Raw genomic sequence first — 57,671 nt, 5'->3', positions numbered from 1 at the left:
CCTAATTCCAGCGCCCATTTTTCCCATTCCCGATTTAAATTGACGTAGCCCGCCCAAATAGTTTCATCATAATCAAAATCGTCATTATTGGCTTGTTCGGGCATGTAATCTCCAAAGAAGATCATCTCGCTGTTTCCCTTTATCCCGGAATATTTAGTCCCAAAATCAATATTGTTTTCGTTCCATATAGCAGAAATATCTACTTGGCCTGTAAAAATATTGTTCTGCTGTGTCCAATGCGTGCCAAAAATATTGCTATATTCATACGCATTGTTTTCATTGTAATAATCAGTTAAAATGTCCTGAAATTGTTCGTCGTTATAGTATACATAATTTGCCTGTGCGCTTAACGTCGTGCCATTTCCCATTTCCCTGTTATAGGTAGCATTAAAGCTTAAATTTACATTATCGTTTTCAATATCGCTGGTAGAAATAAATGCTCCGTTTGGATTTTCATCGGCATCAAAAATGTGGGTGTCTACAAGATTATCTATTGTTTTTTCGGGACTAAAATTAAAATTGGAAGTTATGCTTAATGTATTTTTAGTATCCAGATCAAAATTTACAATGGTATTTAAGTTGTGTGCCTTGGACCGTGTGGTTTTATACAAGGACGTTTTCCATTGATTCCCGGGCAAATTGCCGTTAAAAAAGTTGGTATAACTATCGCTTCTTTTATAGTCCTTTCTGGGGTTAAAAGTATATCCTGCATATAAGTTAACAAAACTGCTTTTGTAATAATGGTCGGTACCAAACCTATATTTAGGGAAAATCCCCTGTTCATAATTGCCGTTTATGCTTCCTTTATAGCCAATAGATATGTTTTTGGACGTAACAATATTTAAAACGGCGCCCCCTTCTGCATCATATTTAGAAGATGGATTGGTAATTACTTCAACAGAAGCAATATTTGTTCCCGAAAAATTTTCCAGAAGGTTTTTTAGTTCCATATCATTTAAATAAACTCTTTTATTGTTGATATAAACGGTTGTTTTGGAGTTTTTTATTGAAATATTATCGTTTACAATAATCACTGTAGGGGTTCTTTTTAATATTTCATATCCGGACATTGATGACAAGGTGGAATTTTCTACCTGAAAAATAAGTTTACCTCCTTTTTTTTCTATTCGGGGCCTTTGATGAATTACGGTTACCCCGTCCAGATTTTCAACATTTTCAAGCATGACCAGATTCCCAATCTGTACATTGGCATTCACTTCAACGGGGCTGTATGTGTTTTTATATCCTACATAGGACGTTTGCAGAATATAACTCCCTTTGGAAATTTGGCTCATGATAAAAGTTCCGTTTTCTTCTGTGGAAGTTCCGGAAATGGCCGTTGAATCCTTGGCCAAAAGAATAAGGTTTACATAGGGCAGGGGCTGGTTATTTTTATTGCTTACATGGCCCTCTATTTTATAATGCTGGGCATAGATAAAATGGACGGCAAAAAAGGATATACAGAAGAAAACAACCTTTTGGTCAAGCATGTTCAGAGCAATTTGGTTTCTAAATATAGAATTTTTTATCAATTAATCATATTTTTTAAAACATTTTTTTTATATCCTCCTTAATTATGAACAATATCTTATTCAAGCGTGTTAAAATAACTTATATTTGCGAATTGAAAAAACGCATTGATATACGGCTATGAAGCACATTAGGAACTTTTGTATTATTGCTCATATTGACCACGGTAAAAGCACGTTGGCAGACAGATTGCTGGATTTTACCGGCTCTGTAACAGAACGTGAAAAAAAAGAGCAGCTCCTTGACAATATGGACTTAGAGCGCGAACGGGGCATTACCATTAAGAGCCATGCCATCCAAATGGAATATATATACAAGGGCGAAACATATATTTTAAATTTAATTGATACCCCCGGCCACGTAGACTTCTCTTATGAAGTCTCCAGGTCCATTGCCGCTTGCGAAGGTGCATTATTGGTCGTGGATGCCGCACAAAGTATACAGGCACAGACCATTTCTAATCTTTATCTTGCTTTAGAAAACGATTTGGAAATTATACCAGTACTGAACAAAGTTGACCTTCCCAGTGCAAATCCAGAAGAAGTAACAGACGATATTGTAGATTTATTGGGCTGTGATGCAGAAGATGTTATTCCGGCAAGTGCCAAAACCGGTATTGGAATAGAAGAAATACTGAGTGCCATAATAGAAAAAATTCCCGCTCCAAAAGGCGTAGAAGACGAACCGTTGCAAGCGCTTATATTTGATTCTGTTTACAACCCCTTTCGCGGTGTTGAAACGTATTTTAGGGTAATAAACGGTGAGATCCATAAAGGACAAAAAATAAAGTTCCTGGCTACCGGAAAAACATACTTTGCCGATGAAGTTGGAACACTAAAATTAATACAGCACCCTAAAAAGGTCATTAAAACCGGGGACGTTGGGTATTTAATTACGGGGATAAAAGATGCCCGCGAGGTTAAAGTGGGCGATACAATTACAGATGCCGCCAATCCAACCAAAAACATGATTGAAGGTTTTGAAAACGTAAAACCAATGGTATTTGCCGGGATTTACCCCGTAGATACCGAAGATTATGAAGAGCTTCGCGGTGCCATGGAGAAGCTTCAGTTAAACGATGCTTCCTTGGTATTTGCACCCGAAAGTTCTGCGGCCCTTGGTTTTGGTTTCCGTTGTGGTTTCTTGGGGATGCTTCACCTGGAAATTATTCAAGAACGTTTGGAGCGCGAGTTTGACATGACCGTAATTACAACGGTTCCAAACGTAAGTTATCATGCATATACTAAAAAAGACCCCGACGAGCAGATTATTGTAAACAACCCATCGGACCTGCCCGATCCTTCTAGTTTGGACCGTGTTGAAGAGCCGTTTATAAAAGCTTCTATTATTACCAAATCCGACTTTGTTGGACCTGTTATGTCGCTTTGTATTGAAAAACGCGGTATTATTACCAATCAAACGTATTTAACGCCCGAACGTGTCGAACTGTCTTTTGATATGCCCTTGGCCGAAATTGTGTTCGATTTTTACGACCGCCTTAAAACCGTTTCCAAAGGATATGCTTCTTTTGACTATTCACCAATAGGAATGCGGGCTTCTAAATTGGTAAAAGTGGATGTGTTGATCAATGGAAATTCGGTAGATGCGCTTTCTGCTTTAATTCATTCGGACAATGCATATGATATTGGGAAGAAAATGTGCGAAAAGTTAAAAGAATTAATTCCGAGGCAACAGTTTGATATTCCTATCCAGGCAGCCATTGGTGCCAAAATTATCTCCAGAGAAACCGTAAAAGCGCTCCGTAAAGATGTTACCGCCAAATGTTACGGCGGGGATATTTCCCGTAAACGGAAATTATTGGAAAAACAGAAAAAAGGTAAAAAACGTATGCGCCAAGTAGGGAACGTAGAAATTCCCCAACAAGCATTTATGGCGGTATTGAAACTAAACGATTAAACGGTTGTGAAAGTATAGAATTATGTTGGTATGTTCTGAATATAATAACTCCCAGAACGGTTAACCACCAGTTTATAATCAAGGTAGGCCTCTTGTGAAGGATTGAAGAAACTTATATTAAAAACAACATCGTTCGTTAAAGAAGCGGTCTCGTCTATGCTAATGGACTGCATGATACACTTGTCCCAAAAGTTATTTTCAGGCTGTACAAAAAGTGTTTTTTCTATTCTTTTATTAAGTACCAATCTATCCTTAAAGTATACAGACACATCCGAATGAAACTCTTTATAAGCCGTGCTTTCAATACGGTTCGGGTTGTTTTCAATTTTATAAACTTTATCGTCTGTTGAATGATATTTTACCTTCACCACAAAGTTGTTTGATAAAATAGTATCTGTAACTACTTCTGCATAGCCCTCCGGTATTTCCTTTAAATTGAGTTTGGTTACGGATGTATATGGGTTTTTGCCAAAAAGTTGGTTGCCTTTGTTTTTCAGTCGTGTTTGGTCGCAACCGGTCAACAACAAGACCAAGGATAAAAGGACCCCCAATTGTAAAAAGGTGTTTGCTGTTATTTTATTGATTTTCATTTTCGGTAACTTTATCTTCTTCCTTTTCGTTTTTATTGTTCTTTACATCCATTACGTCCATGGGTTTTCCCAGATATACCAATTGATTGCCTTCTTCGATCTCCATTTCTTTTACATACGAAGCGATAATGTGCAATTCCTCCTCATTGTCTTTTATAAAAATAGGAATGGCATCTTTTTCATTATTGAGCTTTTCTATTTCTTTAATGAACTGCTCTTTTGAAGCTATTGGTATTTCGTTTATTTTAGGGTAATCGCGTGCCACTTCACTTAAGTTGATATAATCGTCTTTTTTAGAGAACAACAATTCACTGTCAATGGTATCCGATTTCATTTCCTCAGGGGTAATCAACCTAAAGGCACCATTTTCCCCCAATTGATTTTTAAACCGCTCTATGGCGTGTTTGTTTACTTCTTCACTGGCCGTAAGCGCCATTAAATACCCAATGTCGTTTAGTTCGATGTTATTGGCAAGGTCATCAGAAAAAATATTGGCTTCCTCGGCATCCAGGTCCATTGCCTTTGCCCTTTCAATATTCTCTTTATTACTATCGATAAGTACCACGTGCCGTTCGCTTTTTTGTAAATATTTCGCAATAATTCTCGAAACGTTTGAAGCCCCTACAATTAATATTCCGCTCGACTCTTTCAAGAATACGCCCGATATTTTAGCAAATAACCGTGCGGTGGTTGCATTTAAAAGTACGGTTCCCAGCACGATCATAAATACCAACGGTGTTATGTATTCTGCTCCTGGCTCGCCTTCCAAAGCCAAACGTGTTCCAAAAAGCGACGCAATACCTGCTGCCACAATACCGCGGGGCCCTACCCAGCTAATAAATATTTTTTCGTTTAGTTTTAGTCCTGATTTTATGGTGCTGAGAAAAACACAAAGCGGCCGTATTAAAAATACCACACAAGCAAACAAAATAACTGTGTTCCAATTGTAAATTAAATACAAGTCCTGCATGTCGATATTGGCTGCCAACAAAATAAAAAGGATGGATACCAATAGGACGCTTAACGATTCTTTAAAATACAGTAATTCTTTAAGGTTTGGCAAGTCTATGTTCCCTAAAACCATCCCCATTACCACAACTGACAATAGCCCGGATTCGTGAGCAAACTGCTCGGATAGGGCATAAACGCCTATTACAAAAGATAATGAAACCACGTTCATTAAAAAATGCGGAATAGCGTTCTTTTTTATGGCAAAATACAGTGCATAGGCAAAAGAAAAGCCAATGGAAAAACCAACAACCACTGTTTTTCCAAACTCTATTAAAGCCTGTTGCGTATACTCAGAGCCTTTTCCAATCGATATAAATTCAAATACCAATACGGCGGCCACGGCACCAATAGGATCGATCAATATCCCTTCCCACCTCAATACTGCCGAAATATCCTTTTTTAAAGGTATATTTCTTAAAATAGGCGTAATCACCGTAGGCCCGGTAACAATAATTAAAGCAGCAAACAAAAAAGAAACCGACCAACTTAAATCAAATATAAAATGAGCCACAAAACCCGAACATAAAAAAGTTACGACACTACCAATAGTAATGAGTTTTATAATTACAGGCCCTACATTTAAAACTTCGTTTCTTTTGAGTGTTAACCCCCCTTCAAAAAGGATGACGCTAATGGCTAAAGAAACAAAATGAAACAAGCCCTCTCCCGGAAACAGTCCTTTATCTAACTGCGGATTCCATATCGGTTCAATTAATTTGGTTCCATCGTCTGTATAGAGGGTTGAAATAGGTCCTACAAAAATACCTATTAAAATAAGTGGTAGAATAGCAGGTATTTTTAATCTCCATGCTACCCATTGAGCCAAGATGCCCAAAATTACAATTCCAGCTAGTTCTAACATATTTTTTTGATTGAATAACGAATATAAGGTCAATATACTATAAAAATGTTAAAAAACATTTAATAATGCAAGCCTTTATTATTGAATGTTATTCCCTTTTCTTAATTTGCGATGCGTTGTAATCTTAACAAATTTCATGAAGTTATACACAATTGAAACAGGAAACTTCAAATTAGATGGCGGTGCCATGTTTGGTGTTGTTCCCAAATCTATTTGGAACAGGACCAATCCTGCCGACCCCAATAATATGATTGATATAGCCGCCAGGTCTTTGTTAATAGAAGATGGCAATCGGTTAATACTTATCGATACCGGTCTTGGCAACAAACAGTCTGATAAATTTTTTGGGTATTACTATTTATGGGGAGACGACAACCTAGATAAATCTTTACGAAACCACGGTTTCCATAGGGACGACATTACCGATGTTTTTTTAACCCACTTGCATTTCGACCATTGTGGCGGTAGCATTCTGTTAAACAAAGAAAAGGGAATTTACGAACCCGCGTTTAAAAATGCACGCTTTTGGAGCAATAAAGACCACTGGGAATGGGCAACCAAACCCAACGACCGTGAAAAAGCCTCTTTTTTAAAAGAAAATATTTTCCCAATTCAAGAAAGCGGACAATTAAGTTTCTTGCCCGTTCCAGATAATGGTTTTTTAAAAAACGCTGAACTCGGCTTTGATGTGCTGTATGTAAATGGCCATACAGACAAACAAATGATCCCCCACATACAATACAAAGGGAAAACACTGGTTTTCATGGCCGATCTGCTACCAACCGTAGGCCATATACCGCTTCCTTTCGTAATGGGGTACGACACGCGGCCCCTCCTTACGCTGGAAGAAAAGAAAACCTTTTTAGACCATGCCGTAACCAATAATTTTTACTTATTGCTGGAACACGATGCACATAACGAAGTATGTACACTTCAACAAACAGGGAAAGGCGTTCGGCTTAAAGACACTTTCTCATTTAAAGAATTATTTAATTAAAACGAAAACAATGACTATTAAAAAATCTATGGTTGCTGGTGCTATTGCAACTACTTTATTGGCAGGGTGTGGATCTACCAACATCTTGTTAACCCCGGAAGAAAATATAGATAGTGTTGCATTAAAGGTAAGCCCCTTGACCGATACACAGCTTAAACACTGGAGCCACGACGACCTCCCTGCCGATACCATTCCGGGCATGAGTGTTGACAAAGCCTATACAGATATTTTTAATGCCATAAAAGAACTACGGCCAACCACTGTAATTGTTGGGGTTTTGGACTCTGGGATCGATATTGAACATGAAGACCTGAAAAATGTTATCTGGACCAATGAAGATGAAATTGCCGGAAATGGCATTGACGACGATAAAAACGGTTTTGTAGACGACGTTCATGGATGGAACTTTTTGGGAAAAGCAAATAATGAACAACTGGAACTGGTTAGGATTATAAACAAAGGCGATGATGGCTCTGACGATTACCAACGGGCCAAAGCCGAATATGACGAAAAATACAACGAGGCTCTTCAAAATAAAACAAGGTACGAGCAAATTCTTCAATCGGTAACACAAGCCGACGAATTACTGCAAAAAGAATTGGGCAAGGAAGATTATACACTTGAAGACTTAAAAGCATACAAGCCCTCTACTCCCGAGGCTCAAGCTGCTACAGGGGCCATGACACAAATGTTTGCCTATGAAGATTCTGTAGCAGATCTTAAAAAAGAACTGAAAGAAGGAATTGAATATTTTACAGACCAGTTAAACTACAATCTAAACAAAGATTTCGACGGAAGGTCCATTGTAGGCGACGATCCAGATGATATTACCGATACCGATTATGGAGATAACAATGTAATTGGGGATAGAGAGCATGCAAAACACGGTACACACGTAGCTGGTATAATTGCCGCTCAGCGCAATAACGGAATTGGCATGGACGGGGTAGCAGACCATGTAAAAATTATGCCTGTAAGAACCGTTCCCAATGGAGACGAGTACGATAAAGACGTGGCCCTGGCCATTCGCTATGCTGTAGATAACGGTGCAAAAGTAATAAACGGAAGCTTTGGAAAATACTATTCGCCACACAAACAATGGGTTTGGGACGCCATAAAGTATGCCGCATCAAAAGACGTGTTAATTGTTAAGGCCGCCGGAAACGAATCGTTGGATTTAGATGAAAACAATGTCTATCCAAACGATAATGAAAACAACACCGCAGAAATTGCCGATAATTTCCTGACCGTTGGTGCACTAAACTACGAATATGGCCCCGAAATGGTAGCTACGTTCTCAAATTACGGCAAAGACAATGTCGATGTTTTTGCACCCGGAACCAAAATATGGTCTACCACGCCCAATAACGGATATGAATTTTTACAGGGAACCTCCATGGCCGCTCCAGCGGTTGCTGGGGTTGCCGCATTAATTAGGGCATATTTCCCCAAACTAAAAGCCGGGGAGGTGAAAAAAATAATTATGCAATCGGGATTGACATCCACGGCAAACGTAATTCTTGGAGGAAACCCCAATTACAAAAAACCGTTTGCCGAGGCTTCAAAATCGGGCAAAATGGTTAACCTGTACAATGCCATGATTTTAGCCGATAAGGTAAATGCCGGGAAAGTAAAATTATAATCCAATATGTCAGTCTGAGCCCTGCTCGAAAGAATCCGTTCAGGGCTCCTTGGCATCTTTTATAAAAAATAAACTAAACTCAAACAAATGAAGCGAACACTATTTACCGTATTAGGATTTAGCATAGCGCTGTGCACACAGGCATGGGCCATGACAAATTCTGATCCTCGAACCGTACCAACCACAGAACAACCAAATAACCCCGCTTATTGGCAACAGCACGTTGACTATAAAATGGACGTGAACATGGATGTAAAAACGTTTCAATATACCGGAACGCAAAAATTAAAGTATACCAATAACTCCCCGGAATCGCTAACCAAAGTATTTTATCATTTGTTTTTCAATGCTTTTCAGCCCGGGAGCGAAATGGACATCCGCCTGCAAAATATTCAAGATCCGGACAGACGTATGGTCAACAACCTCGGAACCAAGGAAAATCCGGAATATGAAAGCCGTATTGCCAAATTGGCTCCGGATGAAATTGGGTATTTGCATGCAACTTCATTAAAACAAGATGGCAGCGAAGTAGATTTTAATGAAGAAGGCACTATTTTGGTAGTCAATCTAAATAATCCCATTGCCCCCGGGGAAACTGTTACTTTTGATATGGAATTTAAGGGGCAGGTGCCTGTACAGATAAGGCGTTCGGGAAGGAACAATAAAGACGGGGTAGCACTTTCCATGACCCAATGGTACCCAAAAATGGCCGAATACGATTTTGAGGGCTGGCATGCCGATCCGTACATCGCCAGGGAGTTTCACGGTGTTTGGGGTGATTTTGATGTGAACATTACCATTGACAAATCGTACCTACTAGGCGGAACTGGCGTGCTTCAAAATGCAAACGAAATAGGGTATGGGTACGAAGATGAAGGAACTAAAGTAAAAAAGCATAAAGGCAAGACCATTACATGGAACTTCAAAGCACACGATGTGCACGATTTTGCTTGGGCTGCCGATCCTGAATACATTCACGACAAGTTGGAAACACCGAGCGGGGTCACGCTTCACTTTTTATTTAAAAACGACCCGGAAGTGGTTGATAACTGGAAAAAAATTCAACCAAAAACAGCCGAACTCCTTGAATTTTACAACAAAAACATCGGTCCGTACCCATGGGAACAATATTCTGTGATCCAAGGCGGGGACGGTGGAATGGAATATGCCATGTGTACCCTTATTACCGGAGGAAAAAAATACGGGAGCCTTTTAGGGACTACAGCACATGAGTTTGCCCATTCTTGGTTCCAACAATTATTGGGCACCAACGAATCTGAACATCCCTGGATGGACGAAGGTTTTACCACCTTTATTTCAACCTTGGCAGAAAATAAAATATCGGGCGACAACAAGGCCAACCCTTTTGAAAATGCATACAAAGGCTATCAATATATAGTCAATTCGGGAAAGGAACAGCCGCTTACCACACATGGCGACCGTTACGACATCAATGCAGCTTATTCCATTGCCGCATACAGTAAAGGCTGTATATTTCTTTCGCAACTCGGTTACGTTATCGGGCAAGATAAATTAATGGAAACGCTTCATAAATATTATGAAGACTTTAAGTTTAAGCATCCAACGCCAAACGATATAAAAAGAACCGCAGAAAAAGTTTCGGGAATGGAGCTTCAATGGTATCTAACCGACTGGACAGAAACTACCAATACCATTGATTATGGTATTAAAAACGTTTCTGAAGAAAACGGTAAGACCACGGTTGAAATGGAACGCATCGGGTTAATGCCCATGCCGGTGGACGTAATGGTGTTTTATAACGATGGGACCATGGAATATTTCTATGCGCCTTTACGGATGATGTATGGTGAAAAAAGCAACCCATTTGAAGTAAAAAGAACTGTGTTACCCGACTGGCCGTGGGCTTTCCCAACCCATAATTTTACAATTGATGCCGCTACAAGCGATATTAAAGCTATTGTAATAGACCCTTCGGGATTAATGGCCGATATTGATAGAAGCAACAATACCTATCAACCGGAATAGTATATAAATAACTGTCAGTCTGGGCCCTGTCCAAAAGTTCAGGCGGGCTGTCGGGGTTCATTGACCTGAAGAGAAAAGCCTCCGACAAGCTCAGACTGACATAATTTTGCAGTTTTTAACTGCAAAAGCCTACTTAAGGTTTCCAAAAATTGGTACACTCAATTTCATCATTAAAAATGGACCGATCTTTTTCAAAAGAAGAAAGACTAAAAAATAAAATCCTCATCGGAACATTGTTTTCAGAAGGAAGTTCTGTGTCAAAATACCCGCTTAGGCTCATTTATATGAGAGCTCAAGAGACAGAAGGCGCTAAACTTAAAGCCGCCGTTTCCGTATCCAAACGTTCCTTTAAAAAAGCAGTCGACAGAAACCGGATAAAAAGGCTCGTCCGTGAAGCATACCGGTTAAACAAACATTTATTCATACAAAGCACAGGCGAAAACCCATACCTTTTCATGCTTTTGTATACCGGAAAAGAAATTCCCTCCTTTAAAAAATTAAACAGTATCCTGCAAAAACTCCATGAAAAGTTTGACGCGCATATTAAGGAATAAGTCTCTTTATTCTTTCAATTTCATTATTTTTACAGAAGAACTCATTTAAACTTTTTTGGTTTAAACGGATGAATCACTATTATTATATTCGTTAAAGAAAGAATTTTCAGGAAATCATGAAGAAGAAAATCATTATCCCCGCACTGGCCATTGTTGTACTGTTGATTGGAACAGGTTTTAAAAACGATTTTTTTGAAATCGCCAAGCAGGTAGAGATATTCACCACCATGTTTAAAGAATTAAACATGAATTATGTGGACGAAACCAATCCTGCAGAACTGATGGACACGGCCATTAAAAGCATGCTGGAAGATTTGGACCCCTACACCCGGTTTATGAACGAACAGGACGTAGAAGGCTTTAAAATAAGCAATGCAGGCGAATACTCCGGTATTGGCGCCGTGGTGAAAAGCTATCACGACAAGTTGCTCATTATAGAACCCTATAAAGGTTATCCGGCAGATAAAGCGGGCTTAAAGGCAGGCGATGAAATCATTAAAATTGGAGATATCAACGTGTCCGATTTTAAGGACGATGCCACCGAACTGTTAAAAGGCGCTACCAAAAGCAATGTGGAAATTACCTATTTACGGCAGGGAAAAACCATGACCACATCGGTTTCAAGGGAAGAAATTGAAATTGATGCCGTTCCGTATTATAAAATGATAAATCCCGAGACCGGATATATCGTGCTTTCTAAATTCAACAGCAAAGCTTCCAAACAAACCGAAAATGCCCTGGAGGACCTAAAAGGGCAGGGGGCCAAAAAAATTGTTTTGGACCTCCGTGGAAATCCCGGCGGACTCCTAACAGAGGCTATTAATGTTTGCAATTTGTTCGTTCCCAAAAAAGAGCTCATTGTAAGCACAAAATCAAAAGTAAAAAAATTCAACCAACAATATTTCACCCGAAAAAACCCGGTAGATACCGAAATTCCATTGGTAATCCTCATCAACGGAAGGAGTGCTTCTGCCAGTGAAATTGTAAGCGGTGCTTTACAGGACCTAGACCGTGCCGTGGTGGTTGGTGCACGAAGCTTTGGTAAAGGACTTGTACAACGGCCTATCCGCCTTAATTACGGAACGCAGCTTAAAGTAACCATTTCCAGATATTACACCCCGAGCGGTCGTTGTATCCAGTCCATGGATTATTGGAACCGCGACGAAAACGGTCAAGCCATTGTAAAAAAGAATTTTAACGAGTTTAAAACCAGAAACGGCAGAAAAGTATACGACAGCGGCGGGGTAATGCCCGATATTGAAATACCGCACTTAAAAAATAACAGCATTACCAATGCGCTTCTGGAAAACAATGTGGTTTTTGATTATGCCACCAAGTATTACTACGGCCACGATATTAAAAACCTGACCGATTTTAATTTTTCTGAAAGCGATTATCAGAATTTTAAAAATTATGTGACCCAAAGTGGCTTTAACTATGAAACCAAAACCGAAAAAGCACTAAAAAAAGTAATAGAAAGCGACGAAATAGAAGAATTTGGGGCTTCTGTAAAAGACGATTACCAGAAATTAATGAGCGATATCGAGAAAAGTAAATTGGCTTCATTGGACGAATATCGGCAAAGCATAAGCAAAAATATTGAAGATGAATTGATTGTACGCTACTTTTACCGGGATGGCCTATACGATTATTATTTACAAAACGACGAAGCCATAAAGGCAGCAAAAGATGTACTTAAAGACAATAATAAATATAAAAGCATTTTAAAATAACATCCTAAACTAAAATATCATAACAACCCTAACCAATAACCAAAACTACCGCCCAAGTGTATAAAAATTTTGTGTTTTTTTAATTCTTGCGGGTGTACATATTATATCATCTCAAGAAAAAAGTTTCCCATAACTATCAGAAATATATAGCTCCAGAATTTATGTACGGCGTTATGGGCGAGCCCAACGAAGGTTTTCCCGAAACAAGGCCCGAAAAGGCCTTTTTATAAGCCTGGGAAACCATCAGTAACAAAACCAGCATGAATGGGGTTTTTAATAGACAGTTCTATTTTGCCCTTTTCAATATCTTCCATAAAAATACGCCTACGAAAGCATTTTCAAGCAAAAAAAAGCTGGTCGCCAACAAAAGCATTTATTACGTAATAACCGCCTATATGTTTTCCTTCTTCCTTGGTGGCAATATTGGCAACTCCAAAGGTTTGAATAGCCCTGTCGTTTTCGTAGATAAATATTTTTAATTCTTTGTTTTTTTGTGAAAACAAGGGAAAAATACCTAAAAATAAAAAGGCAAAGAGTGGTGTTTTGTAATTTGTTTTGGTGCTGGCCATAAAAATTATCGGTTAGTCATCTGCGGGGTCTTTTACAAATTCCAAGTACAATCTTTTTAATAAAAACTCCACCCGTTTACGTTCGGATATTTTATGTATTCCTTTGTTTTTATCTGAAACAAAATAGCAAAAAAGGCCTAATTGTTCCCTGGGGAGCTCCAAGTCGTTTAAAATATAGTCTTTGTAGTTGTCTTCCAGAAATTCTACAATATTGTTTTTGGTTTCGGCTTTGAGACGCTTTTTAAGTTTTTTGGTTCTTCCGCTTATTAAGTTTATAACCGGGTCGAAACCTATCCCACCACCGCCAAAAACTTTTGATGCCGTTCGCAATTGCCTTTCCGCAGGAGTATAAATTTTTGGGGCATATTCCGTAAAGGTTCCATAAGACAACTTTTTTTCGGTAAGTACCACTTCCTCTAGTTGAATAATTCCGTCTTTGGTATAAATTTCTATTTTCCCCTCAACGGTATCTTCCGTGGTCACCAGTTTGTAAAAATTTTTAAAATCATCCGAAGCTATAAACAATTCATCCCCAACAGAAGCATTAATTACATGGTAACCATCTATATATTTTCCTTCTTCCTTGGTAGTAATATTGGCAACGCCAAATTTTTCAATAGCCTTATTGTCTTTATAAACAAAGAGTTTAATTGTTTTTGCTTCCTGAGAAAAAAGTGGCGCATGACCTATAAAAAATAGAAGGAAAAAAAGGAGTCTGTTGGGTAAATTTATCACATGTAAAAGTGTATTAGCAAGGCGAAATGTACTTCTTTTCTATACTTGTATAATGTGCTTTAACAGAAGTTTCACTGCAAATTGTGATATTTTTTAGAGTTTTTGCTCCGCCTTAAGAGATTTTTAATAATTCCCCTTAATTTTATGGGAAGAAAAACCAACGAGATTATGCCCAAATCATTTAAACTTTGTCTAACAATGGCAGGAGCGGTTTCTGCCGGATCCTATACCGCAGGGGTACTGGATTATTTAATTGAAACTTTGCAGCTTTGGCAACAAGCAAAAGATAAAAATAAGGCCCTTGGCAGCGATCATCCCGAATACGACCAGAGCATCCCGATGCACGATGTTATTATAGATGTTGTTAGCGGTGCTTCGGCAGGGGGCATAACAGGCACGCTGTCCCTTATGAGCTTATTGTCTAAAAAACACAGGGCCGTAAACAGATTTAACCCTAAAGGAGAAAACAACCTTTTTTATAAATGTTGGGTAAAAATGGCCGATGACGATACGGGAAAAACTTTAGAAAAGCTTTTGGATACCCAAGACCTTGATAAAAACAAATTACCGCAATCGCTATTGAACAGCATTGCAATAGAAAAAATTGCCGACAATGCCTTGCATATTAACGAAACGGTACATTATCCGCCGTTTGTTTCTAAAGATATCGACCTTATCCTGACAACTACCAATTTGCGCGGACTCAATTTTAAGGTCGATTTTAGCGGGAACAGTCAAACCAATGCTGCCAATATTATTACCAACCACGGAGGCTTTTTTAGGTATAAGGTTAAAAACGAATTGTTTTCGCGGGGAGTTCCTGCCGATGAAAATTCGTTGTATTATGTGTTGGATTTAAAAGAGACTCAGGATATTCATTATTTAAGAGATGCCACGTTAAGTACCGCTGCATTCCCCATTGGGCTAAAGTCCAGGGAAATAGAAATATCCAAAAAATATATTGAACGTTACCCAAAATACCTCTTTGGAAGAAGAAAAGGAATAACCCCGTTAATTTTAGACAACGAAGAAAGTTATAAATTCAATTCCATTGATGGCGGACTTATAAATAACGAACCTTATGGTATTGGGATAAAAGTTTTGAACGAAAAGAACAAAAACCTACAGAAAAACGATAATTATGCCATTGTAATGATAGATCCCTTTCCCAATCAAGACAATAGTCCTTCGTTGTTTAATCCCGACCGCGATATTTTAAATGTTGCCAAGGGCATGTTCAAGGCATTGAGAAACCAGGTAATGTTTAACCAGGATGGTATTTTAGATGCATTGTCTTTAAGCGACCGGACCAAATTTTTAGTGGCCCCGAGCAGAAAGACCATTATTAACGGAGCAGCAGTTAGGGAACAACACCATTTGGCATCTTCGCCCATAAGTGGTTTTGCTGGTTTTATGGACGATTCCCTTCGGAAGCACGATTTTGAACTCGGAAGAAAAAATTGCCAAGATTTTTTACGGTATCATTTTTCGGTAAAAGAAGAAAACATAGAGAAGCGCCTGGGCGTCACTATGAGTCCGGAAAGCATGGATAGGTTTTTGTATACTATCCCGGCTCAGGGCAACTCCGGAAAAAAGTTTTTCCCCATTATCCCGGACATGAAAGTTACAAAGGCCTTTAATACCCAATTCGATTTTGAAACCTATGGTACCGATGCCGTAATTGAATATCCGCAATACCCAAAAATAGATTTGCATACATTTGAGCATCTTTATAGAAAACCCATTAAAAAGCGCCTAAAAATGTTGGTAAGGAGCATTTCGGGAAATTGGTTTTTAACTTTTGGCTACCTGCTTTTTTACCGGCGGAAAACATATAAAATGGTGTTGGAAACCATAAAAGATAGTTTAAAAGAAGCCGGGTTGCTACAAAAATACTAAACCGACCGCCACACCTATTTAAACGGAGGAATTTACAAACATAAAAGCTTCTTCTAGTTGCGATACGTCAAAATAGCGTTCGTAGCTTCCTTCGCCAGCACGCTTAAAAAACAGGTTGTCTATGGGCACCAATGCTTTTATTACATTAGAATGGGCAACAATGGCGATATGTCCCATTTTTTTATAGTTTCTTAGCGCCCATACCATATCTTCAAAAAAAGCTTTGGTGCTACTTTGAGACATTTTTGCTTCATCCAGTTTAATGAGCACGTTTACTTTTTTAAATCCTTCATCTATCTTTTCATTAAACAATTTCTGACATATTTTTTCGTCTTCTTCGGTAAAGCCATCAAAAACTTCAATGGCAAGTACATTCGTATCGAATGTTTTTATTTGTGCAATCATAATTTTTAAAATTTACACCTAAAGTTAGGTATTTCTAAAACTAGATAAATATGCGTTAACAATATTTAACTACTTGATTATTTGATATTTATATTAATTTTAGTATATTAACCTTATGATAAGTACGGACAAAGCAAATTATACAGAGTTTTTAAGCAGATCGGTTAATTATTTAGAGAACAGGGGTTTTAACAATATTAAAGCGGATCTTGAAGGATACGATACACCAAAATCATTTATTAAAAAGGGGAGTGAGGTAACCATTACCCCGGATATCGTGGCTGATAAAAAAGGCATTAAACATTTTTTTGAAATCAGTGTAAAATCAGAAAAACCACACTTATTAAAATCGAAATGGATGTTTTTGGATGTATTGAGTAAGATGAAATCTTATAGATTTAAAATTATAACGACCAAAGGGCATTATAAGTTTACCAATTCCATGCTTGACGATTTAAATATGGATAAAAAAATGATCAAGATTAATTCCTGATCATTTTTACATGCGGAATGCCATCTTCTAAATATTCTTCCCCCAGCTGCTCGAATCCATGTGTTTTATAGAACTTGATTAAGTAACACTGAGCAGATATTTCTATTGGAAGGTGATTGAATTTAGTTGTAATTGCTTCTATTGAAGCTTGAACTATGTTGTGACCATAACCGAATTTTCGTTCCTCTTTTTTTACAACGACCCTACCAATGCTGGGGTTTTTAAAATATTCGCCGGCATTAAAAATTCGGGTATACGCAACTAGTTTATTTCCTTTTTTGCCCAATACATGCAATGCTTTTTGGTCTTTATAATCTACATCTTGGTACACACAGTTTTGTTCTACAACAAAAACTTCGCTTCTAAGTTGTAGCAGTTCATAAAGTTCTTCTTTGGTCAATACATTGTACGGTTTTACTTCTATTTCCAGCATTTTATATACTTTTTAGTCTTGTACAATGAAGTCTTTTGGATCTTCCTTGTTGTATTCCGGTTGGATATTTACATGGTTTATACCAAATTTAGCTTTTAAAATAGTTTCTATTTCCTCTAAAATTTCATTAAACCGGGTAAGTGTAACATCTTCTTTAAAGTCTAAATGTGCTTCTAAGTGCAGTTCGTCGTCGTTTAACCACCATACGTGTATATGGTGCAATTTATTAACATTTGGTACTTTATGTACTTCCCGTATCAAATCTTTTATATCTATATGATCTGGGGTAAAAAGCATGAGCATTTTGGTGGAAGTTAGTAGCAAATCAAATCCAACAAAAATTAAATAAACGGCAATGGAGAATGTTAAAACGCTATCTATCCAGTATATTTTATAAAACTTCATCAATAATCCGCCTATCAATACGGCTATGCTTGCCAACATATCCGTAAGCAAGTGCAAATAAGCCGATTTCATGTTAATGTTCCGTTTAGCGTCTTTTTTTAATAACAAAACACTAAAACCATTGGCGACAATCCCTAAAATAGACAACCAAATAACAAGATCCGATTGAATGGTCTGTGGATGAAAAAACCGTTTTACAGCTTCAATTATCAATAAAATAGCAATAACAATAAGCGTGACCGAATTTACAAAAGCTGCAATAATCTCTGCGCGCTTATAACCAAAAGTCCTGTTTGTAGATGCTTTTTTACCCGTAAGCCTATTTGCCACATAACTTATTACCAAAGAAACCACATCGGTAAAATTGTGCAGGGCATCGGACAGTAAAGCCAAACTTCCCGAAATTATACCACCAACAACCTGAGAAACGGTTATAATAATGTTTAATACTATAGAAATAAATAGATTTCTCCCCTTTAACGGTGTGTGGGAATGTGTATGCGGGTGCATATGGCCCATAATGCTAGCAGTGTAAGGATATTTTATTTATTCTATTTTGGTGCCTGCCACCTTCGAAAGCCGTGTCTAAAAAAGTTTCTACCATTTCCAGCACTTGAGGAATTGCAGTAAAGCGGGCCGGAATGCATAAAATATTAGCATTGTTATGTGCTTTTATCAAACTAACTATTTCTTTGGTCCAACATAATCCTGCACGAACATTTTTATATTTGTTGGCGGTCATGGCTACGCCGTTTCCGCTACCGCATATCAAAATTCCAAAATCTACTTTTTCTTCGTTTACATCTTTTGCCACCGGATGCACAAAATCCGGGTAATCCACACTGCTGTTTTCATCAGTCCCGTAGTTTACGGTTTCAATCCCTTTTTTTTGAAGCAATTCAACAACAGCAAACTTATATTCGGTTCCGGCGTGATCGTTTCCTATGGCTATTTTCATCCTTTTGTATATTAGTGAACAACAAAGGTAGTAATTCGTATTTTTTTAGTTTATAAACAGCAATGTTAATTTAATTTTACAAATACTTAATTATCAATTAATTATAATATAATATGTTTTGTTGATATTTATTTATTTAATTCTATTAAATTTATTTGCTTTTCTAATAAACACTTTCAATTTGTAAAAAAATCTTAATTATACAAATGGAAACTTTTCTTTTTAATCTACATTTTATCAACTGTTTTTCAACACTTATTAACATCAATTTATATAATTAATTATTAAAAAATTATGTTAGTTGGGTTGTTGACAATTGTTGAGAAAAAACAAAAAATTATTCTTTTTCAGTGCTTTAAAATTAGAACCCTTGTTAATATCTATGTATAAGTTAAGATAACTATTACTCGCAAACGTTTGCCAAAAAAGTTTTTGTACAAATAAACACCCTATAATAACCACCATTTTTATTTAAATTTTAAAAAAGGAAAAAGATATATATGTTTATAAAGTTAATAACTCTTAAGATTTTTAAAATTTTTGTCTTAGCTATTATTTGGTTGATTAACTTTGTACCGATAAAAACAGCTTAAACTATTTTTAAGTCGTTGTTTGGAGTATCAAGTTTCTGAATCAGTTCTTTTACGTAAGTAACATAATCTTTGTGCACATATAGCTTTATTCCCCCCAAAGCATTAGAATAGAACGGCGAAATAGCAATCATGGTTTCGTTTTCCAGGAAAAAAGGGATTTCTTCTTCGTTCAGCAAAAATTTTAAAACGAGATATTCATGTGGATACGTATATGTTGCTACTAAGATAAAATTCTTCATACAAATGCAATTGGTAATACTTTTTCCTTTTAAAATAAAGCAATTTTTATGCCTTTAATTTACAAACGGAGCGTATACTAAAATAGGGATAATTTTCTTTTAAAAGAAGATTAATGTCTTGAGAGAATGATATTTCTTGCTGTTTTTTTCTATGCAGTTTACGGTTTTTTGGTGTTCTTTCCTTTCTAAAGAATAATCTATATAACCAGCAAAAGAAATTACGCCTGCCAAAAAAACAAGAATAAAGAAGATTAATATTTTATAAAACTTTTTCAATGCAATTTAGATAAGTGTCTAATATAAGAGACGCTGCAAAAATAAAATTGTTACATCAATTTTAATAAAATTTTAACTTTTAAAAATAATTAGAGTACTAGTATAATAATTCGTACTTTACTTGAAGAATTAAATTATATGACGAAAAGAAAAAAAAGAGCTCAAAAACAAAAGAAAAATGAAATTACAAAAGGGATCTTTACTGTACTTGAAAGTAATAGGGACCAGAGTTTTAACTATAAACAAATAGCTGCAAAAATTGATATTAATGATACCAGTGCTAGAAATTTATTGATAAAAAGGTTGGGCCAGCTCAAACAAAAAGGAAGAATAGAAGAAGTAGAACGCGGTAAATACAAGGCAATACCATCACAAAATTATTACGAAGGTGTTGTAGACATGACTGGAAGAAACAACGCCTATGTTGTTTGTGATGATTTGGATACCGATGTTTTTGTACCTTATAATTTGCTTAACAAAGCCCTTCACGGCGATATTGTAGAGGTGTATGTTTTTCCAAGGAGAAAGAAAGGAAAAAAACTGGAAGGGGAGATTACCAAAATACTGGAAAGGAAACGGACCTCTTTTGTGGGAATTGTACAGATGCAGAAAAATTTTGCCTTTGTTAACCCAACCGATTTTAAAATGTATACCGATATTTTTGTTCCTAAAAACAAGACCGGTGATGCAGAAGATGGTGATAAAGTAATTGTTGAAATTCAGGATTGGCCTACAAATGCAGATTCTCCTTACGGAAAAATTATTGAGGTACTTGGTAAACCGGGCGAGCACGATACGGAAATACATGCTATCCTGGCCGAGTATGGTCTGCCTTATAGTTTTCCCGATGAAGTAGAATTTTACGCCAATAAACTGGATACTTCCATTACAGAAGATGAAATTTCCAAACGAAGGGATATGAGGGAAGTACCAACATTTACCATCGATCCAAAAGATGCAAAAGATTTTGACGATGCATTGTCGTTTAGAATCTTAGAAGATGGAAATTTCGAGGTAGGTATCCATATTGCCGACGTATCTCATTACGTAACACCCGATTCCATCCTGGAAGAAGAAGCATACAATAGGGCAACTTCTGTTTATTTAGTAGACAGGGTGGTACCAATGTTGCCGGAAATCCTATCCAATAATGCATGTTCGCTGAGGCCGAACGAAGAAAAATATACATTCTCCGCAGTTTTTAAAATGAACAAAAGTGCACAGGTACTCGACCAATGGTTTGGCAGGACAGTTACCTATTCCGACAGGCGTTTTGCTTATGAAGAAGCGCAGTCTATTATTGAGACCAACAGCAATAGGGTTCCTGCGGATATTTCTTTAACCGGAGAAGCCTATGAAGTAGAACAGCACATTGCAGATGCAATTCTTACGCTGGACACCATGGCCAAAACCATGCGTTCCAGACGCTTGGCTTCCGGTGCTATTTCTTTTGACAAGGTGGAAGTAAAATTTCAATTAAATGAAAAAAGCGAACCTATTGGTGTATATTTTAAAACCGCCAAAGATGCCAATAAGCTTATTGAAGAATTCATGTTGCTTGCCAATAAAAAGGTAGCAGAATTTATTGGTAAGCAAAAGAAAACATTTGTTTACAGGGTCCATGATGAGCCCGACAACGAAAAATTAATGCAGTTACAGGGCATTATATCAAGATTTGGGTATAGGATAAACATGAAGAGCAAAAAAACCATTACAAGCTCTTTAAATAATTTATTGGAAGAAGTGCAGGGGACCAAAGAGCAAAACATGGTAGATACCTTAACCATACGCACCATGAGCAAGGCCGTTTATACTACAGATAATATTGGCCATTATGGGCTCGCTTTTGATTATTACACACATTTTACGTCGCCAATTAGAAGATATCCAGATGTAATGGTACATAGGTTGTTGCAACATTATCTAGACGGTGGAGCTTCCGTAAACGATGAAAAGTATGAACAAAAATGTAAGCATTCTTCAAATATGGAGTATCTGGCAACCAGTGCAGAACGGGATTCCATAAAATACATGCAGATAAAATTTATGGAAGATCGTTACGATGAAGAGTTTTTAGGAGTCATTTCCGGGGTTACCGAATGGGGGATTTATGTTGAAATTATCGACAATAAATGTGAAGGCATGGTGAGGATACGCGATATCAAAGACGATTATTATGTTTTTGATGAATCGCAATATGCTTTGGTTGGCGAGGTTACCAAGAACATGTACCAGTTGGGAGACGAAGTTTTTGTTAAGCTTAAAAGTACAGATTTGGTCAAAAGGCATTTGGACTTTGTGCTTACGGGAAAGAAAATTGAAAGTTAGTTTTTGAATATTCATAATCAAATCAATATTAACAATTTTTATCATTTCCATTTCTTATTAATGAAATATCTCATTTACCTTTATAAAAAATTAAAATAAAAAGAGCAATGAAACATATAGTAATTTTAATGATGCTTTTTGCATCCTGTTTTGCATCGGCACAAGACAACATAACACAGGAACTGGGCGATTTTCATGAAGTCAAGGTTTTTGATGGGGTTTCTGTTACCATTATTAATGCCGATAAAAACAGAGCTGTTATTTCCGGCAAGGATTCCGATCAGGTTGTAATTGTCAATAAAAATGGCAAACTAAAGATACGGATGAAAATAAGCCAGGTTTTTGATGGTTACAAAACCTTTGTTGCCTTGTATTCTAAAGATATTCTGGATGTACTGGATGTAAATGAAAATGCCTCCATTTCATCAAAAGAAACAATTGCTCAGGTAGATATCGAAGTAAATTCCCAAGAAGGGGGCGAAATCAATATAGATTTGGACGTAGAGCGCTTAGAGGCCAACGCTACCACGGGAGGAAACATTAAGTTAAATGGGACTGCCAAAAACCAAGAAGTAGCTGTAAACACCGGTGGAAAGTTTAAAGGAGAAGGTTTGGTTACAGAACAAACCAATGTAGTTGTAAAGGCCGGTGGGACAGCCAATGTAAATGCAACAGAATATATGAACGCCAAAGTTAAAGTAGGGGGGACTATTAATGTTTATGGAAACCCTAAGGTACTTGAAAAACAGACTTTTGTTGGTGGAACTATTAACGAACATTAAAATTTAATTTTGAAAAATTATTTAAAAATCATCATAACATATCATCTATTATGATGATTTTTTATTTTTGAATAACTGCAAATAATAACCCATGTTTTGAAAACTATGTAATTAGCGTTGAATGATTGAAGATGTTTTTTCTGCAATACCACTTGGAATTTTATTGGCCTTTACCATAGGCCCAGTTTTTTTTGTTCTTTTGGAAACAGGGGCTATAAAAGGATTTAGGGCTGCATTAAGTTTTGATTTGGGTGTTGTTATGGGCGACTCTTTTTTTATCATCATTGCCTATTTTAGTACCAACAAAATACTTCATAAAATAAAAGACGACCCTTCATTGTTTATTTTTGGTGGCATACTTTTAATTATATACGGAATAATTAGTTTTTTAAAGACAAAAAGCGACTATAAAAGGGACATACGCAATGCCATTAACCAAATAGAAGTCAGACGAAATTATTTTAAGCTTTTTTTTAAGGGGTTTTTACTTAATTTTATCAACGTTGGTGTATTGGGTTTTTGGCTCGGTATTATTATAATTTTCGGTCCCAAGCTTGAAATGAACGATGAGCGTATATTTGTTTTTTTAGCCACAATTTTGGCTACATATTTGTTTGTAGATTGTATTAAAATAATACTTGCCAAACAATTAAGAAATAAATTAACGCCGAGGAGAATTTTTAAAATAAAAAGGATTATCAGTGTTATTTTGGTTGTTTTTGGGGTAGCTTTAATGCTTCAAGGCATTTTTCCAAATGAAAAGAAAAAAATTCAAAATGTGATCGAGGATATTAGAGAACGTTAATAATGATGCCATTTACAAAAGAGTTACCCGTTGTTTTCCTTTTAATTTTTATTGCCATTACTTTTTTGTTTAGTGCTTGGGACAAGGTCTCGGACTGGAAGGGCAATATTTTGTTTTTAAAAGCACATTTTAAAAATACTTTTGTTGTTAAAGTTTTGCCTATTTCACTATTTATTATTGTTGTTTTAGAACTTTTGGCGGGTATTTTTTCCTTAATAGGAATTTATAATTACCTTATTTATAAAAGCAGTTATTTTGCTGTTCTAAGTTGTATCGTATCACTAATTACCCTATTTATTTTTTTAATTGGACAGCGTATTGCTAAAGATTTCGATGGTGCTATGAAGATTACGGTCTATATTATACCCATAGTCTTTTGTTTGTACCTTTTATCATTCTAATCTACTTCAACACTGTTTGTATGGTACCTTCGCGAACACATAACCAGAAATAGTTAAAAAAGGATTTTTCCTTATTTCTTTCCACTTTTATATCTACTTTTTCATTGTCTTCTTTAGTATTCTTCACAAAAATATTTGCTATTGTTGATATAAATTTGTTGACCACATTTTTATTTTTCTTCTTTATGTTTACTACAAAATCATCATATTTCATTTGAAAAGTTCCCGTTGCATTATTTTCGTTTGCATCAACATCAAACAGTAAGCTCGTTATGGAACCGCTTGTAATAATGTTCATATTTGGTTCCACAAAATCGTTTATTTTTTCTGCATTTAAATGCTCCATTTTGCCATGAAGGGTAAAGAAATCTGCTTTGTTGTTGATATTAAATTTCCACAACAGCTTAAAATCGGCATCGCCCATAAATTTAGATTCTATGTCTATTAGGGTTTCGCCGTCTTCTTTTAGCGTATTTATATTTTTTATCGTACTTGAAACGTCTGTAAACACAATTTTTCCCGGGCTATCGTTTACTTTTTCTTCATATGTTATCCTGCTTTTATAGATATTCAGTTCTGGTACGTCAATATCAAAAGGTAAATTTCTCAATGCCTTGCTGTACAAAGGTTTGTACCTGGTATCGTCGGGAAGTCCCTTGTCGCGGTATACTTCCAGGTTTCCTTGTATGATATCAATTTTTTCTGATGAATATGTATAGTTTTCATTTAGTTTAGCTCGCTTATAGTTATAAATATTCAAGGAATCTATTGTAAGCGAAATCCAGTCTCTTTCTGTTTTTAAATGCTTTTGAAGTTCGTTTTTATCGTAAATGGTTTTTATTTTTACTGATGCTGTTTTTATATAATCGTCTTTTAATATCAGCTTTCCGACTAAAAAATTCTGATAGTAATTCATTGGAAGCACTATGTTGTCAACCTCAAAATCAATTTTTTTATAATCGATTTTTTTATGCTCAGATGCAGGATTTATATGAAGGTCAAATACGTGCCCATTTATTTTTTCTGTCTTAACTATATTTTTTTCAGTAGTGTCTTTATATGTAAAACGCGTGTCTTTAAGCACTAGTTTTTTAATGATTAGTTGCTTTTGTTTTTTGCTTGAATTTTTTCTACTCTTTTTTCTATGTAATAATGCATCCAGATTTTCTACTTTCAGTTCTCCAATTACAATGGAATCTGATCCAAATAAGCTTGTAATGCTTATACCTGAAAGGGCTATTTTTTTTATGGAAAAAGTATTTTTAAGCGTATCGTCGATGTCTATATCTACTGCCGAAACGCTTCTGGTAAGTAGGTTTACATCAATTGAAGCGGTCTCAATGTTATATCCGTTTATTTCTTGTAGTCTATCTCTTATTTTTTTTTCAACCAATAAGTTTCCGCCCATTATTAGTACTATAACGGCTAGAATTGTTGCAAGTCCAATTTTTATGTATTTACTCACAAAGTGAGATTTCAAATGTTATTAATTTTTCTTTTATGCGCCTAGTTTTTTATATATAGGCTTTTTAATTCTAAAGCAGTAGGTTTTTTATCGAGATTAAGATACAAAAAAAGGTGCTTGTAATAAGCACCTTCATTTATTAAGTGAGATTTTTCTCAGCCTGTGAATTAGTTTTATAGCTATTTTGCCTTGTAATCATCGTTTAGCGCCTTAAGCACTTCGGATGTAATATCTTTAGATTCTTCACCATAAAGTACACTACCAGCATCGTTTGAGCCCAAAACAAAGGTATATCCTTGTTTTTTGCCGTAATCCTGAACAAAGGACCTTACTTTTTTAATGAGGCTGTCTATTTCTTTTTGGCTTTCTTGAGACAATTGTTGTTCTTCCATCTGTAATTGCTGACCCATCATTTGTCTTTTTTGGAGCAGCGCATTGTATTTTTCTTGTGCTTTTGCTTGTGGTAAACTTTTTGCTTCCGATTCAAATGATTGTGCTTCGCTTTGGAAAGCTTTAGATAAGCTGTCCGTTTTTTTATCGAATGTTTCTATTTTGGTTTTGTATTTTGCTTCGATGTCTATTTTTTCTTGATATTCATTAATCAACTTTGTATTGTCAACAAAAGCAATTTTATTCTGCTGGCATGAAAAAGTAACCAATGCAACAACGGCAGTTAATATTATTTTTTTCATTTTTATTTTAAAATTTAGTTCAGGACAAAAATAGAAAAGTAATCGGATTTTCGGTAAAATATAAATTTTATATTATGTATAGATATAAATTATTGTATTATTAATTATAATAATCAGTTGCTATTTTAAACGGCTTATTTTTATCTTCTTTCCCTACAGTTTAAAATTCCGAAAGGAAATTATATGTTTTTGATGTAAAGAGGCCTTAAAAGGCTTTATTTAGCTTTTCCTACACAAATATACCAACGACGAGTATTCCCCTGTAGTTTTTGCCTTCCAATTGGACTTCCAGCCCGAAATAAATGCCTTTATATAATTATTCTTATCCGATTTGATTTTTTCTGAAAGCAGGCTTACATAAAACGAATCAAATATCAAAGGTAAGATTTTTACTACAAAAATATTTTCTTTGCCAAGAAGTGTTTCCATAGCTGTTTTATCAAAATGCCATAAATGTCGTGGTACATCGTAAGCTGCCCAATTTTCTTTGTAATGTTTTGCGTCGTAACTCCTATAATTTGGCACTGCAATAATAAGTATCCCATCATTGCTTAGCAGTGATTTTATTTTCCTTAACTCTTCCTCTGGATTGTGTAAATGTTCAAAAACATGCCAAAGTGTAATTACATCAAATTTTTTCAGTGGCAAATCTTCTGTTTTTTCAACAACTGTATTTCCTTTTTTTATTGAAATTTTCCTGGCATTTTTATTGGGTTCTGTTCCAAAACAATTATAATATTTGTTTAAATACTTTATAAAATCACCGGTACCGCTTCCAATATCCAACAGGGATTTTGCCTTGGGGTGGTATTTTTTTATAACATTATGTTTGTTTTTTATCGAATAGGATTTCACCCATTGATAGATTTTGTCAATTAAATTTTTCTTGGAATCTGTATGAGAAATGTATTGTTGGCTTTCATAATATTTGCCAATTTCTTCGGGTAGGGGCTGTGGTGTTGTTTGCAACAATCCGTGTATTTCTGTTTTTTTTAAGTTGAAGCTTTCGTTACTTACTAAATGATCTTTGCAGCGTATGTAAGTTTTTGTTGAATTGTTTTTGCTCATTGTAAATTTAAAATTGCAAGATAGTACTTATTCAAATAAAAAGGGTTCCACGTGGAACCCTTTAAAATTACCTGCCCATATAGACGAGCATGACACTTATATCGCTTGGTGAAACACCACTTATCCGTGATGCTTGTGAAAGTGTTCTCGGTTTTATTTTTTTTAGTTTTTCCTTGGCTTCAAAAGACAAGGATTTTAGTTTGTCGTAATCAAAACTCTCCGGGATTTTAATTTCTTCAAGCCTGTTTAGTTTGTCGGCGTTGTTTTTTTCTTTTTCGATATAGCCCGAATATTTAACTTGAATTTCGGCTTGGTCCAAAACTTCGGCGTCCAGTTCTTTTTCAATTACGTAGTCTTTTACTTGTGCTATCTTTAGCATGTGGTCCAATGTAATATTTGGCCGGGCAAATATTTTAAACATCTTGTCCGATTGTTTCATTGGCGACGAATTTACTTCTTCCAGTATCGGGTTTATGGTTTCGGGTTTTACACTCGTGTCCTTAAAAAAGTTTACAAAATCGCTGGACATCCTTTCCTTTTCTTCCATTCTCCTTAACCTTTTTTCTGATGCCAAACCTATTTCAAAACTCATGGGCGTGAGTCTTAAATCGGCATTGTCCTGTCTAAGCAGTGTTCTGTACTCAGCTCTGGAAGTAAACATGCGGTACGGTTCTTCGGTGCCTTTTGTAATGAGATCGTCTATCAACACACCAATGTATGCTTCGTTCCTTTGAAGTATAAACGGGTCTCTTTCCTGTACTTTTAAACTTGCATTTATTCCGGCCATTAATCCTTGGGAGGCTGCTTCTTCGTATCCTGTCGTTCCATTTATTTGTCCGGCAAAATACAATCCAGAAACCAATTTTGTTTCCAGTGTATGTTTTAATTGTGTAGGAGGGAAGTAGTCGTATTCTATGGCGTAACCCGGTCTAAAGAATTTTACATTTTCAAAACCAGCTACAGAACGCAGTGCTTTAAATTGTACATCTTCTGGCAAGGAAGTGGAAAACCCGTTTACATAATATTCAACCGTATCCCAGCCTTCTGGTTCTACAAAAATTTGATGCCTGTCTTTATCTGCAAAACGGTTGATTTTATCTTCAATGGAAGGGCAATAACGTGGCCCTATACTTTTTATCCTTCCGTTGAACATGGGCGACCTATCAAAACCTTCACGCAACAAATCATGAACTTCTTCACTGGTGTATGTCATGTGGCAATCCCTCTGTTTTTTCAATGGATTCGTTTCGTTGGAATACGAAAACTTTTCTGGTTTATCATCTCCTGGCTGAACAACCATCTTATCAAAATTCAACGATCTGCCATCAACCCTTGGTGGCGTTCCGGTTTTCATCCTGCCAGCTTCAAAACCGCAATTAATTAAATCTTCTGTAATTCCTGTTGCAGCTCTTTCACCGGCACGGCCACCACCAAATTGTTTTTCGCCTATATGTATTAGGCCATTTAAAAAAGTACCGTTGGTCAAAACTACGGACTTACATTTAATTTCAATCCCCAATGAAGTTCTAATACCTTTTATCTTGTCGTCTTCAATAATCAATCCCGAAACCATTTCTTGATAAAAATCTAAGTTTTTTGTCTGTTCCAACATCAGTCTCCATTCTTCTGCAAAACGCATACGGTCGCTTTGTGCTCTTGGCGACCACATGGCCGGACCTTTAGATTTGTTGAGCATTTTAAATTGTATGGCGGTCTTATCGGTAATAATTCCAGAGTAACCGCCCATGGCGTCAATCTCGCGAATAATCTGCCCCTTTGCAATTCCACCCATTGCAGGGTTACAAGACATTTGTGCAATGTTTTGTAAATTCATTGTAATCAATAGGGTAGAAGAACCCATATTGGCGGCCGCCGCTGCCGCTTCAGATCCAGCATGTCCACCACCTACAACAATTACATCATATTCTTTGTCAAACATAAACTTTGAGTTTCTATAATTAATATTGGGTTTGTTCCACGTGAAACAGCATTGTTAAACCCCACTGTTTCTGGTGTTGGTTGTGTAGTCTATTTAAATAAGGCGATTTTTTCTTCTTCTTTTTCTCGCATTATTTTAGTATCTTCTACGGTTTTATCCTTAAATCCGCAGTAATGTAGAATGCCATGCGCCATCACTCTTTTCAATTCTGTTTGAAAAGGTATGTCGTAATCTTTGGCATTTTCTTTCACGCGTTCAACAGAAACAAATACATCTCCTTGAATTACGAGTGCGTCGGAATAATCAAAACTGATTATATCCGTGAGCGTGTCATGATCTAAATAATCAACGTTTATTTTATGAAGGTAATCATCATCACAAAAAATGTAATTGATCTCTCCTGCTTCTTTGGCCTCCGATCGGATTATGTTTTTTACCCATTCCGAAAAGCGTTCTTCTTCTTCAATTAAAAAATCGGTCTCGTAATGAAAATTAATCATCGTTTTTAAAATAAGCGTTTACCTTTTGCTTGTAATTTTGCCGCAAAGGTAAGGCTTGTCTGTTTAATATTTCAACTTCATTAAAATATTGTTGCAAATTTGGTATTTTGTACGAACTTGTGTTTGTAAATTCTTTGGTGTTTGTTTCGCTTTCCCGTTCTTCTTTTTTTCCCTGTTGAAAAGACGCATCTTCCATTTTTAATAATTGATGTTGTAACTGAAGCATTTTTTGTTCGGTAGCATTGGTAAACCCTTTTTCCAATAAATCATTTTCAATCTGCTCCATTTGGCTAATTAATTGTTGGGCCTGTTTTTTCTCTCCGGCCCCCTGCAATTTTTTTAATTGTTCTTCCAAAGCATTTCGTAATTGTTGCTGTTGTTTGTAGATTTCATAAAGTTCTCCAGACATTTGTTCGTTTCCATATTTTTTACTCCCGCTTTCACCTTGTTGTTCCTGGCCTTCTTTCCCGTTTTCTTTCCCTTGTTTTTGTCCCTTTTCTCCTTTTTGCATTCCTTCTTTCATTTTTTTGTTTAATTGCTGTTGGGATTGTATAATGTCCGGTAACTGAAATTCATTTCCGCTTCCGCTACTGGAACCAGAGGCAAGGCTTTTTTGCATATTGTCGAGGGTATTGCTTAAAAAATCTGCCAGCTCGTTTGCGGCCGTTAATGTATATTGTTGATGCGATATTCCTTGATAAAACCTGTTTTCGGCAAAAAGTTCCAATGTTTTGTCCATGTTATAATATACATCGGTAATGTTTTGGTTGATGTTTTCTGAAATTTTTGGCTGCCTAAGGGACAAGGCAAACAAACTGTCGTCTACATGCTCGAATACCGTTCTTAAATCGTTTTGCTTTTTTAAATATACCGATAGGTTTGAGCTGTTTTCTTTATAGCTTTGAACCTTCTCCATAACTGCTTCCTGGTCGAATGAAAAAACAACCAAATTATCCAGTATCTGGCGTAGCATTTCCGAATCTTCCTGTAAAGTATTTTGAGCCGAAGCTTGCATCATCTGACCCATTTTTTCACTCATTTCCTTCATTTTTCTAGCAGCATTTTTTTGCTTTTGTTTGGCTTGTTGTCCTGCTTGGCTTTCACTTTTATTCTGATTGGTATTTTCCGCTTCCTTCTTTTTTTCTGCTAATTTTTGTGTTGCTTCTGCCTGTTCCTTTTTTATTTCTTCTTCCAATTTCTTATCGGTTCCAAGGTCCATGGGTTTTTGTAATTCATCATTTTGCTTTTCCAGTTCCTCTATATCTTTTTCAAGCTTTTCAAAATCCTTATTCAGTTCATTTTGATTTTCTAGATTGTTTTCTTCCTCCTTTTTTTCTGACAATTTTTGTTGTTCATCGGCCAATTTTTCCAGGTCCTCTTTTATTTTTTCTGCTTTGGCAGCCGTGTAATATCTTTTGGTCAACTCAAGAATTTGCTCCAAACTCCTATTGTTTTTCTTTTGTTCTTTTGCCATTTGCGCTAAGCGTTCTGCCAATTCTTCTTTGTTTATTTTGTCTGAAATTTCCTTCAACTTTTCCATCAAGTCTTCATTTTTTTCCAATTCTTTTTTCTGCCTCTCCAAGCGTTCTTGCAGCAACTCGTTATATTCGCTCTGCTGTTTGTTTTCTTTTTTAAAATCCTTCAGGTTTTCCTTTAAATCTTCATGGAACCTTTTCATCATTTCATCTTGTTGCTTTTGCCGCTCCAAAAAGTTTTCAATTCGTTTTTTATCGTTGTAGTTTAGTTGATTTTTCTGTTTGTTGATGTCGTTTATCTCTTTTAACTTATCTTCCTGCTCTTCGGCATCTTTTAATGAATTTTCAATCCGGCCAATATTCTCTTTTTGTTGTGTTAATTGCTGTTGCTCCAGTTCATCATCGGCAAGCTTTCTGTATTTAAAAACATGGCTTTTAGTAACTTTTCCCCCGTGTATGGCATCGTTATCGGTTACTTCAAAGTAAAATTCATATGGAATTCCTGCTTTCAATAGCAGCTCATTAGGAAAAACATACCCAAAGCGGTCGTAAGTACCTTTTTTAATAGTTATATTTTTTTGCTGAAGGGAATCTGTTCCTTGTTTATAATACACCAGTTTTAATTTTGAAAGTCCGTAATCGTCTGAAATTTGACCCACGTATATTTTTGTATTGATGCTTGCGGAATCTATCTTTTCTTCGACTTTTATTTCGGGCGATTGATCTTTGATAACACGGATGGAATACCCCAGGTTTTCGTAATTTATTAAGTGATGGTTGCTCGTTGCGATGTAATAATCTGTAGTGTTATAAAAATAATGGCTAAGGTCAAATTGCTGTTGTTTTTTATTGAAGTTAATGCTGGTATCGCGAAGCTGCAACCCGACATTGGTGGTTTCTTCGGTTTCAAGTGACCAGGTTATTTTGGTACCTTCGGGAACCGTGGTATTGCCAGAGCCTTTTACAACCGCTGAAGTTTTTCCGGTATAAGCGGGATAGTCGAGGTGCATCTCGAACGACAAGAGGCCGGGTGTCGGGATTACCTCTAATTGGTATTTTTGCGACACCACGTTGTTGGCCCTTAATTGAAAGGATGTGTTTTCGCGTGGCTGATCGAAGACATATTCAAAATGGCCAGCCTGTTTTTGTTGCATCAAATAAGTAGTGCCGTCAATTTCAATATGTACATTTTCCGGAACAACGTTTCCGGCAGTATTTATCTGTAAAACAAAAGGCCTTCCCTTTATGGCCTGTAAGGAGTCGTTAACCACAAAAAATTCAAAAGGTGCCGGGGGTTGATATGCTGTTTTGTAATCTACAACACGTTTGTAACTATCTGTAAACAAATTGCTTTTACCAATTACTATAACGATCAGTATAAAAAAAACGGGCACAGCCGTATACCAGGCATATTTTAGGTTCTTTTTAAAGTTTATGGCCAATTGAAAGGGAATGGGACGCAGTTGGTCACCTTTTTGCTCAATGCTGGCCAAAAGTAAATCGGATTGCTGCGTATTTTTAGCAAGTTGCATAAAATTGAGCAGTTTATCGTTTACCTCCGGGAAATGTGCACCAATAATTTTGGAGGCTTTTTGGTAGTCAATGCCCTTTCTAATGTTAAACAGGTACAACAGCGGGACAATAATAAACGTAACAAATAAAAACAGCTCTACACCCACAAAAAGCCAAAAGAGCAATAATCGCCCCGTGGTTCCCAGCCATAAAAAATATTCCAAAAGAACGGTTAAAATAAAATAAACCAACCCGATGGCCAGGAAAAGAAATACCCCACGGAGCAGTTCGTTGGTATAATACTTTCGTAAAAAGCCTTGAAGTTTATGTTGTATATGTTGTAAAGTATTCATTAATAAGCGTATAAAAATAGTATAGGTACATTAAAATATAAAAATACAATTTGTTTGGCAGTATAAACGGGGCATTTTTACTTAATGGATGTTAAAATTAATTGGAAAAACCACCTCATTGATTTTCTTTAATGGATGACAAGGGTTCACTCATGAAAAAGCACGCTTGAGAATATTTTATGGCAATAACAAATAAGGGAGGGATGTTTTAGTATTAACAACAATACTTCAAACCGCGTTCACGGCGGATATTGTGGATAAGAAGAGCTTAAAAAATTTCCATAGAACAATGCATGTTTTACTATTTGCCTTGCTCTTGTGGAGGAGTAATAGGTTAATTTAGGGTAGAGACCGAAAACGTGTAAAAAATTGCAATCATATAATTTATTTTACACTCTTGGTTAAATGCGTATTATGTTTAGTTCCTAATGCCAAAAAAGCGTGACATTATTTTTTTACTTATAATATGAAGAAATAAGGCCTGTGACTCCTTTTGTCTGAATCTTGCCCCTTTGAGGGAAACATCATAAAACACAGGTTCGAAATAATCCAGTAAGCTGTGACAAGCATGATTAAAAGACCCTGGACAGCATCCTTAACGGTATTTTTATCCCGTACCAGCAACAACTTCATCCCCAGCCTGAAAATCTTGCCAAAAGTTGACCTTCTTTTTATTTTAGCGGTATCGATTATTTATTCCGAAGGGCCCTTTTCCGGATATTCGTATGGGGGAAAGCCGGCGTTTATGAGGTTCAGCCAACACAAATGTTATATACATATTTGACTTTAAATTATTTATATTTCGTATAAAAGCATAATAAAATTACAAGAGCACTCATGTTTTGGTTATAAAGTATCGGGGTATGTGACTTTAATTCATTTTATGTGTCCCATTAATAAACGCCATACATATGACTTTAATAGCCATTGTCCTTACACTATTTTTATTTTTTTTTATATCCATAAGCATCATGTTATATTCTAGCCTAAAAAAAACAAAAAACTAAAATCAGCATACAATGAACTTCGGCGTGGGGCTCCTGGATCAAGGTTTATCAAACATAAGTGGTAAAAAATGATATTAGCTGGATCAAAAAAATTACGTGATAGTTAGCACGCCCAGTTAAAATAATGGGCTTCCGAACAAAATAGTACGATCAGTGGTCCATATCCGGGGTTTAAAATTCATTGGTGAAGCAACCTTTTGCCATAAACGCCATCTTATCAGAAACATACCTCTTGATATGAAAGCCACTGCCAAAATGAATACACGCCATTTATCACTCCTTAAACTAAAAATGCACTTTCCGGCCCTAGTTTTTATGCTATTATTTTTAAGTGCATGTCAAAACGACGATGAGAATTCAGGACCAAACAAAGAACACATAGCCGTCGGAAATGCTGTTTCCGTATCGGACCATCACGTGCTTATAAGCGGATATGCCTCCGAGAACGGAACGGTCCATTCGAAATTCTGGATAAATACGGAAAGCAGTAATGAAACCGAATTTAGTGATTATATCCCGACCAACACCCTCTATCTTAAGTCCATAAATGATCACTATAGAAAGGTATATGTTTACAAGGACATACACGGACAATTACAAAACTATCAATTTGACCAGGGCAGCCTTGCCGAAAACGGCAGGGTATGCTATTACAAAAACAATGTCCTGACATTCATGGACAACGACAGTACAGGAACGGTCTCGTCGGTTGACTACCATAATGACAAACCTTATTTCGCCGGGTATTTTGGCAAAATAATACCTTCGGAAGGAGGGAATACGTTGCGGCCTGAAACCCCATTTGTATGGGACGGGCATAATTTTCTGGAAACGTTACCGCTGCCGGAACAGGCCTCTGTATTTCAAGGGGTAAGCACCATCTATGTCCATGATACTGATGAAGCTTATGTCGGGGGGCTTTGTGGCGTGCCCATGTATTGGAAAAATTCGGAACCTGTGATATTGGATGGGCGTTATGGCGAGGTATGGCAACTCACCAAATCAGGAACCGACCTTTATGCGGTAGGATTAATTAATAAACACAACTCCAATAGCACGGGGCATACAGCCTGTTACTGGAAAAACGGGGAACTTCACGAACTGGAGGACAATGCACAGGCCTATGGAATTTATATAAAGGGTGATGATGTATATATTTGTGGAGCTATTGGGACTACTCCCGTAAACTATACCCCTTGTTACTGGAAAAATGGGGTTAGGGTAGATTTAAAATTGTAGGGGCTTTTCATTGAGTAAAAGGAATCGGGAAATTTTTTGTAGTGTCAATTTTAGGTTTTTCGTTTTTAAACGGGCTTTTAGATGCCCCATAAAAAAACAAAAAATAAAAAGCATGTTAAGGGAAAGGGGGTGCGATATGTGGGTGGCATACCGACCAAAACATAAGGTGGCAACAAAAATGCGGGCCTTATGGATTATAGGGATTGTATATAAAAACTTAAACCCCCGCCAAAACCGGCATTTTTTCAATAAATAGGTTTTCTAGATATTCCAATTGCTTTTGGTACATATTTCCTTTTCGCTTGGCCAGGTACAAGGTTTGTTCAATGGGCTCGAAACCTTCCCACAACAATTTTACCGATTGGTCTTTTAGCGCTTCTTCGCACAAAAAGTCGGGTAAAACAGCTATACCGTTGGTATTGCGCAAACAGCGTATGATGGAACTTTTATTGGGCACGATATAATTGCACTTAAAATCGGGGTGCTTTTTAAAATTTGCATTCCAAAAAGAGCGCAAATGTTCCATGTCGCCCGTTGTTCCGTACCAAACCTGTTGCTTAAGCCACTTTTGTATACCAGACAGGCTATTGGCGGCCAATGCATTGGTAAAAGTACCGGTTGGTGTCTTGGAGCCTGCAATCAGTACAATGCGTTCTTTAGAAAAAGCCTTGTATTCAAAATGTTTTTCCAAGCCTTTTTTGGCACTGACAACAAGGTCCAATACGCCTTTTTCCAATTCTATGACGGCCTCTTTGTATTCCACAAATTTAATAATCGCATCAAAAGGTAAAGTAGAAATATAAGGCTCGATGGAATATTGAAACGTTTCCATGCACATGCCAATGCTTATGGTGGGCGTATCGCTATTGGAGTTTTTCCTAAAACATTGCTCGGCATCTTCCAGTTTTAGAACCGCATCTTTTATGTAATTGTACAATACTTTTCCGCGCTCGGTAGGAATCATTTTTCGGGAAGTCCTTTCAAACAATTGATATCCGGTGTACGATTCCAACGAATTTATATGGAGGCTAACACCAGGTTGTGAAGCATACAATACCTGCGCGGCACCGGTTAACGTTCCGGTTTCATAAACAGCTTTAAAGGTTCTGTACCATTCAAAATTCACCATAACTATAATTATTATAATACAAATGTATAAATTATATTATTTTTATAATAGATAAAAGGGATTTAATTTTGTTCCAACATTTTAAAAAGAATACTATAAAAAGGAAAATTTTGAGCGTATGAAAAAGGTATTTATAATTAACGGCGGACAAACTTTTGGAAATTCAAAAGGGGAGTTTAATAAAACCATGGTAGAGCTGGCAGCTACTTATTTTGCTGAGGAAAAAGGGTATGAGGTAAAAGTGACCGATATTAACCAGGCCTATAATGCAGCAGCAGAAACCAAAAAATTTATCTGGGCGGACATCATTGTCTATCATTTGCCCATATGGTGGTTCCAGGTACCGCACAAACTCAAGGAATATTTTGATTATGTTTTTAAAAACGGACAGGTTTACAACAACGATGGAAGGTCTTCTAATAACCCAGCCATTAATTATGGAACCGGGGGATTGTTAAAGGGGCGAACATATATGGTAAATACCAGTTGGAACGCTCCCAATGAAGCATTTACCCTTCCGGGGGAATTTTTTAATGAAACTTCTGTGGATAAAGGTGTTTTATTTGGTTTTCACAGAATGAATGCCTTTTTGGACATGGAACCTTTGCCGGGCATTCATTTTTACGATGTGGTTAAAAACAATAATGTAGAAGGTGAAAAGGTAAAATACAAAGCACATCTGGATGCTGTTTTTGCCACAAAAGACAAACGCATAGCCCTATAGGCATTTCTTGGATTTTGTACATAAGGTCAAAAAAGGAACGTGATCATTTCATCCCTTTTTGACCTTTTTATTAACCATATACATATTGCTGCACGTGTTTTTTAAAATATATAATGCTGTCTTTTACACTTTGCATGGGAGAATGGGCAAAATTTCCGCCCTGTTCCAGGTAATAATATTCCAAACCGGCTTCAGTCGGGTCGGGAAGTATTTTAGTATAGTCTATGGAACCGTTCCCCAATTCGGTATAATCCTTCGTAATTTTATCCATGTCTTTTATGTGCCAAAGTACAAAGCGTTTGGGCTGCAATTCTACCAACTCTTTCGGGGTATAGTTGGAAGAACGCATTACCCAATACATGTCCATTTCGAGTTTTACCAAATCGGGATCGGTTTCTTTTAAGATGAGATCAAATCCGTTTTCGCCATTGTGGTCTTCAAATTCAAACCCATGATTGTGGTAGGCAAACCCCAACCCGGATTTATTGATGCGTTCCCCAATTACATTTAGCCTTTTGGACATAAGCTTAAAATTGTCGATGGTACGTTGTTCGGGTGCTATCCATGGCCAGGTAATGTATTTCATGTTTAGTTTTTGCGCACCTACAATGCATTGGTCCACAAAACGCATCAACACATCTTCCGAAGCATTCAAATAAGTCGAAAAACCAAAATGGCCACTTGAAACGGTAAGGTCAAGATCGTTTAAAATGGCATTAAATTCATCGGCATTTATCCCATAAAAAGTATTTTTTTCGGCATCAAACCCAAAAATTTCAAAATCTTCATACCCCATTTCCTTTACGGCCTTTAGGGAGTTAACCGGGTCTTTTATCATTTCGTTGTTAATGGTATACAACTGCAAGCCCAGTTTGTAGTTTGGGGCAGGATTTGTGGCAAACGCCGGATAAGGAAATAGGGACGAAGCCCCTAAAGCTCCCATGGCGCCCATAAAATGTCTTCTATTCATGTTGTTTTGGTTGGTTATTTGTGGTTTGGTATAAATTTATTCAGATGAAATAATGGCATCACAAAAATTTGCATCTTCTGTACATCTTTTAAAAATATCGGTATAATCCAGCTTGTCCGTTTCTTTTGGGTTTATGCTGCCTTCAATATAGTATTTTGCGTTCATTTTATCGTTTACCTGAAGGCAACCGGCAACCGAAAATGCATGCCAATGGTTGGAAACCACAAAAACAACATCGCCTTCTTGCATAACCTTCTTTCCGTTTTCATCTTTTAGGGAACGGCTGTAACAATAGTTTCCAATTGTACTTTGCGATTTTTCTTCTTTGTGGATAATGGCTTCGGGAACATGGTTCTCTTTTAAAATTTCGGCCATTTCTGTGGCTTCGCAAAACCCCGAATGGTGTGCATTGCATCCGCCGGAAACAATAATGTAATCAAACTTTTCTGGGGTATTGTATAGTTTTAAGGCCACGTTCATGCGGTTTTTCAATGTGGGAACATCTGCCGAACCCAAAACCAGCATTCCGGTTCTTTGGTGTGTTTTTTGTGCATGTACGGTAGAAGTAAGGGAACAAGCAATTAAACAGGCGAATAATAAAAAGGCATGGTTTTTTAACTTCATAAAATGTTTTTTTAAAAACGATATACGCTTCGTGGGTTCCTTGCATAAATATCGGTAGAATTTTTCACTTTATATAAGTCTTTTTCATTCCATATATTCAATGTATAATACATATTTTACATTATTCAGAATGGCGTTTATCGTTCAGGGTTCTGTTGCTTTTCTTTTTTCGTTGCCTGCTTAAAACCATTATCTTTGCCAAAAAACCGAGCAATGAGTACAAAAGTTCGTGTGCGTTTTGCACCCAGTCCCACGGGACCTTTACATATTGGTGGCGTAAGAACTGCCTTGTTTAATTACCTGTTTGCCAAAAAGCACGGAGGCGATTTTATTTTGAGGATCGAAGATACCGACCAAAACCGATATGTCGAGGGGGCCGAAAGATACATTGTAGATTCCTTGAACTGGCTAAATATTCCTTATGATGAAGGCCCGGGGTCTGCCGAGGAAACACAACGAAAATATGGACCTTACCGCCAAAGCGAGCGCAGGCATTTGTATAAGCAATATGCCGATTTGCTATTGGAAAAAGGATGGGCATATTACGCCTTTGATACCGCCGACGAGCTCGATGCACATAGAAAAGACCACGAAGCAAAAGGAAAAACCTTTATTTACAATTGGCACAACCGCCAGAAATTGAAAAATTCGTTGGCACTTACGCAAGATGAAGTTCAGCAAAAAATAGGTGCAGGCCAAGAGTATGTTATCCGGTTTAAATCACCTCAAGACGAAAAGCTTCATTTAAAAGATATTATCCGGGGGGATATGGAGATAGATACCAATATTCTGGACGATAAGGTATTGTTTAAAAGCGATGGCATGCCAACCTATCATTTGGCAAATATTGTAGACGACCACTTAATGGAAATTACCCATGTAATCCGTGGGGAAGAATGGTTGCCGTCTTTGGCCCTGCATGTATTACTGTATAGGGCTTTTGATTGGCTGGAACCGCAATTTGCACATTTACCGTTGATATTGAAACCTACCGGAAAAGGTAAATTGAGCAAGCGCGATGGCGATAAAATGGGCTTTCCCGTATTTCCGTTGGAATGGAGGGATCCAAATACAGGGACTATTTCCCGTGGCTATAAAGAAGATGGTTATTTTAACGATGCCGTGATAAACTTTTTGGCGTTTTTAGGGTGGAACCCCGGGACCGAACAGGAAATTTTCAGTTTGAATGGTTTAATTGAAGCATTTCAATTGGAAAAAGTACACAAAGCGGGCGCACGTTTCGACCCAGACAAAACCAAATGGTATAATCATCAGTATTTGCAACAAAAAAGCAACAAAGAGTTAGCGGGGCTTTTTATGGATTTTATTGCTAGTCATAAAGTGGTATCAGGCGAAATAGCTCCCTCTTTGGTCAATAAAGATTACATAACAAATGTGGTCGCATTAATTAAAGAACGTGCCGATTTTGTAGCCGATTTTTGGACGCAGGCGGATTTCTTCTTTGTAGCACCATCAGCTTATGATGAAAAGGCCGCCAAAAAGCAATGGAAAGAAGATACCAATGAGTATATGAATGAGGTTGCCGTTGTGATTGCCGGGATAGACAATTTTGCTTCTGAAAACATTGAAACTATTGTAAAGCAATGGATAAGCAACAGAGAACTTGGTTTCGGGAAAATAATGCCCCCTTTACGTTTGGCATTGGTAGGCGCCATGAAAGGCCCTCACGTTTTTGATATTATTGCTTTAATTGGAAAAGAAGAAACTACATATAGGATAAACAAGGCTATCGAAGTTTTAGGATAACGGATGCGCTATAGGCCCAAGATATTGCATGAGACCTTTCGGGCTTGTTTTATAAATTATTTTTTCCATTATCGGGATTAAATAGCTCCATTATTTGTATTTTACAACAATCAATATTTTTAAACCTATAGCAATTATGTATTTTCTTATTCCATTGGCTTTTATCGGGATTATTATCCTGTTTAGTGCCTTCTTCATCGTAAAACAACAAACGGCAGTCGCTATTGAGCGCTTTGGCCGATTTCAAAGTATCCGTAATTCGGGCTTGCAGCTTAAAATCCCCATTGTAGACAGGATAGCGGGGCGTTTGAGCTTGAAGATCCAGCAGTTGGATGTCATCATAGAAACAAAAACCCTGGACGACGTTTTTGTAAAATTAAAAGTATCGGTTCAGTATGTGGTTATCAAGAGCAAGGTTTACGAGGCTTTTTACATGCTTGAATATCCGCACGATCAAATTACCTCTTATGTATTTGATGTGGTACGTGCCGAAGTCCCTAAAATGAAGCTGGACGATGTTTTTGTTAAAAAGGATGATATTGCCATAGCCGTAAAAGCAGAGTTGCAGGAAGCCATGTTGGAATACGGTTTCGATATTATTAAAACACTTGTGACGGATATTGACCCGGATCAGCAGGTCAAAGCGGCCATGAACCGTATTAATGCTTCAGAACGCGAGAAAATAGCCGCTCAGTTTGAAGGGGATGCGGCCCGTATATTAATTGTTGAAAAGGCAAAAGCCGAAGCCGAGAGCAAGCGCTTGCAAGGGCAGGGTATTGCCGACCAGCGACGTGAAATTGCACGAGGTTTGGAAGAATCGGTCGAAGTATTGAACAAAGTGGGAATCAACTCGCAAGAAGCATCGGCCTTGATTGTTGTCACACAGCATTACGATACGTTGCAGGCCATAGGCGAAGAAACCAACAGCAATTTAATATTGCTACCCAATTCGCCACAGGCAGGAAGCGATATGTTGAACAATATGGTAGCCTCTTTTACGGCAAGTAACCAAATAGGGGAAGCCATGAAGAAGCAAAACAAAAAGAAAGAGGAATAAAACCAAAGGGAAGATATTAAAAGGGCTGCCTAAAATTCCACCAACTTCCGAAAACTATTTTGTCGGGAGAGCGTAATTTAAACCCTCTCCTATGATTTATCCTTCAGAGTATCCCCGAAGGGATGATTGCCGAACCTAATGTGTAATTATTGGATTGTCCATTTCCCTTGGATGTTCCTGATGGCCAGGTACAGCAGTTTAAACAGGACCTGTCATTGGTAAAGGTACCTTGCGCACCTGCCGGTGGAAACCCTCCACAGTCTTGGTGGTGTAAATGAGCGGATCGGCAGGGTTATTTAAAATACTGTGACAGCTGCTCCCAATTGTTCTACCAGCCATTTTTCACCCTTCAATTTACTAGGCAGGTATCAAGTGAAAGCCAATATTGGCCAGGATGGATTACCTCGAACTATGTTTTATAATTTTAAAGTCCCAAGGATAAAAACTTAAATTGTCCATATACTTTTGCTTATGGACTATTAACATTTTCTCTATATGATTTTCGAGTATGGGAAGATAACCATATTCATAACAAAAATAATAGGTTCCTGTATTAAAAGGGAAAATATGTGTGAACAGCTCGAACTTGTATCCCAATTTTGCCAGGACTTTCTTTTCTACGGTACTTTTCCCACTAGGGCAAAAATGGGCCAACAAACTTCTGTTCCTTCTTAAATCGCTGTTTATCTTTTGAATGGAAAGTTCATGAAAAGGTCTGTTCGTATTATGGTACATACTCCTGCATTGTGCATCGCAAAATTTTTTATCAGAACGCCCTTTCAACTCTTTTTTACAAGATAAGCAATATTTAACGGGCATAATACATATTATTAAACGTTTACATACGAATATAAACGTTTATATATAAAGTTATGGTATTTTAATTGGTTAATCTTGTTTTGAAAACCTGAAAAATAGTTATGGAGCGATCAATTACATTAAAACATTTGATGATTGACAATAAAAAGTATATAGGGCTTCAATATCAAGCTGATAGAATCATACAGGCTCTGGTCGATGGATTGCCCGGGTTGGAATGGAGCAATCAGTACAATCTATACTATATCCCCAACAACAAACCGACCCTAAATTTAATTTTCGAAAGGTTTAAAGGGATTGTATGGGTTAATGGGAATTATTTCTTTCGGGACAGCCCCTTAAAGGACACCTCAGAAAGCGTGGATGTAAATTGTTTTAGAAAGCGTACATACCGGGAAGGGTTCAGACCATGTCCCGAGGATTATCTCAAAAAGTTAGAACTTAAAAAATATGCAAATAGTACTGTTAAAAATTACGTGAAATCTTTTGAGGCTTTTATTAATTATTATAAGAATGAAGATTTAGTTGCTTTGAATGAAAATGATGTTAGGGGTTACCTGCAAAAACTGGTTCAGGAAAAACGCTCTAATTCGTATATTAATCAGGCCATTAATGCCATAAAGTTCTACTATGAAGTGGTCCTTGGTATGCCTAATAGGTTTTATGCCATAGAAAGGCCTAGAAAAGAGCATAAATTACCTAAGGTATTGTCAAAACAGGACGCAATGGCAATAATAAACAACACAAAGAATATAAAGCATCGCTGTATACTGGGACTATTGTATGCGTCAGGGCTTAGGAGAAGTGAATTATTAAACTTAAAACTGTCCGACATCGACAGTAAAAGAATGTCGATCAAAATTAGACAGTCTAAAAACAATAAAGACAGGATGACCATACTTAGTAAGAGTGTTTTAGATGATCTCAGGGTATATTACAAAGCCTATTTACCAAAGAAATATTTATTTGAAGGGCCTGAACCTGGTAAAAGATACAGTCCCTCAAGTGTGTTAAAAATTGTTTATAAAGCAGGCAAAAGGGCTGGAATAAAAGAAAGGGTTAGCCCCCATATGTTACGCCACAGCTTTGCAACCCATTTATTGGAAAATGGAACAAGCTTACGACATATTCAAATATTATTGGGTCATAATTCATCTAAGACCACAGAGATATATACACATGTGGCTACCAATACCTTTATGAACGTAAAAGATTTATTATCTTAGTTCCCATAATAGAAATATAGTTACCTTGGTAACTATATACAATTGTTGTAAGTAATGCCGAAAAACCCAGAAACCGAATGAAAAAAACAATATTCGAAATTACCAAAATGGACTGTCCTTCAGAGGAAAATCTAATCCGAATGAAATTGGACGGAATTTCAAGTATTGCGAATTTGGACTTTGATATTCCGAACCGAAAACTGACTGTTTTTCACAGCGGAGAATCAGACCAAATCGAAAAGTCCGTTATTGAACTAAATTTAGGCGGAAAGAAAATCTCGACCGAACAGACCGACCAAACAGAATTTAATGAAAATGCAAACCAAAAAAAGCTACTTTGGTCTGTACTTGCAATCAATTTTGCCTTTTTTATTATCGAAATGACAACAGGAATAATCTCAAAATCAATGGGTCTTGTTGCCGATAGTTTGGATATGCTTGCCGACAGTTTCGTATACGGAATTAGCTTGTTTGCGGTTGGCGGAACGTTGATTAAGAAAAAGCGGATTGCAAAACTTGCTGGATATTTTCAAATAACACTTGCGATTATTGGATTTGTGGAAGTTTTAAGAAGATTTTTTGGAAACGAGAAACTTCCCGATTTTTCGACAATGATTATCGTTTCGATTTTTGCACTTATTGCAAACGGAATTTGTCTTTACATTTTGCAAAAGTCAAAAAGCAAAGAAGAGGCTCATATGAAAGCGAGTATGATTTTCACATCAAATGACGTGATTATCAATTTAGGAGTAATAATTGCTGGAATTTTGGTAAATTGGTTGAGTTCGAGCAAACCTGATTTGATTATCGGAACAATCGTTTTTGTTTTGGTAATTCAAGGAGCATTTAGAATATTGAAATTAAGTAAGTGAATAAAAAAGCACTACTTACAACAATGTATAAAAATAATAGCGGTTTAATCGCTAAAACGAAAGTTAGAAAATATAAAAAAGGTCTGTGTTTAACTGAAAAGATATTGCGTAAAAATCCGCTACTATTCTTATACTAGACCGTTAGCTGTTATAAAAAATGAGAACCAAGCCAAAAATATTATTAACAGGAGGAACAGGCCAACTCGGAAGGATGCTGTTAAAGCAAATTGACTATGAAGATTTTCACATAGATATATTGACTCGAAACAAAATTATAGATACCATAAAAAATGTTGGACACCTAAATGCAGACCTCACAAAAGTCGAAACTCTAAGCCCGCTAAGACTTGGATATGATATTATTATTCATTGTGCCAGCGACCCAAAAAATTCCGAGTCGATTGACATTCAAGGAACCCAGAATCTTTTAAAGTCAATAAAAGGTGACCGCACAAAAAACTTCATCTACATCTCCATTGTAGGTGTCGATAAATCGACCTTTCCATACTATCGAAATAAATTAAAGACCGAAAAACTAATTGTCAATTCCGGGATTCCCTATACAATTTTGCGGATAACCCAATTTCATGATTTTATTTATGACAGAATTTTAAGCACAACCCGATCGGAAGATGAACTCACAACCGCCCCCGATGGTCTTAAATTTCAATCAATCGATTTGATAGATGTCTGCGGAGAAATTTTGGGATTGCTGAAAATTAAAGCCACAAACTCGACCATACAGATTGGTGGACCTGAGATATTGAAAATTTCGGACATTACAAAGAACTATCAAGAAGTTATAAGACCCGAAAAGAAAATATCCCTGATTCCACCGCATAATGATTTCCAAAAACTTTTCACCACCGGAATCAACCTTTGTCCGAATCACAAAACCGGAAAAATAACATGGAGGGATTTCTTGATAAAAAAATAACAACAGCTAACAATGTATAAACGCAATAGCGGATTAAGTGTTAAATTAAAAGTAAATTCGCGAATTTAACACCAGTTATAAACCGAAAAATTCGGCTTCAAAATCCGCTACTACGTTTATACGAGACCGTTAGGCTTTATTTACTATCTCTATCAACAAACAACAATCAAATTTTATGGCAATACCAGAGTACTTGTACCACTATTATGAATTAGAAAATGGCCCTTTTCGAAATATTACCGAACAGGGAATTGAGAAAGCTTTGGCTATTCAAAGCAAAATTTCTAATGGGTTTAATAGTAAGAGACCACCAAATTACATTGACTTAAGATTTGGCCTAGAAAAAAGGTTAAAAGAACAGTTTATTTCCAAAGGAGGAAAGCCTAATAGAGACGACCCATTTTACTTTATGTTGGGAGAATGCGAATGGGCAAAATCTTGGTATGTGAATCCTGGTGTAGTTAAAATTCCTCTGTCTGCTTTTAAAGCTGAGCACATAAGTTTTACGTATCCGGATAGTATGGTCTCTTTTCAGTTTCATGGCGAACCAAAACTTGCCACTTATAGAAAAGCTTGTAACGGACAAATCTTTATACTAAATGAAATAAATGATCTTATAGATGAGTATGGAATACCATCGGAGGAAAAATGTCAAGCTGAGGAAAGATTCAAGTATGATAAATACATAGAAGCCCAGGTATGGGATGATTCAATAATAAACGAATATAAAACAAAGCCTAACACTATGTAAAAAGCATTAAAACGCATTTTACATTCACCGTTGGCGTGCATTAAAAAAGACATTACAAGCATAAAGAAAATATAAAATGGAAGTTTCAAAAAAATTAACAATACGACCTGAAACAGTTGAGACTATTTTTGATTTATACCAAGCGAAAAAACTGTTAGTAAATCGTAGATATCAAAGAAAATTAGTTTGGACTGTAGAGGAAAAAGAAAAATTTATCGATTCTTTGTCATTGAATTTGCCAGTACCGTTGATACTTGTAGCTGAAGTAAAATACAAACAATCAACATGCTTTGAAATAATTGATGGTATGCAAAGATTAGATGCTATCGTAACTTTTATAGAAGGAGAATTTACGCTTAACGGTAAATATTTTGATTTGGATACTATATCAAGTACAAAATACCTTAAGGACACGGGTGTATTAAAACAGTACTCTCCAAAACTCGACCGTGAATTTTGTAAAAACATAGTCAGTTATCCTATACCACTTTCCGTTTCATCAATAGAGGAAGAAGATATAATTGATGATGTTTTTAAAAGAATTAACTCAAACGGAAGACATTTATCTAGCCAAGAACTTAGGCAAGCAGGAACTGATAATCCATTTGGTTTTTTAGTTCGTAAAATCTCTGAAAGTATTAGGGGGGACGTTTCCGCTTCAGACAAATTATATTTGAACAATATGAAATCTATATCAATTAATAACAAATCACTACAATATGGTATTAATATGGGCGGTATCTTTTGGAGAAAACATAATATTGTCTCAAATGAAAATATACGGCAATCAAGAGATGAAGAAATGGTTGCGCATTTACTAAGTGCAATACTATTATATCCAAGACCAGCAGCAACGGCAAAGAATCTTGACAAGTTTTATGAATCAGATATTATCAAGAATAAAGTGATGGATGATAAAATTAAAAAACTTGGGCATGATTATATTATCCAGATGTTTGAAGCTGTATTTGCTGAGTTTAGAAAGACATTTGAATCTACGCAAAGCTCATTTCATAAAATTTTATTTTCTGACGACCCAAAATATGTAAATAGAGCTTTCCAAGTTGTATTTCTTGCATTCTATGACTTATTAGTTAAAGAACAAAAAATAATCAAAGACCATGTTAGGCTAGCAAAGGCTTTTAAAGGTATTGGTGATAGGTATTTGACGTCAAATGCTGAAAGTCTTAATCTCTCAAAACAAAGAGAAGAAGCAATAGAGGCAATTAAAGGAATATGTGCAGACTTTTTTGTCAAACGCTCTGAAAATGACCCAGTATTAAGTAATGGTGTTGTAAAACTTGAAAACTTACTAAGTGCATCTTCTACAGAGAATACAAATTATGATTTTAAAATTGGTGTTCATAGGTTAGATAGAGACAACAAATTTGACAAAAAATGTTTTTCAAAAATAATCAGGACTTTAACTGCAATTGCAAATTTAGGTAAAGGTAGTATTGGATATGTGGTTATTGGGGTCGCAGACACAAAGGAAGATAAAGACAGGTTTGAATCATTTTATAAATTAAAAGCTATCCAGCATAAAGACTTTTTTGTAACAGGAGTAAACGGTGAAATTAAAAAGCATTCATCATCTGAAAATTATAGACGCCAGTTAGAAAACGAAATAAAAAATGCAGATATCACTCCATCAACATATAAAGACCAAATGCTAAGAAACTTTGATTTTTTTAATTACTATGATAAGTCGCTTGTAATCATAAAAATAGAAGCCTTAGACGAGCCTGCACGTTTCGAAAGCAAATATTACGAAAGACACGGAACAGATACAATTGAAATTTCGAGTGATAAAGAAAAAGAAATATGGAAAAGATTTCTAAAATAACGACACGCCAACAATGTATATAATGCATAAGGATTTCAGAGGTTTTCGAGCGGTATCATCCTCATCAATTTTGGGTGGTAACTTGATAGGTTTGAAGCCCGCAATCCCATACGACACCATACACTCAACGTTACCCACAATGCAAACAAAAATATGAATTTCACATTCGAATTTTTAGAACCATATATTTCTTACATACTACTTGGTTCTTTTATATTATTGGTTCTTTACATTAGAAGTTTCATTGTAGAAAGTGGTAAAATATCAGCACTAAAACGACGAAACAAAGAACTGATAGAAGAAACAGAATCAATAAAAAAAGAGCATCAACTTGACATATCAAAAAGAAAATATCAATACGAAAGCAAAAAAGAACAATATTTAAACTTTTATAAAATTATTGACTCATTTACTACCGAAGCCAATAAAAAAATGAAAGACCAATTAATTCCGATTTTAGATAAATTTTATAAAGATTATCTTGATGCTGTTGAACGAGGAAATAACAGAGAACAGAATAATGCAGTTACTGTTATGTCCAAAAAGATGCAGCAAATTAGTTTTGACTCTTACGAAGAATTGATGAGATTAAGACAAGAAACAAATACTATACGTGTAATTGCAAGCGACGAAATTATAAAAAAATTGGATCTTCTGGAAGTTGCTTATGAGGATTTAATGAAAAGATCGGACAAAATGATGACCACTTTACCTGCATTAATAACTGTTAACGACCAGAAAAAAATGAAAGAATTGCAAAAAGATATAGAAATCTCTGGCAGAGTTGTTAAATCAATAAATGAGCAAATTATCAATTTGATGAGAAAAGAATTAAATGAAATATAAAGCACAGTGGGTAACAACGTATAACAACAATTGCGGCTTTGTGTCCTGCGGACACAACCGCGCAAGCATAAAAGTAGGTAATTTTAGCTATCTTAGTTTTTAATCAATCCGCAACTGATTGTTATACAAGACCGTTACCTGCAAGCTGAAAATGGAACTAATAGGCAGAATTAATAGAAGAAAAATTTATTACGTCCAGATTAGAAATAATTCGGACTGGAAATCTTCGTTGCCAAAAATGGACTGGGTTGCATTTACAATCGCAAATAAAGAAGATGAGGAATTAGTTCCGCCAACCGTCAAAATATGTATGGATAAAAACGTGTCCTATACATGCAGTGCTGGAACTCTGGCACATTGGACTGAACAATACTTTGACGAGGAATTTGTCGGACGAGCTGTGGATTATGAAATTCGGACAAAAAAAGAATTTGACTACGATTCGAGTTTAATGACAACCTCACACGATAATTTCAGCGAAGGATTCTGGTTTGCGACAACTCTTGCTCACGATCCAAAAATCGAAATTGACAAAGTTGTTTGCTTGGATTTTACCAAACGGAGAGTAAAAAAACATCTGACTGAATTAATTGATAAAATAAATAATGGATGGTTGCCGACTGACGAAGAAGTCGAACTAGCCGAGTATGATGACTGATAAAAAAAGCCAGCAGGTAACAACGGCTATAATTCAGCGTGGCGATTGTGCAAAAACCGAAAGTAAAACATATATTTAAACTGATTTCTCTACGGAATAGTCCTGTGGACGATTCCACGCCGAAATCATAGCCAAACCGTTCTACACAATTTGAAAATCGCAACAAATCAAGAAATTTCCAATCCAAAAAATGAGCATATCCTCTTTTCATCTTGTGAAAATTCCAACTTGGACAGCGATTAAAGGTTTAATTTCAAAATTAATAAGTGAGAAAACCGAAGGTCTTATTTATTCAGAATATATGACCTTAATGACTTTAGGTTCGCCGATTTTATCTACTAATCGATTTTTAATAAGAGAGATAGCAATATTTGCACAATGGGAAAGTGAAAAAGACCTAGATAACTTCTTGAACAATGACAAATTTGGTAAATTAATCAAAAAAGGTTGGCACGTTCGATTAGGTTTTATGAGAGATTGGGGAAAAATAAAAGGCTACAAAATTCCTAAAGAAAAAGTAATCTTAGAAAATTCAAACTCACCTGTTGTCGCTGTAACCATTGCTCGAATGAGACCTCTTGCAATTCCAAGGTTCTTACATTGGGGAAGACCAGTAGAAAAATTAGTAAGAGACCATCCGAGCACGTTATTTTCACTTGCTTCTTTTAAGTTCCCAAACACCATTTCAACTTTTTCAATATGGAAAAATGTACAAGAAATGGAAAAGATGGTTCACGGTCATAGTAAAGTCCCTAAACCAAAAAGACACTCTGATGCGATGAAAGAAAGGGAACGAAAAAATTTTCACTTTGAATTTACTACCTTGAGGTTTAAACCACTGTCTGAATTCGGAAATTGGAAAGGCAAAGGAAACTATACTAAATTATCTGATTGAAAAATGGGACTTGCCTCGATTAAACAAAATTTTCAGGATTGGGTTACGCAACAATGGGTTATTTTATTTGGCAAAAAAATTAAAGACGAAGAATACAAATGGCTTTTGGGACCAATTGGAAACACAAACGGAATTGGGAAAATATTTATTAATCAATTAGCAGAAATTGAAAATTTATCAATCTCTAAATCCAGTAAAAACAAAGGACTTTTAAAATCGATTGAGCAACTAAATTTGCCTTCATTTGAAAAAAATAGACTTTCTAAAAGCGTCATTGGTTTTTATGAGAATACGAGTAATTATGAACTCTACTTAACAACAAGATGGAATGCTGCGTTTTTAGTTTTCGGTTATTTATTAAAACTCCTTTTTAGCAAGAGACTTGAACAACTAAATATTCCTTTGAGAAATAATAAAAATTCTCAAGAAATGAATAGCGAAATTGTTCAATTAACCGACAAAACTACTGAGAAAGTAAAAAGAACAATTTGGTTAAGGAGGTTTAAACAAACAAATCAAATAATCTATTCAGGTGTTTATGAGACTTGTAAAATTCCAAATGGAAAGACTTGCATAAAAGCCATTTTTCCATTGCCAAACGGAAGTGCGACAGTAATTTTACAGCCTATTGTTGGAGAAAACGGAGAGTTAATTTTAAAGTCAGCAGGAAGAAAAATTGGAGATAGCGGATTTTACTTTTTATTAAAGGATAAAAAGGGAAATTTATGGACTAAGTTCATAAAGTCTTTTAAAGACAATTTAACCGTATCATCAGAAAACGGGAAAATTACAGCAAATCAAAAATTGACTTTTTATGGATTGAATGTTCTGAATTTTAAATACGAAATAAAAAAACTACAGCCAATAACTAAGCGTTCGTGTGGTCGGTACGGCCAAACATGAACGCCGTGTTGACTGAACCGGCAGTTGGTCGGTTAGCCTTCTATGGGGATTGGTTTATTTTTTAAGAGGAGTTTAAGGGGTGTTTCGGATTTATTACTATTCAGTATTTGATTCAACAATAGCTTTTTGGCCTTATCAAGATCGTTAAAACAAGTATTTTGTTTTTATTGAGTCCTATTTTCTTCCATTATTTAAAATTTAGCCAATAGCTGCCTGTTACGTGCTTTGCAACGTTGTTTTATTGAGGCTTATGTAACTGTTCTATCCAGTGTTTTGGCGGACCTCGTGCCGTAAATGTTGTAATGGTTATTAAGTGTCCTTTTTGGCATTTAGGACACATATTGTGTAATAACGGTGGTTTTTCTTTTAGCTTGACAGCAGTAAGCGTTGTTTTTAACTTTGGAAGACTTACCTTTTTATGGTAAGAGCTAAGCATGCCGTAATGCCTGATGCGAACAAAACCTTTGGGTAAAATATGCAATGCAAAACGCCTGATGAACTCGGCATCTGATAAGCACATCGTTTTACGTTTGCCGCCATGCCGATAATCTTTCATCGAAAAGGTCACAGAACCATTCTCTATAGCCAGTATGCGATGGTTACCAATGGCTATTTTATGGGTGTAGCGCCCTAAGTATTCTATCACCTGCTCGGGTCCTAAAAAGGGACGTTTACAATAGACTACCCAAGGCTGTTTAAATAAGCTGTTATAAAAACCTGATGTGATCTCTAGGTTAGGTTCCTTTCGTAATTGCGCCACAAAGCGCGCCCTAAACACCTTACTCATGGCTTTTACCGGGAACAGATATTTTCCTTTATGCTTTATAGGTTTCCATCGCCCTGAAGGTGTTAGCCCTCCACCAGGCACAATACAATGCAGATGCGGATGCAACGATAGGTTTTGGCCCCAGGTATGCAGTACTGCAATCATACCTGCGTGAGCACCTAAAAGCTTTGGGAGTAACCCAAAGCCATGAATCACCTGCCAGGCCACTTTAAAAAGGATGTTATAAAGTGCTTTAGGCATATAAAGACATAAATGGCCAAGTTCCTGTGGCAGTGTGAACACCACATGAAAATAAGGTACGGGTAGCAGTTCAGCTTCACGAGCCCGTATCCAGTGTTCTTTTTGATGTCCCTGGCACTTGGGACAATGACGGTTTCTGCAACTGTTGTAGCTTAAGTGTAAGGTGTTACAATCTGGATTATTACAGCGGTCTATGTGGCCACCCAAAGCTAAGGTTCTACATTTTCGGATGGCATGTAAAGTCCGATGTTGCCAACTGGTATAGCAATAGTCTGATAATTGATTTCGATGGCGTTCCAACACCTGAGCTACTTCATAGGTAGCACGTTTCACAACTACTAACTGTATAGCCGATCTAACGGGCTAAAAGGCTTTTGTCTACCTAATTGTGCCACATGAAGGTAAACCAGTGTGGTTTGGATATCGGCATGCCCCAACAACTCCTTAATACTAATAATATCCAATCCCATTTCCAGTAAATGCGTGGCATAACTATGCCGAAAACTGTGTGTAGTCACTTGTTTGTTAATACCACTATGTTTACGGGCCTCCCTTATAATCCATTGTATACCCCGGGTAGATAACGGCACAGGTGTACCTTCAGCATGATTACCGTTAAAACACCAGATACGAGGATGTTCGGCTGAGATGTAAGTTTGAAGTCCTCGAATTTGCAAATCAGATAAAGGAACATAACGATCCTTGTTACCTTTGCCCTGACGGATATGAAGCATCTTTCGATCGAAATCCAAATCCTTTAGCTGAAGGTTGCGAAGTTCGAAGCAGCGCAGGCCACACCCGTATAGCATGGCCAAAACTAAACGGTGTTTGAGTAGCTTTGGCGTTTTAAGCAGAAGCTTTACTTCTTGATAACTTAATACTACCGGTAATTTGTTGGGACGCTTGATCGATGGGAGCATCACGCGCATCTCCTTTAGCTCATAGATACGATACAGGTATCTTAGACCATAAACCGTATGTTTAAAGAAACTTCCTGAAGGGGTTTTGTTTTTAGATTTTAAAACATGCAGGTAATCTAAAATCTGTTCTTCATCCAAATCCAGTGGACTACACTTAAAATGCAAGGTAATGTGGGCTAAACAACGCGCATAATTGGTAAGGGTGCTTTGGCTTTTCCCTGAAAGTTCGACCGAGCGCTGTAATTTTCGGTGCAATTCTTTAAACTCTGGTACAGATTTAAACGCTTTTTCAATTAGGGTAAGACTTTTTTTTCATAATTTTAACCTTAAGATATTTAACAATACTTAAAGGTAGCCAAAAGTGAAATTACTCCACTGGAAAGCTACCTTTAGGTTTAGTTCAACAAAGTATATAAAAAATAGCGATTTTAGTGCTTAAATTTAAGTGATTTATGTAAATTTATCGTTAGTGCTAAACCGAAAAGTTCGTGCAAAAAATCCGCTACTTTTCATATACAAGCCCGTTGTGTGCAATTTGGCTACGTTACCAAAATTTGGTATATTTGAGTAAAATTATAGTCAAAATGGGAAAAAACACATCAATATCACTCGGAAATCATTTTGAGGATTTTATCAGAGAAGAAGTAAACTCTGGTAGATATGGTTCGGTTAGCGAAGTTATTCGTTCAGCATTACGTTTGTTAGAACGTGAAGAAAATAAAGAAAGAGAACTTATTAAAGCTCTCGAAGTTGGAGAAAATAGCGGATTTGTTGAAAATTTTGACCCAAAACAACATTTGAAAGAATTACATCGTAAACACTTATGAGTAAAAACAAATATCGCATAAGTCAACAAGCGATTGAGGATTTAGATAAAATTTGGATTTATACGCTTAACAAATGGTCTAAAGAACAAGCAGACAGATACTACAATTTAATAATGGCAGAAATTGATTTTATTGCAGATAACTATCTGATTGGAAAATCTGCTGAACAAACCCGAAAAAATTATCGCGTAACGAAAATTAAATCACACCTGATTTTCTACAGAAAAGTTGAAAATGAAATTGTAGAAATCGTTAGAATTTTACATCAGAGAATGGATATTAAAAAACGACTGAAATAAAAAAAACTGCACACAACAATGGTAACCGTTGCACAAGCCATTAATTTTATAAAAACAAGATAGAATTAAGCCCTTTTAAGGGCTTTTATTTTACGATCTAATTAAGTTGTACGTTAAAATTAGGGAGCTTAAAATAGCATAAAATATGTTTTTGAAGGGCTTTTAAAAAAGAAGACGAGACATTTTAAGCTTCCCACTCCACTTTTAGCATGTTTTTGGATGAATTTCAGATACTTTTTAAGGTTGTAGGCAATGGCAGCGAGCTGCATGCATTTGTTAGCTTGTTTAATACCTATGGTATTTATTTTTCTAAGACCCATAAATTGGGTTAATGTACCAAACACCGGTTCTACCGTGCTTTGCCGTTTGGCTTTCATATAACGACCCTGTGGACTGTTTACCCGAGCTATATTGCGTTCATATTCTTTGCGGTAAGCGGTAATATTGATCCGCTTTTCATGACTCCTGCCTATACATTGCTGTTTTATCGGGCATCCCTTACAATCGCTACGCTTAGTAAAGTAATTATCTTTTAGCGTTCCTTTTTCTAGTTTCTGTTTTCTAAAAGTTACTTTTTTACCTTGTGGGCATAACCAATAGTTTCCTTCTTCATAATATATAAAACCATCAGGAGGTCTTCTGTGGCCATAGAAGTCGAACTTATTTTCCCCAATGGCGTTCAGCTTAGAATGAACGGTCCAGATCCAGAACTTATAGCTGACCTGGTGCGATTGCGGCATGTTTAGCCTTAACTCCTCTAACACCTATCATTTCTATCGCAAGGCCTGTGATATGCGAAAATCATTTAATGGTCTGAGCGGACTGGTAAAAAATGAGCTAAACCGGGAGCCCATCAGCGGTGATGTATTCGTTTTTCTCAACCGGAACCGAACCCATCTCAAGCTGCTTCACTGGGAGCGGGGCGGATTTGTTTTATACTACAAACGCCTGGAGTGGGGAAGCTTCACTCCACCTGCAATTAAAGAAGGCCAGGCCAGTTTTACCTGGCCGCAATTGGTACTGATGATGGAGGGTATTACGGTTGAAAAAAGTGTTCAGAAACTGCGCTATTCTCACTAAAAAAATAATGGTGTCTTATCGGTAAAAACAAGGGTTCACACTAGGTTTAATAGCTCAGGTATTGTATATTTATCCTATGCAAAATCCTTTGGAAAACCTTACCAAAGAACAACTTTTGGCCCTTTTGAAGAAGGAAGCGAAAAAGAGGGAGAAAGCTGAAAAAAGTGTTTCTAAAAGGGAGCAAGAAGTTGAAAGAGCACGGCATAAGATTGCCGAGCTGAAATTCCAGGTGGAGTATTACAAACGCCTGGCCTTTGGCCAAAGGAGAGAACGCTTCGAAGGGGATAAAAACCAGATGAGCCTTCCCTTTGAAATGGGACCTCAGAAGGCAGCAGCTCAAGAATCCGGGTTCAAAGAAAAGCGCAGTGAACAGCGTCGTAAAAGGACTTCCAACCACAAAGGAAGAATGGCTCTTCCGGATCACCTTGAGGTAAAGGAGATCGAGATCTATCCTGAGGAAGATATTACCGATATGGTTTGTATCGGCAATGAAGTGACCGATGAGCTGGAATACGAGCCTGCCAAATACTATATCAAGCGTTACATCCGCTATAAGTATGCTCCTAAAAATAAAGAAGGGGTAATTATCGGGGAACTTCCCGAGCGGGTGATTGAAAAAGGAATCCCGGGAGCCGGACTCCTGGCTTCGATTCTGGTTGATAAGTACCAGGACCACCTTCCGCTTTACCGGCAGCTCCAACGCTTTAAACGGGCAGAGACCCCCATGGCATCCTCCACTCTGGAAGGCTGGACCAGGCAAAGCCTTAAGGTCATCGATATCCTTTATCAGTACCTGCTGGAGGATATTCGCTCCAAAGGCTACCTGCAAAGCGATGAAACACCCATCAAAGTGATGGGTCCTGCGAAAAAAGGAAAAACGCATCAAGGTTATTATTGGGTCCATCATTGCCCCATAGATGGCAGCGTACTCTTTGATTATCAGCCCGGTCGTAGCCGTGAGGCTGCCGATCATGTATTGTCGGGATTTAAAGGTTACCTGCAAAGTGATGGATATGCGGCTTATGACACAATCGGCAAGCGTGAAGGGGTTACCCACCTGAACTGCTGGGCTCACGCCAGAAGGGAGTTTGATAGAGCAAAGGATGATGATAGGGAGCGCGCTGAAAAAGCCCTGACCTTCATCCAGAAACTCTACGGGGTTGAAGCTGAAGCACGAGAGCACAGCTTAAGCCCGGAGCAGCGTAAAGCCCTGCGCCTGGAAAAGGCACTGCCCGTTATCAATGAATTTGGAAAATGGATGTTCGATCAGATGAAGCATCAGCTAATCCTTCCCAAGAGTCCTATTGGAAAAGCCTTCCGGTATTCCATGGACCGTTGGGACCAGCTCAGCGCCTATCTGAAAGATGGTACCCTGGAGATCGATAATAATTTAGTGGAGAATGCCATCAGGCCATTGGCCCTGGGCAGAAAGAATTACCTCTTTGCAGGTTCTCATTCAGCAGCAGAAAGAGCCGCAGGGATCTATTCCTTCTTTGCCATCTGCAAAAAATACGAGGTGAACCCATATCAGTGGCTCAAATATACCTTGGAGAAAATCATGTCCATCAACCACAAAGACATCCGGAACCTCTACCCCCAGAACTACAAGAAATTACAATAAGTCTAGATCAAGTTTACCAGAATGTAAACCGGTAAATAAAATTATGCGAACTTAAAAGCTGTGGTTGGTGGGCCGGATACACCATAACACCATTGCACGTTTTAGAAAGACCAACCACAAGGCCATAAGGAGAGTGTTCAGGTACAGCGTGGCAATGGCTAAAAACTTTAACCTTATCGGCGGGCAACTTATAGCGGGCGACTCCACCAAGCTCCGAGCACAGAACAGCAAGAAGAATAATTATAATAAAAAGAAGGTACAGCGCCATCTGGAATATATTGACAAAAAACTAGAGGAACACAATGAAGCTCTCTCCAAAGCCGATGGCGACAAGAAACAAAACATAAAAAAAGAAATCGACCATCGCAAAGAGCAGCGCAAAAAGTATGAGTATGAGGCTATAGCGCAACGGCTAAAAGAAGACAAGTCTTCAGAAAATCCTCAGCTATCCACCTCAGA

General features: G+C 36.8%; 52 protein-coding genes and 1 pseudogene (1 of these 53 running past the window's edge). 30 read left to right on the top strand and 23 right to left on the bottom strand.

Annotation, left to right across the window (positions count from 1 at the left end; translation table 11 throughout):
* Positions 1-1,490: the 5' portion of an outer membrane beta-barrel protein gene (locus UXI14_RS14310; RefSeq protein WP_335966725.1), read on the bottom strand. Its footprint begins 919 nt before the window's first position; 1,490 of the gene's 2,409 nt are visible here — the first part of the coding sequence; its start codon is at positions 1,488-1,490; its stop codon lies beyond the left edge, outside the window.
* A 160-nt stretch (positions 1,491-1,650) separates the two neighbouring features.
* On the opposite strand from UXI14_RS14310, the gene lepA reads away from it, so the two are divergent.
* Positions 1,651-3,447, top strand: a complete 1,797-nt coding sequence (lepA, locus tag UXI14_RS14305) for a translation elongation factor 4 (RefSeq protein ID WP_335966724.1) — start codon at positions 1,651-1,653, stop codon at positions 3,445-3,447.
* Positions 3,448-3,467: 20 nt separating this feature from the next.
* On the opposite strand, the gene UXI14_RS14300 is transcribed toward lepA, so the two are convergent.
* Together UXI14_RS14300 and UXI14_RS14295 are read right to left on the bottom strand one after the other, a co-directional pair.
* Positions 3,468-4,037: a hypothetical protein gene (locus UXI14_RS14300; protein ID WP_277900172.1), complete on the bottom strand. Its 570-nt coding sequence runs from the start codon at positions 4,035-4,037 to the stop codon at positions 3,468-3,470.
* Positions 4,024-5,910, bottom strand: coding sequence for a cation:proton antiporter (locus tag UXI14_RS14295; RefSeq protein WP_335966723.1), 1,887 nt, complete (start codon positions 5,908-5,910; stop codon positions 4,024-4,026). The genes UXI14_RS14300 and UXI14_RS14295 overlap by 14 nt, the downstream gene beginning before the upstream one ends.
* A gap of 136 nt (positions 5,911-6,046) precedes the next feature.
* Between UXI14_RS14295 and UXI14_RS14290 the strand changes: the two genes are divergently transcribed.
* The 6 genes from UXI14_RS14290 (at position 6,047) to UXI14_RS14265 (ending at position 13,073) form a co-directional block, all read left to right on the top strand.
* Entirely contained in the window at positions 6,047-6,907 is an 861-nt protein-coding gene (locus UXI14_RS14290) for an MBL fold metallo-hydrolase (protein WP_335966722.1), read from the top strand.
* A 10-nt stretch (positions 6,908-6,917) separates the two neighbouring features.
* A complete protein-coding gene (locus UXI14_RS14285) occupies positions 6,918-8,549 on the top strand; it encodes a S8 family peptidase (RefSeq protein WP_335966721.1) in 1,632 nt (543 codons plus the stop codon).
* Between the two features lie 150 nt (positions 8,550-8,699).
* Entirely contained in the window at positions 8,700-10,556 is a 1,857-nt protein-coding gene (locus UXI14_RS14280) for a M1 family metallopeptidase (RefSeq protein ID WP_335966737.1), read from the top strand.
* A 176-nt stretch (positions 10,557-10,732) separates the two neighbouring features.
* Complete coding sequence (gene rnpA / locus UXI14_RS14275; protein WP_277900177.1) at positions 10,733-11,110, top strand: ribonuclease P protein component; 378 nt, start codon at positions 10,733-10,735, stop codon at positions 11,108-11,110.
* A 116-nt stretch (positions 11,111-11,226) separates the two neighbouring features.
* Positions 11,227-12,843, top strand: a complete 1,617-nt coding sequence (locus UXI14_RS14270; protein WP_277900178.1) for a S41 family peptidase — start codon at positions 11,227-11,229, stop codon at positions 12,841-12,843.
* Between the two features lie 92 nt (positions 12,844-12,935).
* On the top strand, positions 12,936-13,073 hold the full coding sequence (locus UXI14_RS14265; protein ID WP_277900179.1) for a hypothetical protein: 138 nt from the start codon (positions 12,936-12,938) through the stop codon (positions 13,071-13,073).
* A 108-nt stretch (positions 13,074-13,181) separates the two neighbouring features.
* Here the strand turns inward: UXI14_RS14265 and UXI14_RS14260 are convergent, their stop codons facing one another.
* Positions 13,182-13,412 carry a hypothetical protein gene (locus UXI14_RS14260; protein WP_335966720.1) on the bottom strand — a complete coding sequence of 77 codons (231 nt, stop codon included), beginning with the start codon at positions 13,410-13,412 and terminating at the stop codon, positions 13,182-13,184.
* A gap of 12 nt (positions 13,413-13,424) precedes the next feature.
* Positions 13,425-14,147 (bottom strand): hypothetical protein, encoded by a 723-nt coding sequence (locus UXI14_RS14255; RefSeq protein ID WP_277900181.1) that lies wholly within the window; start codon positions 14,145-14,147, stop codon positions 13,425-13,427.
* Between the two features lie 168 nt (positions 14,148-14,315).
* Between UXI14_RS14255 and UXI14_RS14250 the strand changes: the two genes are divergently transcribed.
* Positions 14,316-16,046: a patatin-like phospholipase family protein gene (locus tag UXI14_RS14250; RefSeq protein ID WP_335966719.1), complete on the top strand. Its 1,731-nt coding sequence runs from the start codon at positions 14,316-14,318 to the stop codon at positions 16,044-16,046.
* A gap of 18 nt (positions 16,047-16,064) precedes the next feature.
* Here the strand turns inward: UXI14_RS14250 and UXI14_RS14245 are convergent, their stop codons facing one another.
* Complete coding sequence (locus UXI14_RS14245) at positions 16,065-16,451, bottom strand: STAS/SEC14 domain-containing protein (protein WP_277900183.1); 387 nt, start codon at positions 16,449-16,451, stop codon at positions 16,065-16,067.
* Between the two features lie 115 nt (positions 16,452-16,566).
* Between UXI14_RS14245 and UXI14_RS14240 the strand changes: the two genes are divergently transcribed.
* Complete coding sequence (locus UXI14_RS14240) at positions 16,567-16,944, top strand: hypothetical protein (protein WP_277900184.1); 378 nt, start codon at positions 16,567-16,569, stop codon at positions 16,942-16,944.
* Here UXI14_RS14240 and UXI14_RS14235 read toward each other — a convergent pair.
* The 4 genes from UXI14_RS14235 to UXI14_RS14220 all read right to left on the bottom strand — a co-directional run bounded on the left by UXI14_RS14235 (position 16,934) and on the right by UXI14_RS14220 (position 19,572).
* Positions 16,934-17,377, bottom strand: a complete 444-nt coding sequence (locus tag UXI14_RS14235; protein WP_335966718.1) for a GNAT family N-acetyltransferase — start codon at positions 17,375-17,377, stop codon at positions 16,934-16,936. The two genes, UXI14_RS14240 and UXI14_RS14235, sit on opposite strands and share 11 nt — an antisense overlap.
* A gap of 12 nt (positions 17,378-17,389) precedes the next feature.
* The gene (locus UXI14_RS14230; protein ID WP_335966717.1) at positions 17,390-18,301 is read right to left on the bottom strand and encodes a cation diffusion facilitator family transporter; all 912 of its coding nucleotides are present in this window, start codon (positions 18,299-18,301) and stop codon (positions 17,390-17,392) included.
* Between the two features lie 4 nt (positions 18,302-18,305).
* Positions 18,306-18,740, bottom strand: coding sequence for a ribose 5-phosphate isomerase B (rpiB, locus tag UXI14_RS14225; protein ID WP_277900187.1), 435 nt, complete (start codon positions 18,738-18,740; stop codon positions 18,306-18,308).
* A 589-nt stretch (positions 18,741-19,329) separates the two neighbouring features.
* Positions 19,330-19,572: a DUF2007 domain-containing protein gene (locus tag UXI14_RS14220; protein WP_335966716.1), complete on the bottom strand. Its 243-nt coding sequence runs from the start codon at positions 19,570-19,572 to the stop codon at positions 19,330-19,332.
* Positions 19,573-19,986: 414 nt separating this feature from the next.
* Here UXI14_RS14220 and rnr point away from each other — a divergent pair, with 414 nt between their 5' ends.
* From rnr to UXI14_RS14205, 3 genes are all read left to right on the top strand, one after another.
* Complete coding sequence (gene rnr / locus UXI14_RS14215) at positions 19,987-22,176, top strand: ribonuclease R (protein WP_335966715.1); 2,190 nt, start codon at positions 19,987-19,989, stop codon at positions 22,174-22,176.
* Positions 22,177-22,283: 107 nt separating this feature from the next.
* Complete coding sequence (locus UXI14_RS14210; protein WP_335966714.1) at positions 22,284-22,958, top strand: head GIN domain-containing protein; 675 nt, start codon at positions 22,284-22,286, stop codon at positions 22,956-22,958.
* A gap of 121 nt (positions 22,959-23,079) precedes the next feature.
* Positions 23,080-23,763, top strand: a complete 684-nt coding sequence (locus UXI14_RS14205) for a LysE family transporter (protein ID WP_277900191.1) — start codon at positions 23,080-23,082, stop codon at positions 23,761-23,763.
* A 402-nt stretch (positions 23,764-24,165) separates the two neighbouring features.
* Here the strand turns inward: UXI14_RS14205 and UXI14_RS14200 are convergent, their stop codons facing one another.
* The 6 genes from UXI14_RS14200 to UXI14_RS14175 form a co-directional block, all read right to left on the bottom strand.
* A complete protein-coding gene (locus UXI14_RS14200) occupies positions 24,166-25,629 on the bottom strand; it encodes a hypothetical protein (protein ID WP_335966713.1) in 1,464 nt (487 codons plus the stop codon).
* Positions 25,630-25,808: 179 nt separating this feature from the next.
* Entirely contained in the window at positions 25,809-26,321 is a 513-nt protein-coding gene (locus UXI14_RS14195; protein WP_335966712.1) for an OmpH family outer membrane protein, read from the bottom strand.
* 219 nt (positions 26,322-26,540) lie between these two features.
* Positions 26,541-27,389: a class I SAM-dependent methyltransferase gene (locus tag UXI14_RS14190; RefSeq protein WP_335966711.1), complete on the bottom strand. Its 849-nt coding sequence runs from the start codon at positions 27,387-27,389 to the stop codon at positions 26,541-26,543.
* Between the two features lie 67 nt (positions 27,390-27,456).
* On the bottom strand, positions 27,457-29,328 hold the full coding sequence (mnmG, locus tag UXI14_RS14185; protein WP_335966710.1) for a tRNA uridine-5-carboxymethylaminomethyl(34) synthesis enzyme MnmG: 1,872 nt from the start codon (positions 29,326-29,328) through the stop codon (positions 27,457-27,459).
* Between the two features lie 89 nt (positions 29,329-29,417).
* Positions 29,418-29,828: an rRNA maturation RNase YbeY gene (gene ybeY, locus UXI14_RS14180; RefSeq protein WP_335966709.1), complete on the bottom strand. Its 411-nt coding sequence runs from the start codon at positions 29,826-29,828 to the stop codon at positions 29,418-29,420.
* Positions 29,821-33,168, bottom strand: a complete 3,348-nt coding sequence (locus UXI14_RS14175) for a DUF4175 family protein (RefSeq protein WP_335966708.1) — start codon at positions 33,166-33,168, stop codon at positions 29,821-29,823. The genes ybeY and UXI14_RS14175 overlap by 8 nt, the downstream gene beginning before the upstream one ends.
* Before the next feature lie 1,244 nt (positions 33,169-34,412).
* Here UXI14_RS14175 and UXI14_RS14170 point away from each other — a divergent pair.
* Complete coding sequence (locus tag UXI14_RS14170) at positions 34,413-35,414, top strand: hypothetical protein (protein ID WP_335966706.1); 1,002 nt, start codon at positions 34,413-34,415, stop codon at positions 35,412-35,414.
* A 217-nt stretch (positions 35,415-35,631) separates the two neighbouring features.
* Here UXI14_RS14170 and UXI14_RS14165 read toward each other — a convergent pair whose 3' ends face one another.
* Positions 35,632-36,543, bottom strand: a complete 912-nt coding sequence (locus tag UXI14_RS14165; protein WP_277900199.1) for a LysR family transcriptional regulator — start codon at positions 36,541-36,543, stop codon at positions 35,632-35,634.
* A 118-nt stretch (positions 36,544-36,661) separates the two neighbouring features.
* Here UXI14_RS14165 and UXI14_RS14160 point away from each other — a divergent pair, with 118 nt between their 5' ends.
* Positions 36,662-37,267: an NAD(P)H-dependent oxidoreductase gene (locus UXI14_RS14160; RefSeq protein WP_335966705.1), complete on the top strand. Its 606-nt coding sequence runs from the start codon at positions 36,662-36,664 to the stop codon at positions 37,265-37,267.
* A 70-nt stretch (positions 37,268-37,337) separates the two neighbouring features.
* Here UXI14_RS14160 and UXI14_RS14155 read toward each other — a convergent pair whose 3' ends face one another.
* A complete protein-coding gene (locus UXI14_RS14155; protein ID WP_335966703.1) occupies positions 37,338-38,237 on the bottom strand; it encodes a sugar phosphate isomerase/epimerase in 900 nt (299 codons plus the stop codon).
* Positions 38,238-38,273: 36 nt separating this feature from the next.
* Complete coding sequence (locus UXI14_RS14150; protein ID WP_335966702.1) at positions 38,274-38,861, bottom strand: YdcF family protein; 588 nt, start codon at positions 38,859-38,861, stop codon at positions 38,274-38,276.
* 213 nt (positions 38,862-39,074) lie between these two features.
* Between UXI14_RS14150 and gltX the strand changes: the two genes are divergently transcribed.
* The gene (gltX, locus tag UXI14_RS14145) at positions 39,075-40,628 is read left to right on the top strand and encodes a glutamate--tRNA ligase (protein WP_335966701.1); all 1,554 of its coding nucleotides are present in this window, start codon (positions 39,075-39,077) and stop codon (positions 40,626-40,628) included.
* Positions 40,629-40,764: 136 nt separating this feature from the next.
* The gene (locus tag UXI14_RS14140; protein WP_277900204.1) at positions 40,765-41,685 is read left to right on the top strand and encodes an SPFH domain-containing protein; all 921 of its coding nucleotides are present in this window, start codon (positions 40,765-40,767) and stop codon (positions 41,683-41,685) included.
* Between the two features lie 399 nt (positions 41,686-42,084).
* Here the strand turns inward: UXI14_RS14140 and UXI14_RS14135 are convergent, their stop codons facing one another.
* Positions 42,085-42,420, bottom strand: a complete 336-nt coding sequence (locus UXI14_RS14135) for a hypothetical protein (protein WP_335966700.1) — start codon at positions 42,418-42,420, stop codon at positions 42,085-42,087.
* Positions 42,421-42,635: 215 nt separating this feature from the next.
* Here UXI14_RS14135 and xerA point away from each other — a divergent pair, with 215 nt between their 5' ends.
* The 9 genes from xerA (at position 42,636) to UXI14_RS14090 (ending at position 51,438) form a co-directional block, all read left to right on the top strand.
* On the top strand, positions 42,636-43,730 hold the full coding sequence (gene xerA, locus UXI14_RS14130) for a site-specific tyrosine recombinase/integron integrase (RefSeq protein ID WP_335966699.1): 1,095 nt from the start codon (positions 42,636-42,638) through the stop codon (positions 43,728-43,730).
* Positions 43,731-43,807: 77 nt separating this feature from the next.
* Positions 43,808-44,602 carry a cation transporter gene (locus UXI14_RS14125; protein ID WP_141422662.1) on the top strand — a complete coding sequence of 265 codons (795 nt, stop codon included), beginning with the start codon at positions 43,808-43,810 and terminating at the stop codon, positions 44,600-44,602.
* Positions 44,603-44,759: 157 nt separating this feature from the next.
* Positions 44,760-45,539 (top strand): NAD(P)H-binding protein, encoded by a 780-nt coding sequence (locus tag UXI14_RS14120; RefSeq protein ID WP_335966698.1) that lies wholly within the window; start codon positions 44,760-44,762, stop codon positions 45,537-45,539.
* A 175-nt stretch (positions 45,540-45,714) separates the two neighbouring features.
* The gene (locus UXI14_RS14115) at positions 45,715-46,290 is read left to right on the top strand and encodes a hypothetical protein (RefSeq protein WP_335966697.1); all 576 of its coding nucleotides are present in this window, start codon (positions 45,715-45,717) and stop codon (positions 46,288-46,290) included.
* 76 nt (positions 46,291-46,366) lie between these two features.
* Positions 46,367-48,136: a DUF262 domain-containing protein gene (locus UXI14_RS14110; protein ID WP_335966696.1), complete on the top strand. Its 1,770-nt coding sequence runs from the start codon at positions 46,367-46,369 to the stop codon at positions 48,134-48,136.
* 153 nt (positions 48,137-48,289) lie between these two features.
* Entirely contained in the window at positions 48,290-48,982 is a 693-nt protein-coding gene (locus tag UXI14_RS14105; protein ID WP_335966695.1) for a hypothetical protein, read from the top strand.
* A 151-nt stretch (positions 48,983-49,133) separates the two neighbouring features.
* A complete protein-coding gene (locus tag UXI14_RS14100; RefSeq protein WP_335966694.1) occupies positions 49,134-49,640 on the top strand; it encodes a hypothetical protein in 507 nt (168 codons plus the stop codon).
* A 190-nt stretch (positions 49,641-49,830) separates the two neighbouring features.
* Entirely contained in the window at positions 49,831-50,535 is a 705-nt protein-coding gene (locus UXI14_RS14095; protein ID WP_335966693.1) for a hypothetical protein, read from the top strand.
* 3 nt (positions 50,536-50,538) lie between these two features.
* Positions 50,539-51,438, top strand: a complete 900-nt coding sequence (locus UXI14_RS14090) for a hypothetical protein (protein WP_335966692.1) — start codon at positions 50,539-50,541, stop codon at positions 51,436-51,438.
* A gap of 238 nt (positions 51,439-51,676) precedes the next feature.
* Here the strand turns inward: UXI14_RS14090 and UXI14_RS14085 are convergent, their stop codons facing one another.
* A complete protein-coding gene (locus UXI14_RS14085) occupies positions 51,677-52,813 on the bottom strand; it encodes an IS91 family transposase (protein WP_335966736.1) in 1,137 nt (378 codons plus the stop codon).
* On the bottom strand, positions 52,804-53,640 hold the full coding sequence (locus UXI14_RS14080) for a tyrosine-type recombinase/integrase (protein WP_335966691.1): 837 nt from the start codon (positions 53,638-53,640) through the stop codon (positions 52,804-52,806). The genes UXI14_RS14085 and UXI14_RS14080 overlap by 10 nt, the downstream gene beginning before the upstream one ends.
* 329 nt (positions 53,641-53,969) lie before the next feature.
* Between UXI14_RS14080 and UXI14_RS14075 the strand changes: the two genes are divergently transcribed.
* Both UXI14_RS14075 and UXI14_RS14070 read left to right on the top strand, forming a co-directional pair.
* Positions 53,970-54,212, top strand: a complete 243-nt coding sequence (locus tag UXI14_RS14075) for a type II toxin-antitoxin system ParD family antitoxin (RefSeq protein WP_335966690.1) — start codon at positions 53,970-53,972, stop codon at positions 54,210-54,212.
* Positions 54,209-54,511 carry a type II toxin-antitoxin system RelE/ParE family toxin gene (locus UXI14_RS14070; protein WP_335966689.1) on the top strand — a complete coding sequence of 101 codons (303 nt, stop codon included), beginning with the start codon at positions 54,209-54,211 and terminating at the stop codon, positions 54,509-54,511. The genes UXI14_RS14075 and UXI14_RS14070 overlap by 4 nt, the downstream gene beginning before the upstream one ends.
* A 128-nt stretch (positions 54,512-54,639) precedes the next feature.
* On the opposite strand, the gene UXI14_RS14065 is transcribed toward UXI14_RS14070, so the two are convergent.
* Positions 54,640-55,251, bottom strand: a complete 612-nt coding sequence (locus UXI14_RS14065; protein ID WP_335966688.1) for a transposase — start codon at positions 55,249-55,251, stop codon at positions 54,640-54,642.
* On the opposite strand from UXI14_RS14065, the gene tnpB reads away from it, so the two are divergent.
* From tnpB to UXI14_RS14050, 3 genes and pseudogenes are all read left to right on the top strand, one after another.
* Complete coding sequence (tnpB, locus tag UXI14_RS14060; protein ID WP_335966686.1) at positions 55,250-55,591, top strand: IS66 family insertion sequence element accessory protein TnpB; 342 nt, start codon at positions 55,250-55,252, stop codon at positions 55,589-55,591. The genes UXI14_RS14065 and tnpB overlap by 2 nt on opposite strands.
* 76 nt (positions 55,592-55,667) lie before the next feature.
* Entirely contained in the window at positions 55,668-57,212 is a 1,545-nt protein-coding gene (locus tag UXI14_RS14055; protein ID WP_335966685.1) for an IS66 family transposase, read from the top strand.
* A gap of 67 nt (positions 57,213-57,279) precedes the next feature.
* Positions 57,280-57,671 (top strand): annotated as a pseudogene (locus UXI14_RS14050) (IS1182 family transposase); the annotation flags it as partial.

It is taken from the genome of Galbibacter sp. PAP.153, assembly GCF_037029175.1.
In the GTDB taxonomy this organism is placed as follows: domain Bacteria; phylum Bacteroidota; class Bacteroidia; order Flavobacteriales; family Flavobacteriaceae; genus Galbibacter; species Galbibacter pacificus.
This window is presented reverse-complemented; position numbering and strand designations above follow the sequence as displayed.

What these genes read in the sequence shown, in the direction of transcription:
- lepA (WP_335966724.1), top strand. Translation starts at nt 1,651, where the DNA reads ATGAAGCACATTAGGAACTTTTGTATTATTGCTCATATTGACCACGGT.
- UXI14_RS14300 (WP_277900172.1), bottom strand. Translation starts at nt 4,037, where the DNA reads ATGAAAATCAATAAAATAACAGCAAACACCTTTTTACAATTGGGGGTC.
- UXI14_RS14295 (WP_335966723.1), bottom strand. Translation starts at nt 5,910, where the DNA reads ATGTTAGAACTAGCTGGAATTGTAATTTTGGGCATCTTGGCTCAATGG.
- UXI14_RS14290 (WP_335966722.1), top strand. Translation starts at nt 6,047, where the DNA reads ATGAAGTTATACACAATTGAAACAGGAAACTTCAAATTAGATGGCGGT.
- UXI14_RS14285 (WP_335966721.1), top strand. Translation starts at nt 6,918, where the DNA reads ATGACTATTAAAAAATCTATGGTTGCTGGTGCTATTGCAACTACTTTA.
- UXI14_RS14280 (WP_335966737.1), top strand. Translation starts at nt 8,700, where the DNA reads ATGACAAATTCTGATCCTCGAACCGTACCAACCACAGAACAACCAAAT.
- rnpA (WP_277900177.1), top strand. Translation starts at nt 10,733, where the DNA reads ATGGACCGATCTTTTTCAAAAGAAGAAAGACTAAAAAATAAAATCCTC.
- UXI14_RS14270 (WP_277900178.1), top strand. Translation starts at nt 11,227, where the DNA reads ATGAAGAAGAAAATCATTATCCCCGCACTGGCCATTGTTGTACTGTTG.
- UXI14_RS14260 (WP_335966720.1), bottom strand. Translation starts at nt 13,412, where the DNA reads ATGGCCAGCACCAAAACAAATTACAAAACACCACTCTTTGCCTTTTTA.
- UXI14_RS14250 (WP_335966719.1), top strand. Translation starts at nt 14,316, where the DNA reads ATGCCCAAATCATTTAAACTTTGTCTAACAATGGCAGGAGCGGTTTCT.
- UXI14_RS14245 (WP_277900183.1), bottom strand. Translation starts at nt 16,451, where the DNA reads ATGATTGCACAAATAAAAACATTCGATACGAATGTACTTGCCATTGAA.
- UXI14_RS14240 (WP_277900184.1), top strand. Translation starts at nt 16,567, where the DNA reads ATGATAAGTACGGACAAAGCAAATTATACAGAGTTTTTAAGCAGATCG.
- UXI14_RS14235 (WP_335966718.1), bottom strand. Translation starts at nt 17,377, where the DNA reads ATGCTGGAAATAGAAGTAAAACCGTACAATGTATTGACCAAAGAAGAA.
- UXI14_RS14230 (WP_335966717.1), bottom strand. Translation starts at nt 18,301, where the DNA reads ATGGGCCATATGCACCCGCATACACATTCCCACACACCGTTAAAGGGG.
- rpiB (WP_277900187.1), bottom strand. Translation starts at nt 18,740, where the DNA reads ATGAAAATAGCCATAGGAAACGATCACGCCGGAACCGAATATAAGTTT.
- UXI14_RS14220 (WP_335966716.1), bottom strand. Translation starts at nt 19,572, where the DNA reads ATGAAGAATTTTATCTTAGTAGCAACATATACGTATCCACATGAATAT.
- rnr (WP_335966715.1), top strand. Translation starts at nt 19,987, where the DNA reads ATGACGAAAAGAAAAAAAAGAGCTCAAAAACAAAAGAAAAATGAAATT.
- UXI14_RS14210 (WP_335966714.1), top strand. Translation starts at nt 22,284, where the DNA reads ATGAAACATATAGTAATTTTAATGATGCTTTTTGCATCCTGTTTTGCA.
- UXI14_RS14205 (WP_277900191.1), top strand. Translation starts at nt 23,080, where the DNA reads ATGATTGAAGATGTTTTTTCTGCAATACCACTTGGAATTTTATTGGCC.
- UXI14_RS14195 (WP_335966712.1), bottom strand. Translation starts at nt 26,321, where the DNA reads ATGAAAAAAATAATATTAACTGCCGTTGTTGCATTGGTTACTTTTTCA.
- UXI14_RS14190 (WP_335966711.1), bottom strand. Translation starts at nt 27,389, where the DNA reads ATGAGCAAAAACAATTCAACAAAAACTTACATACGCTGCAAAGATCAT.
- mnmG (WP_335966710.1), bottom strand. Translation starts at nt 29,328, where the DNA reads ATGTTTGACAAAGAATATGATGTAATTGTTGTAGGTGGTGGACATGCT.
- ybeY (WP_335966709.1), bottom strand. Translation starts at nt 29,828, where the DNA reads ATGATTAATTTTCATTACGAGACCGATTTTTTAATTGAAGAAGAAGAA.
- UXI14_RS14175 (WP_335966708.1), bottom strand. Translation starts at nt 33,168, where the DNA reads ATGAATACTTTACAACATATACAACATAAACTTCAAGGCTTTTTACGA.
- UXI14_RS14170 (WP_335966706.1), top strand. Translation starts at nt 34,413, where the DNA reads ATGAAAGCCACTGCCAAAATGAATACACGCCATTTATCACTCCTTAAA.
- UXI14_RS14165 (WP_277900199.1), bottom strand. Translation starts at nt 36,543, where the DNA reads ATGGTGAATTTTGAATGGTACAGAACCTTTAAAGCTGTTTATGAAACC.
- UXI14_RS14160 (WP_335966705.1), top strand. Translation starts at nt 36,662, where the DNA reads ATGAAAAAGGTATTTATAATTAACGGCGGACAAACTTTTGGAAATTCA.
- UXI14_RS14155 (WP_335966703.1), bottom strand. Translation starts at nt 38,237, where the DNA reads ATGAATAGAAGACATTTTATGGGCGCCATGGGAGCTTTAGGGGCTTCG.
- UXI14_RS14150 (WP_335966702.1), bottom strand. Translation starts at nt 38,861, where the DNA reads ATGAAGTTAAAAAACCATGCCTTTTTATTATTCGCCTGTTTAATTGCT.
- gltX (WP_335966701.1), top strand. Translation starts at nt 39,075, where the DNA reads ATGAGTACAAAAGTTCGTGTGCGTTTTGCACCCAGTCCCACGGGACCT.
- UXI14_RS14140 (WP_277900204.1), top strand. Translation starts at nt 40,765, where the DNA reads ATGTATTTTCTTATTCCATTGGCTTTTATCGGGATTATTATCCTGTTT.
- UXI14_RS14135 (WP_335966700.1), bottom strand. Translation starts at nt 42,420, where the DNA reads ATGTACCATAATACGAACAGACCTTTTCATGAACTTTCCATTCAAAAG.
- xerA (WP_335966699.1), top strand. Translation starts at nt 42,636, where the DNA reads ATGATTGACAATAAAAAGTATATAGGGCTTCAATATCAAGCTGATAGA.
- UXI14_RS14125 (WP_141422662.1), top strand. Translation starts at nt 43,808, where the DNA reads ATGAAAAAAACAATATTCGAAATTACCAAAATGGACTGTCCTTCAGAG.
- UXI14_RS14120 (WP_335966698.1), top strand. Translation starts at nt 44,760, where the DNA reads ATGAGAACCAAGCCAAAAATATTATTAACAGGAGGAACAGGCCAACTC.
- UXI14_RS14115 (WP_335966697.1), top strand. Translation starts at nt 45,715, where the DNA reads ATGGCAATACCAGAGTACTTGTACCACTATTATGAATTAGAAAATGGC.
- UXI14_RS14110 (WP_335966696.1), top strand. Translation starts at nt 46,367, where the DNA reads ATGGAAGTTTCAAAAAAATTAACAATACGACCTGAAACAGTTGAGACT.
- UXI14_RS14105 (WP_335966695.1), top strand. Translation starts at nt 48,290, where the DNA reads ATGAATTTCACATTCGAATTTTTAGAACCATATATTTCTTACATACTA.
- UXI14_RS14100 (WP_335966694.1), top strand. Translation starts at nt 49,134, where the DNA reads ATGGAACTAATAGGCAGAATTAATAGAAGAAAAATTTATTACGTCCAG.
- UXI14_RS14095 (WP_335966693.1), top strand. Translation starts at nt 49,831, where the DNA reads ATGAGCATATCCTCTTTTCATCTTGTGAAAATTCCAACTTGGACAGCG.
- UXI14_RS14090 (WP_335966692.1), top strand. Translation starts at nt 50,539, where the DNA reads ATGGGACTTGCCTCGATTAAACAAAATTTTCAGGATTGGGTTACGCAA.
- UXI14_RS14075 (WP_335966690.1), top strand. Translation starts at nt 53,970, where the DNA reads ATGGGAAAAAACACATCAATATCACTCGGAAATCATTTTGAGGATTTT.
- UXI14_RS14070 (WP_335966689.1), top strand. Translation starts at nt 54,209, where the DNA reads ATGAGTAAAAACAAATATCGCATAAGTCAACAAGCGATTGAGGATTTA.
- tnpB (WP_335966686.1), top strand. Translation starts at nt 55,250, where the DNA reads ATGTTTAGCCTTAACTCCTCTAACACCTATCATTTCTATCGCAAGGCC.
- UXI14_RS14065 (WP_335966688.1), bottom strand. Translation starts at nt 55,251, where the DNA reads ATGCCGCAATCGCACCAGGTCAGCTATAAGTTCTGGATCTGGACCGTT.
- UXI14_RS14055 (WP_335966685.1), top strand. Translation starts at nt 55,668, where the DNA reads ATGCAAAATCCTTTGGAAAACCTTACCAAAGAACAACTTTTGGCCCTT.